The 57,671-nt window shown below is 36.7% G+C and carries 53 protein-coding genes and 1 tRNA gene (2 of these 54 only partly in view); 23 read left to right on the top strand and 31 right to left on the bottom strand.

The genetic code is table 11. The features are described from left to right. A protein-coding gene (locus DCS95_RS15925) for a dihydrolipoyl dehydrogenase family protein (RefSeq protein WP_116771786.1) crosses the window boundary here: on the top strand, positions 1 to 2 show a 2-nt sliver of it. It extends 1,348 nt beyond the left edge of the window; a 2-nt sliver of its 1,350-nt coding sequence is all that appears in the window; the start codon falls outside the window, past its left edge; only part of the stop codon is in view: it crosses the left edge, with 2 bases visible at positions 1 to 2. Here the strand turns inward: DCS95_RS15925 and DCS95_RS15920 are convergent. The 5 genes in view from DCS95_RS15920 to DCS95_RS15900 are tightly spaced (at most 57 nt apart) and all read right to left on the bottom strand, a layout consistent with a single transcriptional unit that may run on beyond the window. Continuing rightward, positions 1 to 802 carry the 5' portion of a tryptophan-rich sensory protein gene (locus DCS95_RS15920; protein ID WP_116771785.1) on the bottom strand. The gene continues 2 nt to the left of window position 1, outside the view, so the window shows 802 of its 804 coding nt (coding positions 1-802); it begins with the start codon at positions 800 to 802; only part of the stop codon is in view: it crosses the left edge, with 1 base visible at position 1. The genes DCS95_RS15925 and DCS95_RS15920 overlap by 4 nt on opposite strands. Positions 803 to 859: 57 nt before the next feature. After that, positions 860 to 1,531 carry a ligase-associated DNA damage response endonuclease PdeM gene (gene pdeM, locus DCS95_RS15915; RefSeq protein WP_116771784.1) on the bottom strand — a complete coding sequence of 224 codons (672 nt, stop codon included), beginning with the start codon at positions 1,529 to 1,531 and terminating at the stop codon, positions 860 to 862. Between the two features lie 14 nt (positions 1,532 to 1,545). Continuing rightward, positions 1,546 to 4,014 (bottom strand): ligase-associated DNA damage response DEXH box helicase, encoded by a 2,469-nt coding sequence (locus tag DCS95_RS15910; RefSeq protein WP_116771783.1) that lies wholly within the window; start codon positions 4,012 to 4,014, stop codon positions 1,546 to 1,548. 4 nt (positions 4,015 to 4,018) lie between these two features. Further along, positions 4,019 to 5,629 (bottom strand): ATP-dependent DNA ligase, encoded by a 1,611-nt coding sequence (locus tag DCS95_RS15905; RefSeq protein WP_116771782.1) that lies wholly within the window; start codon positions 5,627 to 5,629, stop codon positions 4,019 to 4,021. Then, positions 5,626 to 6,651 carry a ligase-associated DNA damage response exonuclease gene (locus DCS95_RS15900; RefSeq protein WP_116771781.1) on the bottom strand — a complete coding sequence of 342 codons (1,026 nt, stop codon included), beginning with the start codon at positions 6,649 to 6,651 and terminating at the stop codon, positions 5,626 to 5,628. Before DCS95_RS15900 ends, DCS95_RS15905 begins: the two co-directional genes overlap by 4 nt. Before the next feature lie 102 nt (positions 6,652 to 6,753). Here DCS95_RS15900 and DCS95_RS15895 point away from each other — a divergent pair, with 102 nt between their 5' ends. Continuing rightward, positions 6,754 to 7,176: a tellurite resistance TerB family protein gene (locus tag DCS95_RS15895; RefSeq protein ID WP_116771780.1), complete on the top strand. Its 423-nt coding sequence runs from the start codon at positions 6,754 to 6,756 to the stop codon at positions 7,174 to 7,176. 50 nt (positions 7,177 to 7,226) lie between these two features. Here DCS95_RS15895 and fbp read toward each other — a convergent pair whose 3' ends face one another. Continuing rightward, the gene (gene fbp, locus DCS95_RS15890) at positions 7,227 to 8,237 is read right to left on the bottom strand and encodes a class 1 fructose-bisphosphatase (protein WP_116771779.1); all 1,011 of its coding nucleotides are present in this window, start codon (positions 8,235 to 8,237) and stop codon (positions 7,227 to 7,229) included. 108 nt (positions 8,238 to 8,345) lie between these two features. On the opposite strand from fbp, the gene DCS95_RS15885 reads away from it, so the two are divergent. From DCS95_RS15885 to DCS95_RS15875, 3 genes are all read left to right on the top strand, one after another. Beyond that, the gene (locus DCS95_RS15885) at positions 8,346 to 8,828 is read left to right on the top strand and encodes a GNAT family N-acetyltransferase (protein ID WP_116771778.1); all 483 of its coding nucleotides are present in this window, start codon (positions 8,346 to 8,348) and stop codon (positions 8,826 to 8,828) included. A gap of 42 nt (positions 8,829 to 8,870) precedes the next feature. Beyond that, positions 8,871 to 10,118: an aspartate kinase gene (locus tag DCS95_RS15880; RefSeq protein ID WP_116771777.1), complete on the top strand. Its 1,248-nt coding sequence runs from the start codon at positions 8,871 to 8,873 to the stop codon at positions 10,116 to 10,118. Between the two features lie 82 nt (positions 10,119 to 10,200). Beyond that, positions 10,201 to 12,021, top strand: coding sequence for a GNAT family N-acyltransferase (locus tag DCS95_RS15875; RefSeq protein ID WP_116771776.1), 1,821 nt, complete (start codon positions 10,201 to 10,203; stop codon positions 12,019 to 12,021). Here DCS95_RS15875 and DCS95_RS15870 read toward each other — a convergent pair. The 15 genes from DCS95_RS15870 to DCS95_RS15800 all read right to left on the bottom strand — a co-directional run bounded on the left by DCS95_RS15870 (position 12,018) and on the right by DCS95_RS15800 (position 24,580). Further along, positions 12,018 to 12,518: a GNAT family N-acetyltransferase gene (locus tag DCS95_RS15870; RefSeq protein WP_116771775.1), complete on the bottom strand. Its 501-nt coding sequence runs from the start codon at positions 12,516 to 12,518 to the stop codon at positions 12,018 to 12,020. The two genes, DCS95_RS15875 and DCS95_RS15870, sit on opposite strands and share 4 nt — an antisense overlap. 49 nt (positions 12,519 to 12,567) lie before the next feature. Continuing rightward, the gene (locus DCS95_RS15865; RefSeq protein WP_116771774.1) at positions 12,568 to 12,891 is read right to left on the bottom strand and encodes an ArsR/SmtB family transcription factor; all 324 of its coding nucleotides are present in this window, start codon (positions 12,889 to 12,891) and stop codon (positions 12,568 to 12,570) included. 79 nt (positions 12,892 to 12,970) lie between these two features. Next, the gene (locus DCS95_RS15860; RefSeq protein ID WP_116771773.1) at positions 12,971 to 13,351 is read right to left on the bottom strand and encodes a TM2 domain-containing protein; all 381 of its coding nucleotides are present in this window, start codon (positions 13,349 to 13,351) and stop codon (positions 12,971 to 12,973) included. A gap of 55 nt (positions 13,352 to 13,406) precedes the next feature. Further along, on the bottom strand, positions 13,407 to 13,793 hold the full coding sequence (locus DCS95_RS15855) for a VOC family protein (protein WP_116771772.1): 387 nt from the start codon (positions 13,791 to 13,793) through the stop codon (positions 13,407 to 13,409). Positions 13,794 to 13,799: 6 nt separating this feature from the next. Further along, complete coding sequence (locus DCS95_RS15850; RefSeq protein WP_116771771.1) at positions 13,800 to 14,255, bottom strand: DUF1801 domain-containing protein; 456 nt, start codon at positions 14,253 to 14,255, stop codon at positions 13,800 to 13,802. Next, a complete protein-coding gene (locus tag DCS95_RS15845; RefSeq protein WP_116771770.1) occupies positions 14,245 to 15,201 on the bottom strand; it encodes a 2-hydroxyacid dehydrogenase in 957 nt (318 codons plus the stop codon). Before DCS95_RS15845 ends, DCS95_RS15850 begins: the two co-directional genes overlap by 11 nt. A 10-nt stretch (positions 15,202 to 15,211) precedes the next feature. Next, complete coding sequence (locus DCS95_RS15840) at positions 15,212 to 15,577, bottom strand: cupin domain-containing protein (RefSeq protein ID WP_116771769.1); 366 nt, start codon at positions 15,575 to 15,577, stop codon at positions 15,212 to 15,214. A gap of 114 nt (positions 15,578 to 15,691) precedes the next feature. Beyond that, the gene (mgtE, locus tag DCS95_RS15835; protein WP_116771768.1) at positions 15,692 to 17,044 is read right to left on the bottom strand and encodes a magnesium transporter; all 1,353 of its coding nucleotides are present in this window, start codon (positions 17,042 to 17,044) and stop codon (positions 15,692 to 15,694) included. Further along, entirely contained in the window at positions 17,031 to 17,897 is an 867-nt protein-coding gene (gene rsmA / locus DCS95_RS15830; protein ID WP_116771767.1) for a 16S rRNA (adenine(1518)-N(6)/adenine(1519)-N(6))-dimethyltransferase RsmA, read from the bottom strand. Before rsmA ends, mgtE begins: the two co-directional genes overlap by 14 nt. 18 nt (positions 17,898 to 17,915) lie before the next feature. Beyond that, entirely contained in the window at positions 17,916 to 18,551 is a 636-nt protein-coding gene (locus tag DCS95_RS20645) for a DUF4286 family protein (RefSeq protein WP_164674216.1), read from the bottom strand. Between the two features lie 72 nt (positions 18,552 to 18,623). Then, the gene (locus DCS95_RS15820; protein WP_116771766.1) at positions 18,624 to 20,411 is read right to left on the bottom strand and encodes a tetratricopeptide repeat protein; all 1,788 of its coding nucleotides are present in this window, start codon (positions 20,409 to 20,411) and stop codon (positions 18,624 to 18,626) included. 70 nt (positions 20,412 to 20,481) lie between these two features. Further along, on the bottom strand, positions 20,482 to 20,808 hold the full coding sequence (locus DCS95_RS15815; protein WP_116771765.1) for a DMT family transporter: 327 nt from the start codon (positions 20,806 to 20,808) through the stop codon (positions 20,482 to 20,484). A 160-nt stretch (positions 20,809 to 20,968) separates the two neighbouring features. Continuing rightward, complete coding sequence (serS, locus tag DCS95_RS15810; RefSeq protein ID WP_116771764.1) at positions 20,969 to 22,240, bottom strand: serine--tRNA ligase; 1,272 nt, start codon at positions 22,238 to 22,240, stop codon at positions 20,969 to 20,971. A 79-nt stretch (positions 22,241 to 22,319) separates the two neighbouring features. Beyond that, a complete protein-coding gene (locus DCS95_RS15805) occupies positions 22,320 to 23,651 on the bottom strand; it encodes an HTTM domain-containing protein (RefSeq protein ID WP_116771763.1) in 1,332 nt (443 codons plus the stop codon). 2 nt (positions 23,652 to 23,653) lie between these two features. Then, entirely contained in the window at positions 23,654 to 24,580 is a 927-nt protein-coding gene (locus DCS95_RS15800; protein ID WP_116771762.1) for a bifunctional riboflavin kinase/FAD synthetase, read from the bottom strand. A gap of 53 nt (positions 24,581 to 24,633) precedes the next feature. On the opposite strand from DCS95_RS15800, the gene DCS95_RS15795 reads away from it, so the two are divergent. Both DCS95_RS15795 and DCS95_RS15790 read left to right on the top strand, forming a co-directional pair. Beyond that, a complete protein-coding gene (locus DCS95_RS15795; protein ID WP_116771761.1) occupies positions 24,634 to 28,398 on the top strand; it encodes a reprolysin-like metallopeptidase in 3,765 nt (1,254 codons plus the stop codon). After that, positions 28,395 to 29,081, top strand: a complete 687-nt coding sequence (locus DCS95_RS15790; RefSeq protein WP_116771760.1) for a hypothetical protein — start codon at positions 28,395 to 28,397, stop codon at positions 29,079 to 29,081. The genes DCS95_RS15795 and DCS95_RS15790 overlap by 4 nt, the downstream gene beginning before the upstream one ends. On the opposite strand, the gene pth is transcribed toward DCS95_RS15790, so the two are convergent. From pth to DCS95_RS15775, 3 genes are all read right to left on the bottom strand, one after another. After that, positions 29,078 to 29,707: an aminoacyl-tRNA hydrolase gene (gene pth / locus DCS95_RS15785; RefSeq protein ID WP_116771759.1), complete on the bottom strand. Its 630-nt coding sequence runs from the start codon at positions 29,705 to 29,707 to the stop codon at positions 29,078 to 29,080. The two genes, DCS95_RS15790 and pth, sit on opposite strands and share 4 nt — an antisense overlap. 87 nt (positions 29,708 to 29,794) lie before the next feature. Further along, a complete protein-coding gene (locus DCS95_RS15780; protein WP_116771758.1) occupies positions 29,795 to 30,424 on the bottom strand; it encodes a 50S ribosomal protein L25/general stress protein Ctc in 630 nt (209 codons plus the stop codon). Positions 30,425 to 30,466: 42 nt separating this feature from the next. Further along, positions 30,467 to 31,408 carry a ribose-phosphate pyrophosphokinase gene (locus DCS95_RS15775; RefSeq protein WP_116771973.1) on the bottom strand — a complete coding sequence of 314 codons (942 nt, stop codon included), beginning with the start codon at positions 31,406 to 31,408 and terminating at the stop codon, positions 30,467 to 30,469. A 193-nt stretch (positions 31,409 to 31,601) separates the two neighbouring features. Here DCS95_RS15775 and DCS95_RS15770 point away from each other — a divergent pair. Next, positions 31,602 to 31,681: transfer RNA gene (locus DCS95_RS15770), tRNA-Leu, on the top strand. Positions 31,682 to 31,725: 44 nt separating this feature from the next. Here the strand turns inward: DCS95_RS15770 and DCS95_RS15765 are convergent. From DCS95_RS15765 to DCS95_RS15755, 3 genes are all read right to left on the bottom strand, one after another. Continuing rightward, positions 31,726 to 32,766 (bottom strand): DNA cytosine methyltransferase, encoded by a 1,041-nt coding sequence (locus DCS95_RS15765; protein WP_116771757.1) that lies wholly within the window; start codon positions 32,764 to 32,766, stop codon positions 31,726 to 31,728. 103 nt (positions 32,767 to 32,869) lie between these two features. Further along, positions 32,870 to 34,204 (bottom strand): phospholipase D-like domain-containing protein, encoded by a 1,335-nt coding sequence (locus DCS95_RS15760; protein ID WP_116771756.1) that lies wholly within the window; start codon positions 34,202 to 34,204, stop codon positions 32,870 to 32,872. 9 nt (positions 34,205 to 34,213) lie between these two features. Then, the gene (locus DCS95_RS15755) at positions 34,214 to 35,095 is read right to left on the bottom strand and encodes a hypothetical protein (protein ID WP_116771755.1); all 882 of its coding nucleotides are present in this window, start codon (positions 35,093 to 35,095) and stop codon (positions 34,214 to 34,216) included. A 309-nt stretch (positions 35,096 to 35,404) separates the two neighbouring features. Here DCS95_RS15755 and dinB point away from each other — a divergent pair, with 309 nt between their 5' ends. Next, complete coding sequence (gene dinB, locus DCS95_RS15745; RefSeq protein ID WP_116771753.1) at positions 35,405 to 36,619, top strand: DNA polymerase IV; 1,215 nt, start codon at positions 35,405 to 35,407, stop codon at positions 36,617 to 36,619. A gap of 486 nt (positions 36,620 to 37,105) precedes the next feature. After that, complete coding sequence (locus tag DCS95_RS15740; RefSeq protein WP_116771752.1) at positions 37,106 to 40,135, top strand: DNA polymerase III subunit alpha; 3,030 nt, start codon at positions 37,106 to 37,108, stop codon at positions 40,133 to 40,135. A 368-nt stretch (positions 40,136 to 40,503) separates the two neighbouring features. Here DCS95_RS15740 and DCS95_RS15735 read toward each other — a convergent pair whose 3' ends face one another. Next, a complete protein-coding gene (locus DCS95_RS15735; RefSeq protein ID WP_116771751.1) occupies positions 40,504 to 42,135 on the bottom strand; it encodes a carboxylesterase/lipase family protein in 1,632 nt (543 codons plus the stop codon). Between the two features lie 196 nt (positions 42,136 to 42,331). Here DCS95_RS15735 and DCS95_RS15730 point away from each other — a divergent pair, with 196 nt between their 5' ends. Next, positions 42,332 to 43,351 carry a nucleoside hydrolase gene (locus tag DCS95_RS15730; protein ID WP_116771750.1) on the top strand — a complete coding sequence of 340 codons (1,020 nt, stop codon included), beginning with the start codon at positions 42,332 to 42,334 and terminating at the stop codon, positions 43,349 to 43,351. A 2-nt stretch (positions 43,352 to 43,353) separates the two neighbouring features. On the opposite strand, the gene DCS95_RS15725 is transcribed toward DCS95_RS15730, so the two are convergent. Further along, the gene (locus tag DCS95_RS15725; protein WP_116771749.1) at positions 43,354 to 44,322 is read right to left on the bottom strand and encodes a Gfo/Idh/MocA family protein; all 969 of its coding nucleotides are present in this window, start codon (positions 44,320 to 44,322) and stop codon (positions 43,354 to 43,356) included. A 118-nt stretch (positions 44,323 to 44,440) separates the two neighbouring features. On the opposite strand from DCS95_RS15725, the gene DCS95_RS15720 reads away from it, so the two are divergent. Then, positions 44,441 to 45,322 (top strand): DUF808 domain-containing protein, encoded by an 882-nt coding sequence (locus DCS95_RS15720; RefSeq protein WP_116771748.1) that lies wholly within the window; start codon positions 44,441 to 44,443, stop codon positions 45,320 to 45,322. A 132-nt stretch (positions 45,323 to 45,454) separates the two neighbouring features. Here the strand turns inward: DCS95_RS15720 and DCS95_RS20695 are convergent, their stop codons facing one another. Beyond that, complete coding sequence (locus DCS95_RS20695) at positions 45,455 to 45,700, bottom strand: GIY-YIG nuclease family protein (protein WP_116771747.1); 246 nt, start codon at positions 45,698 to 45,700, stop codon at positions 45,455 to 45,457. 476 nt (positions 45,701 to 46,176) lie between these two features. On the opposite strand from DCS95_RS20695, the gene DCS95_RS15710 reads away from it, so the two are divergent. The 11 genes from DCS95_RS15710 to DCS95_RS15660 all read left to right on the top strand — a co-directional run bounded on the left by DCS95_RS15710 (position 46,177) and on the right by DCS95_RS15660 (position 56,818). Beyond that, on the top strand, positions 46,177 to 47,973 hold the full coding sequence (locus tag DCS95_RS15710) for a ParB/RepB/Spo0J family partition protein (RefSeq protein ID WP_076547072.1): 1,797 nt from the start codon (positions 46,177 to 46,179) through the stop codon (positions 47,971 to 47,973). A gap of 265 nt (positions 47,974 to 48,238) precedes the next feature. Then, complete coding sequence (locus DCS95_RS15705) at positions 48,239 to 49,075, top strand: DUF932 domain-containing protein (protein ID WP_076547953.1); 837 nt, start codon at positions 48,239 to 48,241, stop codon at positions 49,073 to 49,075. Positions 49,076 to 49,444: 369 nt separating this feature from the next. Beyond that, entirely contained in the window at positions 49,445 to 50,260 is an 816-nt protein-coding gene (locus DCS95_RS15700; RefSeq protein ID WP_076547073.1) for an AraC family transcriptional regulator, read from the top strand. Positions 50,261 to 50,335: 75 nt separating this feature from the next. Continuing rightward, positions 50,336 to 50,830, top strand: a complete 495-nt coding sequence (locus DCS95_RS15695) for a VOC family protein (protein WP_076547074.1) — start codon at positions 50,336 to 50,338, stop codon at positions 50,828 to 50,830. Between the two features lie 593 nt (positions 50,831 to 51,423). Continuing rightward, positions 51,424 to 51,618, top strand: a complete 195-nt coding sequence (locus tag DCS95_RS15690; protein WP_076547075.1) for a hypothetical protein — start codon at positions 51,424 to 51,426, stop codon at positions 51,616 to 51,618. Between the two features lie 749 nt (positions 51,619 to 52,367). Continuing rightward, on the top strand, positions 52,368 to 52,712 hold the full coding sequence (locus DCS95_RS15685; protein WP_026813265.1) for a single-stranded DNA-binding protein: 345 nt from the start codon (positions 52,368 to 52,370) through the stop codon (positions 52,710 to 52,712). Between the two features lie 78 nt (positions 52,713 to 52,790). Then, a complete protein-coding gene (locus DCS95_RS15680; protein WP_076547076.1) occupies positions 52,791 to 53,171 on the top strand; it encodes a DUF6876 family protein in 381 nt (126 codons plus the stop codon). A gap of 12 nt (positions 53,172 to 53,183) precedes the next feature. Next, positions 53,184 to 53,381 (top strand): hypothetical protein, encoded by a 198-nt coding sequence (locus tag DCS95_RS15675; protein ID WP_076547077.1) that lies wholly within the window; start codon positions 53,184 to 53,186, stop codon positions 53,379 to 53,381. A gap of 430 nt (positions 53,382 to 53,811) precedes the next feature. Next, positions 53,812 to 54,192 (top strand): BfmA/BtgA family mobilization protein, encoded by a 381-nt coding sequence (locus tag DCS95_RS15670; protein WP_116771746.1) that lies wholly within the window; start codon positions 53,812 to 53,814, stop codon positions 54,190 to 54,192. 11 nt (positions 54,193 to 54,203) lie between these two features. Continuing rightward, on the top strand, positions 54,204 to 55,235 hold the full coding sequence (mobB, locus tag DCS95_RS15665) for a MobB family relaxase (protein WP_116771745.1): 1,032 nt from the start codon (positions 54,204 to 54,206) through the stop codon (positions 55,233 to 55,235). Positions 55,236 to 55,237: 2 nt separating this feature from the next. Beyond that, complete coding sequence (locus DCS95_RS15660) at positions 55,238 to 56,818, top strand: type IV secretory system conjugative DNA transfer family protein (protein WP_116771744.1); 1,581 nt, start codon at positions 55,238 to 55,240, stop codon at positions 56,816 to 56,818. On the opposite strand, the gene DCS95_RS15655 is transcribed toward DCS95_RS15660, so the two are convergent. Then, positions 56,788 to 57,531: a hypothetical protein gene (locus DCS95_RS15655; RefSeq protein ID WP_116771743.1), complete on the bottom strand. Its 744-nt coding sequence runs from the start codon at positions 57,529 to 57,531 to the stop codon at positions 56,788 to 56,790. The two genes, DCS95_RS15660 and DCS95_RS15655, sit on opposite strands and share 31 nt — an antisense overlap. Between the last annotated feature and the right edge of the window lie 140 nt (positions 57,532 to 57,671).

Here is a 57,671-nt window from a genome sequence, read left to right as displayed (position 1 = left end):
AATGCTTGTCGTTTAAACGCTCTTGAAGTTTTTTAAACGGACTTGTTTCATGATTTTTTATACCATGAATCGCTGCGGCAATAAAAAGAATAACTGTGCCTGTCATTGCCGAATAGGCAATGTACATGTTTGAACCATTGTGTCTTATGAAAATGGCGAACAAGGCCCAAGCACCAACCATGGCAAATTCGCGCATATTTCTTTTCCAAATCATGAGAAGATTTATAATTGTGGCCGCCACAATCATATTAATGGTCCAGGCTTGTTCAGATAAAATACCACCGTTCCAATCTAGTTTACTTAAATAGGCCGCTATATTGGCAATGGTTGCGACAGATATCCATCCGCTGTATAAACAAATGGGCCACCAAACAAAAGCAATAGTGGTTATGGGCGCATCCCATCGCTCCATATTGGTGTTTAGAATAATCTTTATCAACGAAAGCAAAATTCCCAACATGATCAGTACTGAGAATCCAGTAAAATCATACATAAATGCAAGAACCCAACAGCAGTTCAATATATTGGCTAAAAAGAACCAATAACCTGTTTGTTCAATGAAATTACTTTCCTTCTCACTATAATACGCACGGTGTACTTGAAAAATTCCGTATGCCAATAATCCTAAGAAAATTATGCCCCAAATGGCGAAAGCATATCCGGCGGGTGTAAACAAATTAGCATACTTGGCACTCATTTCACCAATCGTAGTATCGTTTAAAGAAAATGCTTGTGAAATATAATTTACTAGAATGACCAGAATAACGGAGACTAAGTTAAGAACGGATAGCTTCTTTTTCATAATGTAAAACTATAATGGTTACCTTATAAAGTTATGCTCTTTAGCACATTAAACGAACTATTTTCGGTAATTACGTCTCTTTTTCACCTCTTTTATAGGTACTTGTAGCACAGCATCTCCTAAAAGCGCATAAATTTCACAGCCGTTACAAGGTTCTAAGGTGTAGGTGCCTGTAAATTCGCCAAATGCAGGTATTATCATTTGATGCTCGGTTTTATAAAAACATGGTAGTGTTACCGATTGCCTACCTAGTCCACTTAATTTAATGGCGGGGTGTATATGTCCTGAAAAATTGAATAAACCTTCTCGTTCTTCAGGGTGGTGGGTCAATAAAAAAGAATCGATTATCAGTTCGGGAATAACCTTTATTGCTAAAGCTTCATATTTTAAGGGCGATATAATATCATGATTGCCGCTTACAAGAATAATTTCTTGGGTTAAGGTTTGCACCCATTGCTCAAATAGTGACCATTCGATATTTAATGAGGAATGGAACAAATCACCTAAAAAAACAATAAATTTTGGTTTAAAATAGTCTACAACGTTATTTAATGCTTCAAAGTTTTGCTGTACTGCCAGTTGTGGCACCGCAGCGCCATGTTTTCTAAAATGCGAAACTTTGCCCAAATGCACATCACTTATTAATAGTTTGGATTGTTCTGCCCAGTACAATGCACCAGAAAAATGCATTTTAAAAGTTTGATTATGTAGGCTAATGGAATGGGTCATTGTTGCAAAATTACCTATTTCTTCATCAATAATGCTGCCATTTTTTTAATGCGATCCGCTAATTTTTCACTAGATAATTTCTCCCTACTCATGCGGTCGGTGATTAATGGGAAAGAAAACGGTGTTGGTTTTTCACATGCTCTCCAAACGATTTCTTGCGTGGCTATACGTTCTAAAGACAACCGTAAACGCCCTTCTTCCAATTGATGCTCAAAAGTTTCTGTAAAGGCTTGTTGAAATAACAAATTGTCAGGTTCATAATCTCTGAATACATCGAATAATAACTGGGAACTGCTTTGTAAATGTTTCATTTTAATTCCCTTTTTCGGGTAGCCGGTAAATACCATACCGCTGATAATGGCAACATCACGAAATCTGCGGCGCGCCATTTCCGTAGCATTTAAACTTTTCTGTAAATCATCCAGCATAAAATCTGTTGTAAACAGATCGTTATCCAATACTTGTTGTATATCTATGGGTTGGTCAGATAGTAATTCAAAGCCATAATCATTGAAGGCCAACGAAAAGGTGATAGGTGATAACAAACTAATGCGATACCCTAACAAGCTTCCCATAGCTTCATGTACAAAACGACCTTCAAAAGGGTAGAAGAGGTGATGGTAGCCATCGCGAGTTTTAAAGGTTTCAATTAAAAATTCCGAGGGTTTAGGTACAATACTATCCCTACGTTGTCTTTCAAAAAGTGGAGCTAAAGCCCTAATTTCTGCCGACTGATTTTTTACCGGTTCGCCCGAACTATACAATTCATTTCGTAATAATTCTGACATCTGTGCGGAAAGAGTTAACCTACTTCCCATCCAACTAGAGATTTTATTGGTTTTTTTATTGCTGTTACGTACCTGAACAGTCATTTCTTTGATACGGATAAATTCTAGGTTTCTTCCTGCAAACGTAAATACATCGCCCTTGTTCAATTTAGACACGAAGAATTCTTCTATAGACCCTATATAGCCACCTTTTTGATATTTTACCGATAAATTTACGTCGCCTACAATGGTGCCTATTTGAAAACGGTGCCGCATGGCGACACCACGATTATTGACCTTAAATCTACCATCTTCTTCTATTTCAACTTTTTTGTATTCGTCATAGTTTTGCAAACTTTGGCTGCCCATGACCAAAAAGTTCAATAACCATTGCCATTTTTCCTCAGTGAGGGCTTGGTAGCAAAATGTTTGTATTATTTCCTGATAGATTTCCTTAGGATAAAATCCGTCAGAAATCGCCAAAGTGGTCAAATATTGCAAAAGCACATCATAACTGTTGAGGTAAGGTATGCGGTCTTCAACAGTATTCAATTTTACCGCTTTTTGCAATGCCGAAGCTTCAATAAGTTCAATGGCGTGGGTGGGTAAAAAATAAATGACACTTTCTTTTCCGGGACTATGACCACTGCGCCCGGCACGTTGTAAAAAACGCGCAACACCTTTGGGTCCGCCAATCTGTACTACCGTTTCTACAGGGGCAAAATCTACTCCAAGATCTAAACTTGAGGTGCAAACCACTGCCTTCAACTGTTCATTGCGAATTGCATTTTCTACCCAAACACGTGTTTCTTTATTGATGCTGCCATGATGCATAGCCATTTCGCCCGCATATTCTGGGTGCTTTTCCAAGATTTTTTGAAACCAAATTTCACATTGGCTACGGGTATTGGTGAAGAGTAAAGTGGTCTTGCTATTATTGATGATGGGAACAACATCTTCCAAAAGGTGTAAACCTAAATGACCACGCCACGGGAAGGTTTCCATTTTTTTGGGAATAATACTTTTAACCGTAATTTTTTTGTTGAGTTTGGCTTTTATGAGTACCGAATTTTCTATGGTATTAGAATCAATGCCCAGTAAAACCTCTCTCGCCTGTTCTAGATTACCAATGGTTGCAGAGATGCCCCAAATTCTTAATTGCGAAGATATATTTTTTAAACGTGATAAGGCAAGTTCCATCTGCACGCCTCTTTTGGTGCCTAAAATTTCATGCCACTCATCGACCACAATGGCAGTGCAATTTTTGAATATTTTATCATAGCCTTTTGTAGCCAATAATAATTGTAGACTTTCTGGTGTGGTAATCAACAGATCGGGCATTTGTTTTTTTTGTTGTGCCCGTTCTTTGGTTGAAGTGTCTCCAGAGCGGATGCCAACGGTCATTTGAGTTCCTAAATCTTGTGTTATGCGCTCTGCCGATTGCTTAATTTCCTGCGATAAAGCACGTAGGGGAGTAATCCAAACAGCTTTTAATCCTTTTTTGTGTTTAGTCTTATAATCCGGATTGTTCTTAATGTAGTCAAGTACGATAGGGAACCAAAGTGCATAGGTTTTGCCACTACCAGTAGGCGCGTTTAAAAGTCCGTCCTTACCCTGCAGAAACGCTTTCCAGGTATCTTTTTGAAACTTGAAGGGTTTCCAATGCTGTTCGGCGAACCAGTTTTCTGCGATGTTGTACAATTGGTCTCTGTTCATAAGATTAAGGAATCATCGCTTTTAAATCATCCAAGCTATTTGCCTCTTCAATTTTTTTGTCCGTCCTCCAACGTAAAATTCTCGGAAAACGGGTTGCCACGCCACTTTTATGTCTTTTAGACAATGCAATACCTTCAAAAGCTATTTCAAATACGTGATGCGGGGTAACGCTACGTACAGGTCCAAAACGTTCTAGCGTATTCTTTTTTATCCAAGCATCTATTTTTCTGAATTCTGCATCTGTTAGTCCGGAATAGGCTTTTGCAAATGTCACCAATTCTTTTTCTCCTTCTTCGTTATCATTCCAAAGCGCAAAGGTATAATCTGTAAAAAGGTTGCTGCGTCTTCCATGACCTCTCATGGCATAGGTGAGTACGGCATCTATGGTCAAAGGGTCAACTTTCCACTTCCACCAATCACCTTTTTTTCGTCCTACCAAATACGGAGAATCTTTTCTTTTTAGCATTAAGCCTTCACTAAATTTTTCTCTAGATAATTCTCGTTCTTTAGCCATTTCATCCCAAGAACTAAAATGCATAGTCTTTGATAAGTGTAGCGGAATATCACTTCGGCTCCGCTCGGTGACCTCATTAAACAAATTTTCCAGTAATTTTCTGCGTTCAATAAAGGGTAATTGACGAACATCTTTTCCTTCCCATTCTAAAAGATCGTAGGCTTTTAAAATAACTGGAACTTTCTTTAATAGTGCTGCGGTTACATTTTTACGACCAATACGAGTTTGTAAATCGTTAAATGTTCCAATTGTTCCATTAGGATAAGGTAGAATTTCACCATCTATGACCGTACCGTTGGGTATGACACCTACAAACTTTGCAAATTCGGGATACTTATCGGTGACCAATTCTTCTCCACGGCTCCACACAAATAGTTCATTATTTCTTAAAATTACTTGCGAGCGTATACCATCCCACTTATGTTCTGCTGACCATTCATAAATATCGCCTAAGTCTGAAGCTTCACTTTCTATGGCGTAGGCTAAATAGAATGGGTAGGGTTTGGATAGGTAATCGCTCTCGTTTTCTTCTAAAACCAGCTCTTGAAATGTGATGGTATTTGGGTCCCAATTTCCCATTAGCTTATATGCCAAAATATCCTCTTCTATGTCGGTAGCTTTTGCCAAGGCTCTGGTCATTAATTTCTGACTTACGCCAATTCTAAACCCGCCAGTGATCAGTTTGGTAAATACAAAACGTTCATAATAATTTAAAACGCTCCAGTTTTCATAGAGATACGCTTTCTTTTCTTCGTCGGTCTTTTTTTTGAGGGCAATCATTTCTTGAAGAAAATCCGTTAGGCTTTTATCGGACGATTGATCAGCCGCCGGAATTACTAGAGCGATGGTCTCGGCTAAATCACCCACAATATGATAGCTTTCTTCAAATAACCAAAGCGGAATATTCGCCAATTGAGACGCCCATGTTCTTAGCAATGTAGTGTTCACCGGTCTTGATGGCCTACGGTGAGAAAGTATGGCAATTGTCCATACTTTGTCAGCATCGTTAGCTTTTAAAAAATAGGCTGTCAACGCCTGTACTTTTATGGTCGTTTTGTTTGTGCTGTCTAAAGTTTTAATAAGTTGGGCAAAATTTTTCATACAGATGCGGTCGATTTTGAAGCTAAGGCCGCTTCTGTTTCTTCTTCGCCATATTGTGTGGCTTCTGTACGGGCATCGTACCCTTGTTCCCTTAAATATTTTGAGAATATATCTGTATACCCATGTGTGCAAATAATTTTATCGGCACCAGTAGCTTCAATACTTTCTAGGAGTCCACCCCAATCGCAATGGTCACTTAATACAAAGCCTTTGTCTATGGCTCTTCTTCTGCGAGCTCCTCTAAAGGTCATCCATCCGCTTGCGGAAGCAGTTACATATGGAACCATTTTTCTAATCCATGTACTGCCATGTGCGCTTGGTGGTGCCAACACTATGTTGCCCAGTAATTGTTCTTTCTTTGTTTCTCTGGTTATTAAAGTTGTTTTTGGGAAATCTACCAACGGTCGCAGTACTTCGGTCATATTTTCAATAGCTCCGTGTGTATAGATTTCACTGATATCTGTATTCAGGTATTTTAACAAGCGTTGCGCTTTGCCCAAACTGTAGCCAAATAAGATTGAGGTTTTGCCTTCAGCTTTATTTTCTGCCCACCAATTATTGATGTTTTCAAAAACTTCTGCTTGAGGAGTCCATTTAAAAGCAGGTAGACCAAAAGTACATTCGGTAATAAAGGTATTGCATTTTATGGGTTCATACGGAGTGGATATACCGTCGTTTTCTGTCTTATAATCACCGGTAAATACCCAAACTTCTCCTTTATATTCAACCCTAATTTGTGAAGACCCTATGATATGGCCTGCTGGGTGAAGGCTAAACTTTACATTGTTAACGATGAAAGTTTCTCCCCATTCCTTGCCGGCAACATTTATTTCGCCCAAACGATGTTGTATGATGGGAACATTACGGTGATGGGTTATGTATTTTTTGTGACCATACCTACTATGGTCTGCATGACCGTGCGAAATAATGGCGTGGTCTACAGGTTTCCATGGGTCAAGGTATACATTGGCTTTTTCACAATAAATGCCATTGTCTGTAAATTGTAATAGCGGAGTTTTCATAGCCTTGTCAAGTTACAAATTTTGTATTTTAACAAAGTTGATGTCAAAGTAAACTATGACCTCTAAAAAAATTATATTTGCTCAATAATTAAAAAATAAGATATGTCTTTTGCAGATTTATATACTAGCGGTGAGCACAGAAGAAATTTGGCGCACTTTGCGGCTTTGGCAACATTGGCATCGGTTGACGGTGAAATAAGTACAGAGGAAAAGAAAATGCTAGATCGTTTTGCAACGAAACTAGATATCACCAGATCTGAGTATGAGGAGGTTTTTAAGAAAGAAAACAAATACCCAATTGATTCTACTCCAGATTCTGAAAAAAGATTAGAGCGTTTGTTCGATCTTTTTAGAATTGTTTATTCTGATCATGAAATTGATGACGAAGAGAGAATTTTAATTAAAAAATATGCTATAGGACTAGGTTTTACAGGTGATAAAGCTGACAAAGTAATTGAGCGTTCTGTTGCTATTTTTAGTGGCAAGTTCGATTTTGAAGATTATTTATACTTGTTGAAGCATTAAATAACATTCAAAAAAAGTAATAGAAAAAGGGAGCTAAAAGCTCCCTTTTTTTAATGATATTTATCTAAGAATTCTTGTAATTTTTCTACCATATTTCGGCTACCACAGAAGAACGGAACCCGTTGGTGCAGTTCTGTTGGTTCAATATCCAAAATTCTGTTTTTACCGCCAATAGCTAATCCGTTAGCTTGTTCTGCTAAAAACGCCATAGGGTTACATTCGTATAACAACCTTAATTTTCCGCTTGCAGTAACACTGCTCTTAGGGTACATGTATATGCCTCCTTTGATCATGTTTCTATGAAAGTCAGATACTAAAGAACCTATGTAACGAGAAGTATAAGGTCTATCGTCTTCTTCCATTTGGCAGTATTTAATATAATCTTTTACGCCTTGGTGAAAATGTACATAGTTACCTTCGTTTACCGAATAGATTCTACCATTTTCTGGGAAGGTCATATTTGGATGCGAAAGATAGAACGTACCTAGTGCAGGGTTCAAGGTAAATCCGTTTACACCATCTCCTGTAGTATATACCAACATGGTAGAAGTACCGTAAACTACATAACCCGCAGCTACTTGTTTGTGACCTGGCTGTAAAAAATCTTCCATAGTTACTGGTGTACCAATTGGGGTAACTCGTCTGTAAATGGAAAAAATTGTACCTACAGAAACGTTTACATCGATGTTAGATGAACCGTCTAAGGGATCTATTAGCACAACATATTTATTTTGATGGTTTTCATCATTACTGTTGATGCTGATAAAGCTGTCTTCTTCTTCAGAAGCTATACCGCATACAATTTCCCTGTTTTTTAGAGTTTGAATGAATTTGTCGTTCGCGAATAGATCTAACTTCTGTTGATCTTCTCCTTGTATGTTGGTTTCGCCAACACCGCCTAAAATATCTATTAGCCCTGCTTTGCTTACCTCATGGTTTACAACTTTTGCAGCTAATCTAATGGCATTGATAAGTTTTGATAATTCGCCTGAAGAGTATTGAAACGAGTCTTGATTTTCAATAATAAACTCTCCTAGGGTCTGATTTCTTTTTGGAGACATTCTTTAGTTTATGGTTATATACAAATATCGTGTATTTTGTTAAACGTTTCATTTTCATTTTAATTACATTTTTTAAATTTATAACTTTGTGTTTTATTTATAACAATTATGGAATATACAATTAGAGTCGCCCAAAAAGAAGACATGGTACAAGTGCATCAATTGATTCAAGAATTGGCCACTTTTGAAAAGGAAGAAGATGCTGTTGAGGTAAGTGTGCAAGATTTAAAGGAAGATGGTTTTGGTAAACATAAATTGTTTCACTGCTTTGTTGCAGAAAAGAATAACAAAATTGTAGGTATGGCCTTGGTCTACCCTAGGTATTCTACTTGGAAAGGACCTGTAATACATTTAGAAGATTTGATCGTTACCAAAGAAATGCGTGGTACCGGCTTAGGTACGGCGCTATTAGATGAGGTTGTAAAGTACGGTGATGAATTAGGGGTAAGAAGAATATGTTGGGAAGTGTTGGATTGGAACGAGCCTGCCATTGGTTTTTACGAGAGTAAGGGAGCTAATGTGATGAGAGATTGGGATGTTGTTCAATTGGACCAAAAAGGTATTAAGGCATACTTAAACGCCATTGCTTAAGAAAAAAGAAAAAGAAAATAATAGTGTAGATTTAGATTGAATATGAGGGTTTTTAAATTTGGTGGAGCATCGGTTAAAGATGCAAATGCGGTTAAAAATGTAGTTAAGGTTTTACAGGAAGTAGGGTATGAGAATACACTATTGGTAGTTTCGGCAATGGGGAAGACCACCAATGCCATGGAAGATATAATAAATGCCTATTTTAACGATAAGCAGGAAATACCTGCGAAAGTGTCCGAATTGGTAGATTATCATCACGCTATAGTGTCCGATTTATTTCCGAATTCTTCACACGCTATTTATAAGGAAATTAAAATACTTATTGATGAGATAAATGGCTTTTTGGTTTGGAATAAATCTCCCAATTATAACTTTGTTTATGATCAAATTGTGGGATATGGTGAGTTATTATCAACCACGATCATTAGTGCATATTTAAAAGAAACCGGTATATCCAATCATTGGTTAGATGTCAGAAACTTTATTAAGACAGATAGCAATTATAGAGATACCACGGTAGACTGGGAACGTACACAAAAGAATGTAGCCAATATCGATCAAAAGGTATTGAATATTACCCAAGGTTTTTTAGGTAGCGACGATAATAACTTTACGACCACCTTAGGCCGTGAAGGATCTGATTATACGGCCGCAATATTGGCGTATTGCCTAAACGCAGATTCGGTAACCATTTGGAAAGATGTACCGGGAGTATTAAATGCCGATCCAAGGTATTTTGAAGAAACGCAATTACTTAATAATATCTCTTACAGAGAGGCAATTGAATTGGCATTCTATGGTGCATCGGTAATTCACCCAAAAACGTTGCAGCCTTTGCAGCGTAAAGAGATTCCGTTGCATGTAAAGTCTTTTGTTAATCCAAAAAATAAAGGTACTACGGTAGGTAAAGGCGTTGGTATAGAACCAAAAGTACCTTGTTTTATAGTTAAGAAGAACCAAGTACTGATGAAACTATCTTCGCTAGATTTTTCTTTTATAGTAGAAGATAGCATTAGCGAGCTTTTTAAACTTTTTCATCAACATAAAATTAAGGTAGATCTAATTCAGAATTCGGCAATTAGTTTTTCGGTCTGTGTAGATAATAAATTTGGTGGGTTAGATGCCTTGTTACAGCAATTAAAAAGTAAATTTAAAGTAGTTCATCACGAGAATGTTTCTTTGTATACCATTAGACATTTTGATAATAAAGCGTTAGAGTCGTTGCAAAACGGACATGAGCTGTTATTGGAGCAGCGTGGTAAAGAAACCGTGCAGTTGGTGGTGAAATAAAACAGTAGTTATTTCGATAGTTTTTAATAGGTAGCTACTTTGGCTATTTCCCTATATTTACACTTTAAACAAGGATGAATTTATGGGTCTAGTCACCGCAAAGGAAATAGCCAAAGCTATCAATCTCTCCAAATATGGGGTGTTAGGTACTTTTATTGGTTGGGTACTAATGAAAGTCACCAGAATATCAGCTATTAATAGATTCTATGATTCCATTGCTCATTTAGAAGGGGAAGGCTACGCCAATGCCATTCTTGAACATTTTGAAATCGACTACGAAATACCCGAAGATGATTTTAGGCGGTTGCCAAAAGAAGGGCCGTATGTAACCATAAGTAACCATCCATTAGGGGCTATCGATGGTATTTTGTTGTTTAAATTAATGGTAAGGCAACGCCCTGATTATAAGATAATGGCAAATTTTCTCTTAGAGAGAATGGTGCCTTTAAAACCTTATATACTGCCAGTAAACCCTTTTAGTGACCATAAAGATGCCAGAAGTAATTTAGCTGGGTTCAAGAAAACCTTAGAACATTTAAAGAACGGTCATGTATTGGGTGTTTTTCCTGCAGGGGAAGTATCTACTTTTAAAGATGGTAAGCTTATTGTTGATAAGCCTTGGGAAGAAGCCGCTATCAAGCTGATAAAAAAAGCTAACGTTCCCGTAGTACCAATATATTTTCATGCCAAGAACAGTTCTTTGTTCTATAGGATTTCTAAAATGGGGGATTCCTTAAGAACCGCCATGATACCTTCTCAAGTTTTTTCCCAGAGGAATAGGCCAATAAAGGTGAGAATAGGTCAGCCTATATCCATAGCAACACAGCAAGAACAACAAAGTATCGAAGAATATACCGCTCTATTACGTAGAAAAACCTATATGCTCTCCAATGCATATGAAAAAGAGCGTTTAATAGATCAAATACCTACATCGCTTAAACTGCCCAAACAACCTAAGAAAATAGCAGACGCCGTTCGAAAAGAGGTCATGGAGGGTGAAATTGAGAAGCTCAGGGAAAAAGATTGTAGGCTTTTACAAAGTAAGAACTACGAAGTTTTTCTAGCGAAGGAAAAAGATATGCCGTTTATTTTGAAGGAAATAGGTAGGCAGCGTGAGGTTACTTTTAGAGCTATTGGTGAAGGAACCAACAAAGCGATCGATCTAGATAATTTCGACACCTACTACCATCATCTTTTTCTTTGGGACGATGAGGCTAAATGTATTGTTGGTGCATACCGAATGGGTATGGGTGCAGAAATATTTCCAAAGCATGGCATTGACGGATTTTATGTTCAAGATTTGTTTAGGGTAGAACCAGAGCTTTATGGTATGATGGAACATTCCATAGAAATGGGGCGTGCATATATAACTAAAGAGTACCAGCAAAAGCCAATGCCTTTATTCTTGTTATGGAAAGGTATTGTGCATACTACACTGCGTTTTCCTGAGCATAAATATCTTATTGGCGGGGTAAGTATTAGTAACCAGTTCTCTAATTTCTCAAAATCGTTGATGATCGAGTTTATGAAGTCTAATTATTGGGATCCTTATGTGGCTCAGTATATTAGACCTAAAAAGGAGTTCAAGGTGAAATTAAAAGATGCCGATAAAGAATTTGTGTTCGATGAAACACAAGCCGATTTAAATAAGTTTGACCGCTTAATTGATGAGGTAGAACCCGGTAACCTACGTTTGCCTGTTCTTATAAAAAAGTATATTAAGCAAAATGCCAAAGTGGTAGCTTTTAATGTAGATCCGCTTTTTAATAATTCCGTGGACGGACTAATGTACATTAAGATTGCGGACTTACCCGAAAGTACGGTAAAACCTGTAATGGAAGAATTTCAGGCAGAGTTGGAGCGTAGGTTGATAGAAGGTCAAAATGCCGAAAAGGAGGCTTAATCTATACCAACAACTTTACTGCGCCTCTCAAAAAGTACATTATCTACCCATTTACCATGTAATTTACCTATGCGTTCGCGTTTACCAAGCATTCTAAATCCTGCGGATTCATGCACTTTTATACTTCCAAAATTTGTGGGGAACACGCCAGATTGAAGGGTCCAAATACCTTCTTGTTCGCTAGCCGTTATCACATGTTGTAGTAATAGTTTTCCCAGACCTTTGCCTCTGCTATCGCTTGCAATATAGACGCTTATTTCTGCTACGCCGCCATACACGCATCTATTGGAAACAGGCGATAGGGCAACCCATCCTAAGATGTTACTATCGCTCTCCGCTACAAAGCGGCAACTTTTCATGTGTGCGGAGTTCCAAGACTCATAGCTAGGCACCTTTGTTTCAAAAGTTGCCATACCGGTGGAAATACCTTCCTCATATATTTTGGCTACGGCATCCCAGTCGGTAGCTAACATGGCTCTTATAGTGATATTGTTCATTTCTTATAAATTTTAATGGACCGTTATAGGTTTTATTTTACAAGCTTCATTAGCAACAGTTACTTTTTGTGGTATTAAAGAATGAATTCAAAAGGTCTTGTATTGCCGTCCATTTTGGTAGATTAATGCAATAGCATACTTTTTTACCTTCAATTTCACCTCTAATTAGGTCTATACTTTTTAATTCTTTTAGATGCTGAGATATTGTAGGTTGGGCCAGACCAATTTCATCGACTATATCATTACAGATACAGGCGTCTTGCCTACTTATATATTGCAAAATGGCAATGCGCGCAGGATTGGATAGCACCTTAAAAATGACGGCCAGCTCATTTTGCTCTACATTGAATATTTGTGTTTTAGTGAGTCCCATTTAATATTTGTATATAGAAATATTACGATAATAGAATAATTAAAAAAAGGCCAGATAAAATTTATCTGGCCAATGTTATTTAGAACCAAGGTTTTCTACCAACTTGGTATGTGTTGTAAAACTCTTCGTCTGATTTTGTTAAGTAGATGATACCTTCAATAATACCAACCACCCACATAGCAGATGCACCTATTCCACATGTTACGGCTCCTAATACTAGCGTAATGACTAACATTATTATTCCTTCTTTTTGGTATCCTAATATGAATTTATGAATACCTAAGGATCCTATTATAATGGCTAGTATACCGGCTAACATTTTTTTATTTTCTCCTCCAGCTCCACTGAAAGCTTCTTTCGCTCCAGCTGTGAATTCATTTGCTGTTTTTTTAGCTCCTTCGCTAAATTCATTTGCAGATTCTTCTGCTTTATCTCCGAAATCTTTGTTTTCTTCTGACATTATAATTGTTGTTTGGTGGTTATTATAAGTGTTAAATGTAGTAATTATTTGAACATCACAAAAATGCTTTATCTATTGGCTCCCAAAGTTCTAGCTTATTTCCGTCAGGGTCTAAGATCCATCCGAATTTTCCATATTCAAATTCTTCGATTTCTCCAATAACGGTAACTCCTTCTTCTTTTAAAACCTCCAACAACTCTACAAGATTTTCAACCCTAAAATTCATCATAAAGCTAGATTGGCTAGGTTTAAAATACGTAGTGTCTTCATTCATGGGGCTCCATTGGGTCGAGCAATCGTTCCCTTCTTTGTCTTTCCACCAAAAAGTACATCCGTATTGATCTGTATTTAACCCTAAATGTTTGTTGTACCAATTTTTCGAATGATCTGGATCTTTGGTTTTAAAGAAAAAACCACCTAGCCCTGTTACTCTTTTTTTCATATCTATCTACCTTTTTATATTACTCTCGTACAAGTCGACCCATTGCTGTACCGTCATTTTAGTGCACAATTCTTCTATTAAGGAATAAGGGATATCATCCATACTTTTAAATCGTATACAGCTTTTGCCCATATCTAATTTGCGTTTGCAGTACTTTGGGTACTCGCCCTTGAACCAATTCATTAAGGTTGTATCTGCATATATACCTGAGTGGTATAGGGCAATATAGTTTTTCTGTGATGCCAAATTTATAAAAGGTAACGGCAATTCTGGTTGTACATGATAACCTGCCGGATACAGTTCATGAGGAACAACGTAACCTAACATACCATAACTTAATTGCTCTGAAAACCCTATGGGTAAATTTGTAAGCATAATTGATCTAAGCTTTTCAATAACCTCTTTACGTTCTTGTGGTAGTTGAGCAATATATTCGTCTGGTGTGCTGCCTTTATATTTCATTGGAACTTTCTAATTTGGCTTTTATTTTATCGACTACGGTTTGTGCAAGCTTTATTTTGCTTTCAACGGTCCAGCCAGCAACATGGGGCGATAATATTACTTTGTCAGATTCAATTAGGTATTGAAACGCTTCTGGTAAATTATCATCGGTAAACATGTTTTCAAAAGAAGCCTTTTCATATTCTAATACATCTAAACCTGCACCGAGTACTTTGCCCGATTTTAAGGCATCTACCAAATCGATGGTTTTTATACACTTGCCCCTTGCGGTATTGATGATCCAAATTGGTTTTTTAAATTTTTCGAGATAGGCTGCGTCAACCATACCAATGGTTAATTCTGTTTGTGGCACATGTAGGCTAATAACATCTACTCTGCTTTGAAATTCCATAATGCCCACTTGGCGAGCATTATCATCTTCTACTCCGCCTTGGATATCATAGCAGATTACCTCATCTACATCAAAACCTTTTAATTTTTTGGCAAAGGCCTTGCCCATGTTGCCGTAACCGATTACCCCAACTACTTTTCCTTCTAGTTCAATACCACGGTTACCTTCACGGTCCCATTTACCATTTCTTACTTCCTTATCTGCTGTATTTAGTTTGTTGAATAATGATAAAAGCATACCTAATGCATGTTCACCAACGGCATTACGATTGCCTTCTGGTGCGGCGGCAAGAAAAATACCTAGAGATTTTGCATACTTGGTATCAATATTTTCTAGTCCGGCACCTAACCTACCAATGAATTTTAGATTTTTTGCCTTATCTAAAAATTGGGAATCTATAGTAAACCTACTTCTAATAATGAGTCCGTCATAATCGGCTATTTTAGCTTCTATCTCTTCTTTTGATGAGGTGTAATCTTCATCGTTCTGAAAACCTAATTCAGAAAATTTTTCAATTATTAAAGGGTGATTTATATCTACGTGTAATACTTTCATTTATGCTTAATTATATTTTGGGGTATTCTGTTTTTGTTTTTTCGTCCTTAACGTTTCCGGTATGAGCAATGCTTTGTTTTTCAAATAACATTACGTGTACTTCTTCATCATTTTTGGTCATAGGGCAGTGTTCTACACCTTTGGGTACAATAATTATCTCTCCTTGTTGAACTATTTCCGTACGATTTTTAAATTGCATGTAAAGCGTACCTTTTACAATTTGAAAGAGCTCATCTTCATTGTCATGTGAATGCCAAACAAACTCACCTTTTAGTTTTGCCAATAATACCTGCATATTATCTACCATACCTATTTGGTGCGGATGCCAATACCCATTAACAAGATTATATTTTTCTTTTAGGTTGATGCTTTTCATGCGTCTGTTTAACCAATCCTGTTTAAGGATAGTGCTAAGGCTATTTTAATTTAAAAAAAATGAATACAGTAAGATACGTAAAGCCTTAGTATTCTAAAAAAGATGTGCACTTAATTATATGCCCAAAATCAACTTGGCGATAGTGAAGTAAATCAAAATACCGAAAATATCGTTGCTGGTGGTAATAAATGGACCTGTTGCAATGGCAGGGTCGATTCCTCTTTTATCCAAAAACAAAGGAACAAAAGTACCTATGAAACCGGCTACTACTATAACGGCAATCAATGAGATTGAAATTGCCAGCGAAGTAGGAAAATCTCCTTTCCAGATCCAAGTAAAGATCAGTAATAGGCAAGAAAGGATAAATCCGTTCAGCAATGCTAAAAGCATTTCTTTGATCAACCTATTACTAATGCTTCCCTTAATATCATCGTTGGCCAAACCTTGTACAATAATGGCACTTGACTGTACGCCAACATTACCTGCCATTGCTGCAATTAACGGTGTAAATAGAAAAAGTACGGTATACTCGCGAAACATTTCTTCAAAACCGCCCATGATCACGGCGGCGGCGGCGCCACCAAAAAGTCCTAAAATTAACCAAGGTAAACGTGCACGGGTAAGATCCCAAATACTATCATCTGCTTCTACGTCTTGAGAAATACCTGCAGCCATTTGGTAATCTCTTTCTGCTTCTTCTTTAATGACATCAACAATATCATCAATGGTAATTCGCCCTACTAACCTACCGATTTCATCTACCACCGGTATGGCTTCCAAATCATACTTACTCATGATTCTTGCTACCTCTTCTGGGTCTTCATTAACATTTACAGAATCTACGTTCTTTATAAAAACATCTTTTATGTGGGTCTTTGTAGAAGTGGTCAATAAATCTTTTAATGAAAGGCGGCCTTTTAACTTTTCTTCATCATCAACTACGTAGATAGAATGTACACGAGTAACGTTCTCTGCTTGAACCCGCATTTCTTTAACGCAGGTAAGTACGTTCCAGTTTTCGTTTACCTTAACAAGCTCTTTTGCCATGAGTCCGCCTGCAGAATCTTCGGCATATCTTAAAAGGTCAACAATATCTTTAGCATGTTCTCGGTCTTCAATTTTAGAGATGACATCCTGTATCTGTTCTTTAGGAAGTTCCCCAATAATATCGGCGGCATCATCGGTATCAAGTTCTTCTAATTCGCCCGCAATTTCCTTTGTTGATAAATTACTTAGAATAGCTTCACGAACATCTTCATCTAACTCTGTAAGAACATCAGAGGTTTTATCGCTATCAAGTAGCTTGATCAAGTATGTTGCTTGCTCTTTATCTAATTCATTTATAATTTCAGCAACATCGGCATAATGCACAGTCCCTAACATAGCATTTAGTTCAGCGTCATTGTGCAGTTCAATGAGCTGTTCTATTTCTGAAACTAATTCTTCTGTAAGTTTAAAGGGTGTCATTTGCTATTTTCTTCGTCAATGCTATAAAATCGTCAACAGCCAATTGTTCGGGTCTAAGGTCAAATATAGTATCTTCTCTTAGATTATCTGATAATGTAAATGTTTTTAAACTGTTACGTAATGTCTTTCTGCGTTGGTTAAAAGCTGTCTTTACAACTCTGTACAGCAATTGTTCATCGCAAGAGAGTTCGAAGTTTTCCTTACGAGTTAACCGCAATACGCCCGATTGAACTTTTGGGGGCGGATCGAAAACATCTGGCTCTACGGTAAATAGATACTCTGCGTTATAAAAAGCCTGTACCAATACTGAAAGTATACCGTAAGCCTTACTGCCTTTTGGAGAGCAGATACGTTGTGCGACTTCTTTTTGAAACATACCTGAGAATTCGGGAATTTGTTGCCGTAATTCGAGCATTTTAAAAACTATCTGCGTAGAAATATTGTAGGGAAAGTTGCCGGTAATGCCAAATTGCTCATCACCGAACAAAGAAGAAATATCAAAATTTAAAAAATCAGCTTCAATTACCTTAAAAGATCCGTCGCCTTCAAATGCTTTTGGGTGCTCTAACGGAAAAGTTTGGTTTAGGTATGTTATGGATTCCGAATCTAAATCCATAGCTACCAAATTACTGTCGCGCAATAAAAGATATTTAGTTAATACGCCGGTACCGGGACCTATTTCAATAACATTTTTATAGCCTTGCTGTAATAATGTATCTGCAATTTGCTTGGCAATAGCCTCATCTTTTAAAAAATGCTGGCCTAAGTGTTTTTTTGCTTTTACGGGACCTTTTTCCTGATGCTTTTTATGAGCATATTTATCTCCTTTATATTTCTTTTTTTTTGTTCCCATACATCTATTTTAAATAGCCTACAGTTTTGCAATATAAGCCCAAGCTTTCTTTCCGGAAGCTAATTGAATTTCGATTCTTTCGTAGGCTTCACCCTCATAAATATCAGCTTTTTGTAATTCATGGTGAGATAATGTGTACACTTGACCTTTAATTGAATCCTCTTTTTTTCCGGTATGTTTTAAGGTAGGGTAGAGATCTGCAATTTTTTGGTCGGATATAGTATATGAAGGTAATTCATCTTCAAATCCGTTCAAGGGTCTTGCAAAAACCCCAAGTTGTACTTCTCTTTCTTGTAAGGTGCCATAAGTGAACAGAAAATGAGTTGCTGTAGCGCGTTGTACAAAATACTCATCTACGACTTCTAACTCGGTCTTAAAAGAAACCAATTGACCGGCAAATTTTTGTTGAATGCTTTCTATTAATTTGGGTGCATCTTCTTCATAGTACCTATCTAAAGTTGCTTTATCATGAACGGTATATTGAACAGAATAAGTAAAACCGCCCATATCTTCTTCTACCAATACCTTGGTGAATTTTGCACTTAAAAATTTACCGGTTGATAATACTTGTGGAATATGGGTTTCTTTCATCCATTGTAACCAAGTGTCATGGGCTGTTTCCTCTATATTGGTAGTTACGTTATAAATATACATGTGCTTTTGTTCAATTAAAAATGCAAAGTTAGTTCAACTGGACCTTAACTATGCATTCGATGAACCTTGAATTTAATTAATGGAGTCTCCCCTTAAAATTCTAAAGTTCTTACGGGCTTCTGGAAAGTAGTAACTATCTTGATAGTTATAGATGATTTTTTCGTACTGTTCCTTGGCTTTCAAGGGGTCGTTGAATTCTTTTCTATAAAGCTCTCCCAAGGCATAATAAGCATCATCTGCAAGAATGCCATTACCATAAAATGTAATGATTTTTTGATAGTTTAACTGTGCATCCTCAAATTTTTTCAGTTTTTCGAATAGTTGCGCTTGCTTTAACAAGGCTTCGTCCTCAATTTTTTCTCCCTTGTGGTTTTCTAGAATGTCACCTAATGCTGAAATAGCTTCGTTATTTTTGTTTTGGTAGGCTAAAAAATCTGCCCTAGCATATTTTTTAAGGGCTGTTTGGGTAGAGTCTTCCAGCGAATTGTCGTATATTAAAAGGCTTAATTGCATAGCGTCATTTGCAATAAGTTGAGAGGTAGAACTTCTTAATACCTTTAATTGGGTTAGTGCCCAATCAAAATCTCCTTTGTAAAAACTGGTTTGGGCAACTTTATATCGAGCATTTTGTCCCAATACATCATTTTTAAGCTTCTGTTGAATTTGTGAAAAATAAATAAGGGCTTCATTGAACTTTTTATTATACACTAAAATATCGCCCAATGCCAATTTTAAATATGCCGTTCCCCTAGCGCTCAAAGGTAGTTGAAGGCTGTTCTTTAATAATTTTTCTGCAGGCGTGGGGTCATTTTTTTTAAAGGTTAGAAAATTGGCATATGCTACTTGAAGTTGCAGAGTTTGCGATTTATAACCGTATATGTCTACAAGTTCTTCGTACTTTTTTTCAATAGCGTCTAATTTATTGCCCGTTGCGTTTACCAAATCAATATCAATAAGATTTAATTCAGCATCTAATTGTACGATTTTATCACTGGTATTGGCAATGATATAACTATAGATGTCTTTGGCTATTTCATATGCTTCATTTTCTAGCGCACTCTGGCCCAAGTTTACTAAACGGGTAGTAGAGCTACCATTCATACGCTTAAAGATGGCTTTTTCTTGTCTAAAAGCACTACTAAACTGGTTTTGCTTTATGAACAACCAACTTAATAGCTCATTCCATAAAATATCTGGATTCTTTTGTGCACGCTCCAATAGTACTTTTTTTAGTAGCGTGTTATTTTTATTCTCTGGGTCTTCAGAAACAAAATCATCAATACTTCTTAGAATGTTGCTTTTAGATGTTTTGCCATCAATTACAAGATTTAGATAAGAATTGTACATGGCTTCAACATTACCCTGTTCCCCATAAATTCTAGCCAGTTGAAAATTGAAATTTAAGGCAGGGTTTAGTTTCATTGATTTTTGAAAAGCTTTTATTGCCATGTTCAAAAGATTGTATTTCTGAAATTGTAGACCTAATGCATAACCGTAATTGGGGTTCTTGTCAATAATATCTAAAGCTTTGTCATAATTTTTTTGTACTAATTCTGTTTTTTCTTGAAGAGCGTAATTATAGCCTAGGTCAATTAATAAGGTAGGGTAAGGGTTACGATCTTTTAAACGCTGGTTTAAAAATACTTCGGCTTCATTATACCGTTCTAATTGCTGGTAGCATGACACCAATTGTTGAACATACTCTGTTCTTCTGGGGTTTTTATCCACTAGTTTTTCATAAAAAACTACGGCTTTTTCAAAGTCGCCATCTTCAAAATATTGTTTGGCCAAGAAATCATCTTGGGCGAAGGCCAGAGTAGAAAGGGTTAAATATGTAATTAGAAAAATGATAAACCGCATACTCAAAGATACGTAGAATGCCGTAAGTGGTTGTTAATGCTTTGGTAATAAGCTTTGGTACTATTATTGTTCAATGCGAAACTACTTTTAGTCCTATTATAGATCCAATTAAAGTAGTTAAAAACAGCATGCGTAGAAATGTGGCCGGTTCTTTGAAAACAAATATACCCACAAGCACAGTGCCAACGGCGCCAATACCTGTCCAAACGGCATAGGCCGTACCAATTGGTAATGTTTGTGTCGCCTTTACTAAAAGTAGCATGCTAATAGCTAAAGCCAATAAAAAGCCTACATACCATAAATACATTTCATTACCGGTAGACTCTTTTGCTTTTCCAAGGCAGAAAGCAAAGGCTACTTCGAATAGACCAGCGATGATCAATAAAATCCAATTCATAATTGGTTAAATTTAATAATAAAGGTCGCAGATTTAATTGGCTTAAAAGAATATACTTTTAAAAAAGAGCGTCATGATATTTATAAATATCATGACGTTTAATTGTTACTGCATTCTTAAATTTGTGATAAGCAGTATGTACCCTTTGGATTAAAGTGATTTAGTCGATCATATCAAAACCACAATACGGAATCAATACTTCTGGTATTTTAATGCCATCTGCAGTTTGGTAATTTTCTAGAATTCCTGCTAAAACACGTGGCAATGCCAATGAACTTCCGTTCAAGGTATGTGCTAATTGGTTTTTACCGTTCTCGTCTTTAAAACGTAATTTTAATCTATTGGCTTGGTAGGTTTCAAAGTTTGAAACAGAACTAATTTCTAACCAACGGTCTTGTGCGGTTGAAAACACTTCAAAGTCGAAAGTAAGTGCGGCTGTAAAACCTAGGTCACCACCACAAAGTCTTAAAATTCTATACGGCAATTTAAGCTCCCTTAAAATATTCTTCACATGTTCTACCATACCATCTAATGCTTCGTAAGATTTTGAAGGATGTTCTACACGTACAATTTCAACCTTGTCGAACTGGTGCAAACGGTTTAGGCCTCTTACATGTGCGCCATAGCTACCTGCTTCCCTTCTAAAACATGGGGTATAACCTGTGTAAGTAATTGGAAAGTCGTTCTCGTTGACAATAACATCTCTAAAAATGTTCGTAACTGGAACTTCTGCCGTTGGTATCAAATAAAGATCATCTGCAGTTACATGGTACATTTGCCCTTCTTTATCTGGCAATTGACCTGTTCCATACCCAGATAATTCATTGACCAAATGTGGCACTTGAATTTCGGTATAGCCCGCTTCTGTGTTCTTATCTAAGAAATATGCGATTAGGGCGCGTTGCAAACGAGCACCTTTTCCTTTATACACCGGAAAACCTGCACCAGCGATCTTAACACCTAGTTCAAAATCTATAATGTCATATTTTTTTGCTAGCTCCCAATGTGGTAGTGCGGCTTCATTTAATTTGGGAACATCACCTTCACTGAAAATTTCTTCATTGTCCTCTTCTGTAGAACCTCTTACTACTGAGGTATGCGGAGCATTTGGTAATTGGTACAGTAGTAATTTTAATTCTTCTTCAGCAGTATTCAAGTCTTCGCTCAATTGTTTGGACTCTTCTTTTAATTTTACGGTCTGCTCTTTTAACAGGTTAGCTTCTTGAACTTTTCCTGTCTTGTACAATACACCGATTTCTTTGGAAATTTTATTCGATTCTGCCAAAACGTTGTCCAAACTAGTTTGTGCTGCACGTCTGTTTTCATCTAATTGAAGCACTTTCTCCACTAAGGGCCGTGCGTCAATATTTCTTTTTCCAAGGGCTAGGATAATATCTTCCTTATTATCTCTAATGGTTTGTATTTGTAGCATTATTGAATTGTATTTACCCGCAAATTTACGGTAATCTTATATTTAATATGGATACTTTTATCTACTAAACGGAGATAAATTATTTTTTAGGTTTGTTGTAGTTTGATGGCAGAATCCAATCGTGGTGTTTGGTTTGATACCATTTTTCGGCAGCCAAATCGGTTTTTGAATCTATAAAGGGTTCGTAAGGCTTACGGTTTATACTGATCTTTGAATTTGTTAAGTATACCGAAACTTCTCTGTTTTCTTCTGCAAATTCTTTTTTTAGGTATTGGGCAAACTGCCATGCAAAATCAGGATAGGCAAATATTTTTCTTTCCTGACCACGAGATACATAATCTTTGGGGTTTATAATAAAAACCTCTTCGGTATTTTTATCTACCACCTTAAATTTCCCTTTACCTTGTCTACTGCGCAACATCATTCGCCAGCTCATTCTATGCCCTTCTTCATTCCAAAGTACATCGTCTTTAAAGGCGTAGTGTCTTATGGGCAAAACCAACTGAATTATGAAATAAGTTGTAAGCCCCAATAAAATTAGATTTCTATGTTTTGGTAGTATAATGGGTGAGTTGGTAAACGGAATTTTCGATTTAAAGAAAATTCTGCGAATAGTCTCAGGTTCAAAAAAGAAAACGCTGAATGCAATAGAGAGATATGGAAAAATACCTATTTGAAATATAATTGAGTTGAACAAGTGAAAAAACAAGGAAAGAAAGAAAGCGATCTTTCTCGTAGGTTTCCAAAGTAAGGCAGGCACAATAAGTAGATCAAATAATATACCGACCGACCCAATTATTTTGTGTATCCATTTTTCTTGTAGCAAATCACCTACTAACCAATAACTTTTTTTTGATCGCATTAATACCTCTATAGTGCTAAAGTCTAGCCAATCTCCATACATTTTAGCTACAGAGGCGTATACGTAAACAATGAGCAATTGAAATACAACAATCCATTTTACATAGGCGAACATAGAGTTGCTTTCTAATTTAGGGTTCTGCTTAACATCTAATGATCGGCTTCTTTCCGCAGGAAAAAAGCACATAATAAATGAAATTAAAATAAGCAGGTAATAGTGGTTGTTATATGCGGTTTTTTGCATCAGATATGTAGCGGTCCACATGACCGTAAACGTAATAATGCTAGCACGATATTTAAAGCTTACGGCAATAAATAACCCCATTAGCCCCATTATACCAAAGTAGAAATACATACCGTAGCCTGGTAATGGTTGTAGAAAATCAAAATCAATAAATGGAAACTTGTATTTTGGGGCAATTAAATTTCTATTTACCCAACCGGTAGCAATGGCACCAAAACATTCCAATGAAACCAGAATGCCAAAAAATATGCGAAATGCGATTAATGAGCTATTATCTATGCGTTGAAATAATAACCTATTGAGCATAATTATCTATTAATATAATGTAGAGATTTTACTTTGTCTTTGGCCAACTGCGTTTTCAAGGCATCAATCGATTCAAATTTATGTTCATCTCTTAAGCGAACCAAAATATTAACTTGAATTTTTAAGTTGTACAGATCTGCATCAAAATTGAAAAAGTTTACTTCTATAGATTTTTTGGTACCGTTGACTGTAGGGTTAAAACCAATGTTCATCATGCCGTATACCATATTGCCATTTATTACACTGTTAACTACATACGCACCGTTTTTAGGTATAAGTTTATAGTCCTCCGCAATAGAAAGGTTAGCCGTAGGATAACCAAGCTGCTTACCAATGCCTTTACCTTTAATAATGGCGCCCGTAAGCATATAGTCATACCCTAAATAGTTGTTCGCCGTTTCTATATCCCCATCTTCTAAGGCTTTTCTGATCTTAGTACTACTTACCGAAACATCATCTATTTCTTGTGCCGGTATTTCATCGACGGAAAAATCATAAGTATTGCCAAATGTTACCAGGTCGTTAATATTGGCAGTTCGGTTTCTGCCAAACCTGTGGTCATAACCAATAATTACTTTTTTGGTGTTCAAGGTGTTTACCAGAATGTCGCGAACGAACTCAGTTGCAGTAAGTCTCGAGAATTCTTTTGTGAAAGGGTGAATGATAAGTACATCTAAACCTAAACGTTCTAAAATATTTATTTTTTCCTCAATGGTATTCAATAATTTTATGTTGGCATCTTTCTGTAATACCATTCTTGGATGTGGAAAAAACGTTAGTACCGATGATTTAAGTTCGGTACTCTTGGCATGGTTTATGATTTTATTAAGTATTTTAAGGTGGCCTATATGTACCCCGTCAAAGGTGCCTATGGTCATAACCGTAGGGTGTTCTTCTTTGTATTTGGAAATGTTGCGGACTGTAATCACCTTATGATAGAAAATAAAAAGACTTATATTTGATTTTGGTTAAAAGTCCCTTAATGATTGCAAAATTACGCCTAGTTTTTACAATTACCATAGCATTTCTTTCCTTTTCCGGTGTGGCGCAATCCACTTATTGGAAAAATACGGAGTTGAACGGAACGGCGAAGCAATTTTCTACACAACGATTAAAAGTTAATAATAGTAAAGCTTTTAAGTTGGATCAAGAACAATTGTCAAAGGCTCTTAACGGCAGCAAAGATTCTAAAATTGTTTATTTTCCTGATGAAACAGGGGAGCTAATTCCTTTTGTTGTAGAAGATGCACATCTTTTTACTGAAGAACTTTCTTTAAAATATCCTTCTATAAAATCTTACAAAGGTATTGCACTACATGATGTTACCAAGCAAGTAAGGTTTAGTGTTTCCCCAAAGGGAATACAAAGTACCATGATGACTTCTGGTGAGAACGGCGCACTTTTTATGCAGAAATCTACCGATGATATTTATGTGTTGTACAGAAGAACGGAACAAGAGAAAAGTGACATTGATTTTGTCTGTAAGACGATACCGGAGGTTCTAGAATACTCTCAAAACCTGACAGCTAAATTAGTGGATGATCAAACGCTTAGAAAATTTAGGGTAGCTATTTCAGCTTCGGGTGAGTACACAGAATTTCATGGAGGAACAAAAGTAGATGCCCTTGCGGCAATAAATGCTACGTTAACAAGAATCAATGCGGTTTTTGAAAGGGATTTGGCAATAACGTTAGAATTGATCACAAATACCGATCTTGTTATTTATACCGACCCAGACACCGACCCATATACTGGAAGCTTAAGTTCTCAAGTTCAAAATACCTTGACTAGTGTTATTGGAGAGGCAAATTATGATATAGGGCATTTGTTCAATCAACAGGACAATACTTTAGATGGTAACTCGGGTTTTATTGGGGCCGTTTGTGTAAACGGTAGAAAGGGTAGTGGGTATACTACTTTATCCTCTCCGGTAGGTGATGCTTTTGATATTGATTTGGTCGCTCATGAAATGGGGCACCAGTTTGGGGCCAATCACTCTTTTTCACATACATCAGAAGGTACCACCGTACAAGTAGAACCTGCAAGTGGAACAACAATTATGGGCTATGCTGGTATTACGGGAAACAATAATGTGGCTAATAATAGCGATGATTATTTTCATTACGTAAGTATAGTACAGATAAGGGATTATCTAGAAACAATTTCATGTGGTGAAACCGTTGTGCTGACAAATAGCCCGCCAACATTATCTGCCCTGACCGATTACAGTATACCAAAGGGAACGCCTTTTGTGCTTACCGGCGAGGCTAACGATGTAGATGCTGGCGATGTTCTTAGTTACACTTGGGAGCAGATAGATAATGGAATTGTAACCCAAACTACATTTGGACCTACAAACCCTGCAGGGGCCAATTTCAGGTCTTTGCCCCCAACACTTGATCCAGAGCGTTATTTTCCCAATCTCACCCGCATTTTAGAAGGGGAACTTACAGAAACTTTACCTTCTGTTGGAGATGCTTGGGAAAGCGTTTCAAATGTGGGCAGAAATTTTAATTTTTCATTGACGGTAAGAGATAATGCCCTAAACGGCGGGCAATCTGTTTCCGACGAGATGACGGTATCGGTAAGTAATGAAGCGGGTCCGTTTTTGATTACTTCCCAAAATACGCAAGAAACCTTTGAGGCTGGTTCTGTACAAACTATTACCTGGGATGTTGCAAATACAGATGTAGCACCAATAAATGCCGAAACGGTTACCATTTTATTATCTACCGATAGTGGAATTACGTTTACTGATATTCTTGCAGAAAATACGACAAATGACGGTAGTCATAGTGTCATAATACCTAATATATCAACCAGTACCGGTAAAATTATGGTTAAGGCAGATGATAATATATTCTTCGCTGTCAATGATGCTGGTTTTTCCATTACGCCATCTGAAATAGTCATGAATTTTGATCAGGTGATATTTGATGTCTGTAAGCCAAACGATTTAGATGTGTCCTTTAATTATGAAACCAATTTAGGTTTCGACGAAGAAAGTACTTTTACGGTGGAAGATTTGCCTGCTGGTTTAACTGCTACATTTACACCTACAACTGCTGATGCTACCGATACCGAGGTGAGTATAACATTTGAAGGTATAGCTGGCTTAAACGTTGGGGAATATCCTGTAAAAGTAGTAGCAACATCTGCAACCGTTACAAAAGAAATTACACTGCAAGTTCGTGTGTTCGATGATGATTTTGAAGATGTTATTTTGCTAGCTCCCGCTGACGGATTTGAAAATGCGTCTACAGATGTTCTATTGGAATGGGGTACGGCGATTGGGAACACGCAGTATGAGATAGAAATAGCCAGTGACGCAACTTTTACAGATGTTGTCGAGTCTGTATCTGTCAACGGCAGTTCTTATACGCCAACTTTGCTCGATAATAATAGTACTTATTTTTGGCGTGTAAAACCTAAAAACGACTGTGGAGAAGGAGATTTTAGTGAGGTCTTCAGTTTTTCTACCGTTCAGTTCAATTGTACTACCAAAACTGCTTCTGATACACCTTTAGCCATATCGAGTAGTGGTACACCGGTAATTACCTCTACACTTATATTTTTGGAAGATTTACCTATTGCGGATATCAATGTACAGTTAGATATTGAACATACGTTTTTGGCAGATTTGGTGGTGAGTTTAACTTCGCCAGCAGGTACTACGGTTACCCTTGTCTCCAATTCTTGTGGAGATGCAAGTGATATAAACGCCATTTTTGATGATGATAGTCCAGCTTTTGACTGTGGTGTGAACCCTGGAATAGGCGGTTCGGTAAAACCCTTGGGAACATTAAGCTCGTTTAATGGTGAGTCGATACTTGGTGAATGGACTTTAGAAGTCAAAGATAATGCACCTTCTGATGGTGGTAGTTTGGTGTCTTTTGCCCTTGAAGTTTGTGTGGAAGGAGACTTTAGGCCAGATGCAGATAATGATGGTGTATTCGATGATGGTGATGACCTTTGTCTGAATACTCCAGAAGGACAAGAAGTTGATGCTTCCGGTTGTGCAATCTATCGTTTTCCACCAGAGAATTTTGTTATTACATTAGAAAGCGAAACGTGTAGCGATAATAATGATGGTTCACTGTCTATAGCCCCTAAACTAGCTTTGGATTATCAAGTTACCGTAACGGGGAATGACCTGAGTTTAACACAGAATTTTTCCAATGGCTTTAATTTGGCGAACTTAAGCTCTGGCACATATACTTTGTGTATTACCGGTTCTGACGGACTTGTAGTATACCAAGAGTATTGTGTTGATGTTCAAATTACAGAGCCAGGTCCATTGAATGTTACATCAAAAGTTGCCGATGATGGATCTTTGGTGACTTTAGACTTAGAAGGCGGTACTTTGTATACGGTAGAATTAAACGGTATAGCAATACAAACTGAGGATTCTGTGGTGCAGCTAGAACTGCAAAAAGGAATAAATACATTAAAAGTATATACTTCAATTGCATGTCAAGGCGTACACGATGAACAGATTGTCTTTTATGAGCGACCGATAGTATTTCCAAATCCGGTGAAAGATATGGTACAGGTTTATGTTGGTGCTGTTGAAGAAGAGGTTGTGGTGCGTGTTTTTAGTGTGGAAGGAAGATATATTTACAGTAAAACAATTTCACTGGTCGATGGTGTAATTCAAATGGATTTAAGCTCATTGACTGCGGGAATCTATTATTTAAAGTTTGATGGAAGAACAATTAATGGAACAACAAAAGTAATTAAGGAATGATACGGTTTTTACTTCTTTCTTTGTGCATACTTATGGCTTTTACGGGTTGTAAAAAGAAAAGTTCTGCAACGCCCCCAGAAGCGGTAAGTTTAGTTTTTCCTGAAGAGAACTCCGAATGTACAACGGGTGTTAGCTTAGGTAGTGAGACCAGTCAGGTAGAATTTATATGGAACTTAGCAGATCACACCGAAACCTATGAACTACGCGTAACCAATATTGCAACTGGTACTGTACAAACAATTGTATCTACTACAAATTCAGCAACATTGCCTTTAGCTAAAGGAGAGCAGTTTTCATGGTTGGTACGTTCGCGAAATAGTGAGGTAGAACAGACGGTATCTAGTGCTGAATGGTATTTTTATAATTCAGGATCGAGAACTACATTTGCTCCATTTCCGGCAACAATTGAGAGTCCCGCTTCTTCGGCTAATGTTTTTATGGACATCAATAATGAAGTAGAGCTAGTATGGTCGGCATCTGACCTAGATAATGATATAACTGGTTATGAAGTGTATTTCTCTGTAGAAACCCCTCCTATAGACCTTATACGTTCGCTTTCATCAGAAGTAACTAGTGTTAAGGTATCAGTCTCATCAGATACAGTATACTATTGGCGTATTATCGTAATTGATGAAGAAGGCAATAGGTCCGATACTGGTATTTACTCTTTTAAAGTGCTCTAAGAATTATTAAACTGATTCATGGTTCTGGCAATCCCTGCTAGGGCGAAAGAATTGATGATCTCAGTAGATTTTTTCAATCGTTCGGGGAGCAAGGCTTTTTCTTCATCGTTCCATTCCCCCAAAACGTATTCAACTTGTCTTCCTTTGCCAAAATCTGCGCCAACACCAAATCGGTAACGGTTATATTTAATAGTTTGTAGAAATAACTCTACATCCTTTAATCCGTTATGTCCGCCATTACTGCCCTTTGTTTTAACACGGATGGTTCCAAACGGTAAGTTAATGTCGTCGGTAATTACAAGTACATTGCTTTGCGGTATTTTTTCCTTGTCCATCCAATATTTTAATGCCTTGCCGCTCCTGTTCATATATGTGGAAGGTTTGAGACATATAATTGTTCTACCTTTTACTTTGTAAGAGCCAATGTCGCCCAATTTTGCTGTTTCAAAGGTGAAATCATTTGCTTTGGCTGCCTCATCCAATATTTTAAAACCAATATTATGTCGGGTTTCGGCGTATTCTTCTCCTATATTTCCAAGGCCAACGATTAAAAATTTTTTCATGGGGTCTGTTTCTGCGGTAATGATGCTCTGTTCGGTAAATAATGATTTAAAAAAACGGAACATTTATAGTATATAATTAAGGCGTAAAAATACAAAAGCATCCTGATACAAGTACCAGGATGCTTTTTAATGAATCTTAAACTTTTATGTTTATTCTTGAGCAGTATCTTCAGATGCACCTTCTGCACCTTCAGCTCCATCCTCATCTTCATCTTCATCATCTGTAACAACAGCCGTACGAGCAGTTTTAACCTGTACTACAACTTGGCTTTCTGGGTGTAAGATGGTGAACTCATCGTTTAATAAAGATGCTACCGAGATGTTCTGACCAATTTTCAATTTAGAAATATCGATATCAAAGAAATCTGGTAATTTGCTTGGTAAAGCTTTAATGGCAAGTTTACGTTTTCTGAACAATAAACGTCCACCGTTACGTACACCTGGTGAATTTCCTTGTAATCTTACAGGAATGTTCATGGTAACCATTTTATCATCGAATAATTGATAAAAATCAATATGGATGATAGCATCTGTTACAGGGTGAAATTGAATGTCCTGTAATACAGCGTTAACCGTTTCTTTGCCTTCCAATTCAATTGCAACCGTGTGTGCATTTGGAGTGTAAACCAAGTCTCTGAACGCTAGTTCATCTGCTGAAAAGTGTAATGGTTTTTCCCCTCCGTATACCACGCAAGGAACCTTTCCAGCATTACGTAGGGCCTTCGTTGCCTTTTTGCCCACGCTTTCTCTTTCTGATCCTTTAATTGTAATTGACTTCATTATATGTATTAAAAATTAATATTCTTGTTTTTGATTTCTAGGTTACATTAAAAACTTAGAAGATATTGAGTTGTTGTTATGCACTTTATCCATAACATCTGCAAATAATTCGGCGCAACTTAAAACCTTAACTTTGTCACTTTTCACCTCTGCCGGAATGGAATCTGTTATGATCAGCTCCGTAAGTTTTGAATTTTCTATTTTCTCGTATGCACCTCCAGATAATAGACCGTGAGTAGCAATGGCTCTTACGCTTAAAGCACCTCTTTCCATCATTAGATCAGCTGCTTTGGTCAATGTACCTGCAGTATCGACCATGTCATCTGCTAAAACTACATTTTTACCTTTTACGTCACCGATCAATTCCATGTGAGATATAACATTTGCCTTGGCCCTTTGTTTATAACAAACTACCACATCACAATCTAAGGCTTTTGAATAGGCATAAGCTCTCTTTGAACCACCCATATCTGGTGAAGCTATGGTAAGATTTTTTAGACCTAAATTTTTTAAATAGGGTAAAAACAATGTAGAAGCAAATAAATGATCTACAGGTTTTTCAAAGAAGCCTTGAATTTGGTCGGCATGTAAATCCATAGTGATAATTCTAGTGGCCCCTGCTGTTTCCAGCATTTTGGCAACTAGTTTAGCTGCTATAGGTACTCTAGGTTTATCTTTTCTGTCTTGTCTTGCCCAGCCAAAATATGGCATAACCGCTGTAATATGGCGCGCAGATGCTCTTTTCGCTGCATCGATCATCAACAACATTTCCATTAAATTTTCCGGACCAGGGTGTGTTGAGCCGATTAGGAATATTCTTGTTCCACGAATAGATTCTTCAAAAGAAGGTTGAAATTCACCGTCACTGTATCTAGAGAACAAAACATTACCTAATTCCATGCCATATGCTTTGGCAATTTTCTCCCCTAAGACTTTACTTTGGGTACAAGCAAATATTTTTGGTTGTGGAACTTGGTATGGCATATCTTTATTTATTGTTTTCCAAACAGTTACTTGGTTGTTCAGTTTAAATACCTTGTTTTTTAGAAGGTGCAAATTTAAGATTAATTTTGGTTGCTATTGCATAAATATTGATATTTTTAGTGGTGGATAGAAAATTATTATTTAATTTTGCAGTCCTATTTTGATAGCAAGCCAAATTTAGCTGGTAAAATATGCTCGAGTGGCGGAACTGGTAGACGCGCTGGATTCAAAATCCAGTTCTTCGGAGTGCGGGTTCGATTCCCGCCTCGAGTACTGATAAACCCTCTTAGTCGTTTGGTTAAGAGGGTTTTGTGTTTTTAAATAGATATTGAATTAGCTGTTTTTTCGGCTTGAGGTTCGGTATTTTCATTTGACTTTAATTGTTCCATAATACTTTGAGCCAAAATTTTTGCCAAATTAACAGGTACCGCATTACCGATCATCTTATAACCTGCAGCTACTTTTTTATAATGAAAAATAAAATCGTTAGGAAAAGTCTGTATTCTAGCACATTCTCTTACACTAAGCCTGCGGTAAAGTTGCTCTTTACCTGGAACAAAAATTCTAACATCCTTCTCGATCAATTTCATTTTTGGAGCCTGTGGGTGTATGGGCGCATGCCTGCCCCCAGCCTGTATGGTAAATGATTGTTCGTCCCAATTCCGTACTCGGTTTCTAGACATAAACATGGTAGAGAAACCACCGATCATGTATTCATGATTGGCAACTTTACATTTTGTGCCATTGGTGTTATTATATTCTAAAGCGGGTACCGCCTTGTTTTTTAAATCACCAATTGCCGTTTCAAGTGTTATTTTAGGAAAGGTTTCGGTTGGGAATTCATATTTGAAACCCAAATCTTTTCTTATCCCAATGAAGAAAACCCTTTTTCTGTCTTGTGGAACGTTATAGTCGGACGCATTTAGCATTTGAAATGAAAGGTCATAACCTACACCTGCATTTTTCAGCAGTTTTTTAATTCCATCAAGTGCAGTACTATGTTTGCCAATAAGCATACCGCTTACGTTTTCTGCCAAAAAGAACTTGGGTTGTTTTGCTTCCAGAATCCTGATGAAATCATAAAATAGTTGTCCTCGTTTATCTTTAATACCTCTTGCGGCACCAGCTGCACTCCAGCTCTGGCAAGGTGGCCCACCAATAATACCGTCACAATCGGGGACTTCATCCGCGGGGATATCTACAATACTTCTTTTATCAAAAATAGTATTGGGGTGATTCTTTTCATACGTCTCCCAAATATCCTTATCATACTCGTTTGCCCAAATAACATTGAATCCTGCCTGTTCAAAACCAAGGTCCAAACCACCTGCTCCAGCAAAAAAGGATACTACATTCATTCTTAAACTATTCTAATTGGTCATGTGTAAAAGAGTTATAAAATCTCATCACATGTAAACAAAAATACATTTTAGATTTTCAAATTGCTTTTAATTCGACAAACTATTTTACTTGTATTGTATTCTTCTTTCGTATAATATCCATGGCATTATTTTCAAATGCAGCTACCATTGCCGGGTCTTTGATAATAGCATGTATACCTACTTCACAGTGAATGCCCGTATAGCTAACATTCGACATGTTTTTAAATTTGTCAATTTTAACGTGATCAATATAAATGAATTGAGTGGGTGTGAAGTTGTAAGAACAAAAAATTAACATATGGTCTATAATAATATATTTTGAGTGAATATTGTTGTTAACGTAATACTCAATATTATCCGTTTGTTGCAGCTGACCATAAAATTTTTGAAAATTACGTGTGTTTACCGGCTTTCTAAATTTGGCATTTTTAAACTTATTTTCATTATTGGGTAATGGAGCAAATGTTTGTGATAAACAAGTAACACGAACACCATTGTTCGCCATTTTTAAAATCATGCCCAATATACCTTGTCTGATTTCATTTTTATCTATGGTAGAGTGATGGTTGGCATTGAAATCATAATTAAATGCTGCCAAATGTTGTGCACAAATGATAATTCTGTGCGTTGCCGATGCTATATGTTTTGATAGTTTTTTTTCTAAGTTATTCGCAGAGTTTTCATAAAAAGGAGCCGTAATATACATTGAACCACTGAATTTATACGCTACTTTTTCGAACATGTTGCAAGTAGTGTTCAATGAAGATTTGTACGCTTTAATAGGAATGGAATTTTCTATCAGATTCTTATAAAAAGCTTTGGCGGTTTCTTCATAGCCCGGCTCATTTTCAATGCAGATCATGGATTCATACTTTACCAAATCTCTTACGGCTAAATTAGATGAGCTCATTAAAACCAAATAACCGTTTTTCTTTTTTATGTAGGCAGATTTAATGTGTAGGGAATAGGGTAAGGTGCCTCTTGAGAATTTTTTAATATTCGCGCTACGAACATAAAGATGGGAGAATATATATAAATTGAAATTTTTGTGTGATGTTGATCGGTATGTTTCGCCAAAAATCTTTCTTGCTAAATTATATTTGGTAAAGCGTTCTTCGGTTTTTGTTTCAGTTTCAAGATTTTTTAAGGCTTTAGGGTTATTGTTGTCGTAACCCTCTAACGGTATAGTGATTACATTCACTTTAATGCCAATTGCAGCTACTTCTTTGAGATAGTTATATAAGTATTGGTTGTTGAATAAATACCATGAAATATTGATTTCCTCAATATTATTTTTATCCTTTTCAATGGTATTTATAAATTCTTGTAGTAATGAAGGAGAGCCACCTTGTTCATAAAAACTGAATGGATCTCTATAATTTTCAGGCTCATCAAAATAAGAATAGAAGGGCATATGCGGTGGTTATTTCACACTTATTAAAACCGCTTCACAACTTTGTAAATCTGAGTTAAGCACAATATTTTCTGATTTTTTTCCATCGGTTATTTCTACGGCAACTGTATTGGGTGGTGAGTCGCCTAGGTTATGGGCGTATAAAAATAAATCATTAGATTTATTTGGGTCCAACTTAATTTTGAACTCTTTTTTCCAATAGGTTAAGTAGTATTTTTTAACCACTTGTACGCCATTAAGGTAGATAGAAACGATATCGCCATCTTGCCTGCCGTGGTCCCATATTTTTACGATGATATGTTCAGAATCGAATTCAAATTCTTTTGTGTACGAAATTTTTCTTCCATCAAAACTATTTCGTGGTTCATTCTTTTTTTCGGTCTGTACTATAGCTGGTTGTTCTTGAGCAATTGATTCTTTTACCTTTGTTTTGGCTTTAGACTTTTTTCTCTTTTTTTTAGGGCTAACCGTATTTGCATTCGCTAATTGCTGTTTTTTCTTTCTTTCATCTGAAGCTGCATTGGTAATTGTAAAAAACGGAGTTACTCTTTTGGCAATATTAAATTTGTCATCGGGGAACAACTCTATGGCGACAACTTGGTACCTGTCGCCAGAACCAATATTTTTTGCTAACGCTATACCGTCTTCAAAACCATCGTTTTTAAAGGAGCCTAGTTCTTGTACGACCATTTCATTTCTTACTAAAAAGAACCGAATAGATTTACTCGTGTCTATTTTAACGGTATTCCATTCTAGGCTTATTTTATCCGGAATATTCCAGGTTGTATTTTCATTTGGGGAAATGATATTTATTGTAGAAGTCTCTTGCGTATGTGCAACAGTAAATGTTAATGACAGAACAAATAAAAATATAAAATGAAATTGGCGCATATGTACGTTCTTACCCTAAAGATAGTCTTATAGAACCAATTGTTCAAGACCTTTGTAATCTACAAGATATATGGCATTTAACGAAAAACTACATGAATTTAATATAAATGCTATTATCTTTTTTAATGGTTTGAAGCTTAAAACCATATCAACATGCATATTGCGTTTTATGGAGAGTGATTTTTACCAAGTTGTCACTACTATTCTAAAGTTCTTTAGATTTTATTTTTCAATGTTAAAAAATGGAAATAATCCTAATAATTGGAAATAATCCATAATTTAGCTATCCCGAATTTTTTAAGGATAGTTATGAGCAAAACCATTTTACATATCGATTTAGATACTTTTTATGTTTCTGTAGAACGATTAAATAATCGTGAGTTGCAGCATAAGCCTTTGTTGGTGGGTGGTACGGGAGATCGTGGAGTAGTAGCGGCGTGTAGTTATGAAACTCGCGGCTTTGGAGTGCATTCTGGTATGCCCATGAAAATGGCACGTGAACTTTGCCCCGATGCTTTTGTAATTCGTGGTAATGCGGGAGAGTATAGTAAGCATTCTGATGTGGTGACCGAAATCATAAAAGAGTACGTACCGGTATTCGAAAAATCGAGTATCGATGAGTTCTATGCAGACCTCACCGGTATGGACCGTTTTTTTGGCTGCTATCAATATGCATCAGAAATGCGAAAGAAAATTATTAGGGAAACGGGACTCCCTATTTCCTTTGGATTATCTGCTAATAAAGTAGTGTCGAAAGTAGCTACGAACGAGGCAAAACCAAACAATCAATTAAAAATAGATGAGGGGTTGGAGAAACCTTTTTTGGCACCGTTATCCATAAAAAAAATACCGATGGTGGGCGATAAGACTTACCAGACCTTACGGAACCTGGGCCTGCGGCAAGTACGTACCGTGCAAGAAATGCCCATGGAGGTAATGCAAAGGGTGTTGGGTGCTAATGGCGGAGTCATTTGGAAAAGAGCAAATGGCATTGATAACACCCCTGTGATTCCGTTTAACGAAAGAAAATCTATCTCTACAGAGCGAACATTTGACAAAGACACGATAGATGTCAATAGGCTGCGTGGTATTCTTATTGCCATGACCGAAAACCTAGCGTATCAATTACGAAGGGGCGAGAAGCTAACGGCATGTATTTCCGTAAAGATTCGATATTCAGATTTTAATACCTACTCAAAGCAGATGAGAATTTCGTATACGAGTGCCGATCACATTTTAATTCCTAAAATTTTAGACCTGTTCAAGAACTTATATAACCGTAGGCTATTGGTACGATTGATCGGTATACGCTTCAGTCACCTAGTATCGGGTAATTATCAAATTAACCTGTTCGATGACACCGAAGAAATTCTAAGCCTTTATAACGCTATGGACAACATTCGTAAACGCTACGGAGACAAAAGTGTGCTGCGGGCATCAGGCATGGGAGCAAAAACAATAGGAAGAATGCATAACCCTTTCAACGGATTACCGCCAGTGGTATTGGCGCATAGAAAAATCTAGTTGTTGGTTGTTGGTTGTTCGTTGTTGGTTGTTGGTTCATGGCTGTCTGTTGTTGAGGGGTTTTGAAACCCGTTCACTGAGCGTAGCCGAAGTGAAGTGTAAAGGGAAACTAGAAGTTAGAATATAGAGAAGAGAGAAAAGAGGGAGCGCATTGCGCAGCACTCTGAGCGCCTAGCGCAAAAACGTCTTCACGAGGAGGCACGACGAAGTGATCTGCTAATTTGGGGTGTTATCCCTAGTACCTATTTTCGGCAGATTGCTTCGGTGAAAATACCTCGCAAAGACGACACCCGTTCACTTAGCGTAACCGAAGTGAAATGCTGAGTAAAGTAAAGAATATAGAAAATAGAGAAGAAAGGGAGCGCATTGCGCAGCACGCTGAGCGCCACACGCAAAGCGCAAAAAAAGCACACTGCGCGTAGCGTCAAGCGAACAGCGCAAAAAATCGAACAACTAACAACTAACAACCAACAACGAACAACCAGAATGTACCTAAACTGCCACACATACTACAGCCTTCGCTACGGAACCTTTTCGGAACTGGAGCTCTTGCAACTGGCAAAAGACCATGGGGTAACGCAATTGGCATTGACCGATATCAATAACACATCCGCTTGTTTAAATTTTGTTCGTAAGGCGCCTGAATATGATGTAAAGCCTATTTTGGGAATCGATTTTAGAAATGGGGTAGAGCCCTGCTTTATAGGTATAGCCAAGAATAATGAGGGGTTTTTAGAACTCAATGATTTTCTGTCCCATCACATTCATCAAGAAAAGAAAATTCCAGAAATAGCTCCGCAGTTTAAACACGTGTTCATTATTTATCCGTTTGAGAAAGTGCTTCAGCATGAAAAGAAAATTTTTGCCGAACATGAATTTATTGGAGTTTCCGTCAACGAGCTAAAGCGACTCCGGTTTTCAAAATTATTGGAGCAGCGCGATAAAATTGTGCTATTGCAACCCGTTACTTTTCGGAATAAGCGCGATTTTAATGCACATCGGTTATTGCGTGCCATTGATAACAACACCTTGCTGAGTATGTTGTCGGTTACCGAACAAGCGGACGAAGATGAAAAAATGTATGCCGTACCCAATTTGGCGGCGCATTTCTCTGAGCACAGTTTTATTTTAGAGAACACACAAATATTAATGGATGCCTGTTCTATCTATTTTGATTTTTCCGCAGAAAGAAAAACACAGAATTTAAGCAGATACTTAGAGACCGAAGAAGACGATGAGGCATTGCTTGAAAACTTGTGTCAAGAAGGTTTGCCTAAGCGGTATCCAGAAATTAACCAGGCTGTTTTAGACCGCTTGGAAAAAGAGCTCTATCTCATTAAAAAAATGAATTTTGTCTCTTATTTTCTTATCAATTGGGATATTATTTCCTATGCCCGAAAGCAAAAATTCTTTTATGTAGGTCGTGGTAGCGGAGCCAATAGTATTGTGGCATACTTGCTTTTTATTACCGATGTAGACCCTATGGAACTCGACTTGTATTTTGAGCGTTTTATTAATCTGTATCGTGTAAATCCCCCCGATTTTGATATAGATTTTTCGCATCGCGACAGACCTGTGATGACGGAGTATATATTTAATAGATTCGATAATGTGGCGCTCTTGGGTACCTACGTTACGTTTCAATCTAGAGGTGTAATTCGAGAATTGGGTAAGGTATTTGGGCTACCAAAAGATGAAATAGATGTGTTGTGCGATGGTAATATTCAGGCGAGCAGATTAGACAATATATCTGCTTTGGTATTGAAATACACCCAGCTGCTACACGGCATGCCCAATTATTTGAGTATACATGCCGGGGGGATTTTAATTACCGAAAAACCTATTCACTGGTTTTCTGCGACCAATATGCCCCCAAAAGGATTTCCCACCACACAGTTTGATATGGTCATCGCCGAAGATGTCGGTATTTTTAAGTTCGATATTCTTGCCCAACGCGGACTCTCCAAAATAAAAGAAACGCTTGATATTTTAGAACGCGACCGCCCAGAAGAATTTGCTAAGTTCGATATTCATGATATTAAGGCATTCAAAAACGACCCCAAAATCAATAACATGGTAAAAACGGCACAATGCATGGGTTGTTTTTATGTAGAATCTCCCGCTATGCGTATGCTGTTGAAAAAGCTAGAGGTAGATACCTATTTGGGTTTGGTAGCGGCAAGTTCCATTATTCGCCCGGGAGTGTCTAAAAGCGGAATGATGCGCGAGTATATTCTTCGCCACCGTAATAAGGGCAGGGCAGCCGAGATGGCGCACCCGGTAATGCTTGAAATTATGCCAGAGACGTACGGAGTAATGGTGTACCAAGAAGATGTGATAAAAGTAGCCCACCATTTTGCCGATTTAGATCTGGGCGAAGCCGATGTGTTACGACGTGGTATGAGCGGTAAGTTCCGTTCACGGGAAGAGTTTCAGAAAGTGCAGGATACCTTTATGGATAATTGTCGTAAAAAAGGCTATACCGAAAAACTTATTAATGAAGTGTGGGACCAAGTGGCAAGTTTTGCCGGCTACGCTTTTGCCAAAGGTCACTCGGCATCGTATGCGGTAGAAAGTTATCAAAGTTTGTTTTTACGGGCGTACTATCCGTTGGAATATATGGTGGCGGTGCTCAATAACGGTGGCGGATTTTATAAGCCCGAGTTTTATGTGCATGAAGCCCGTATGTTAGGCGCAACCATACATCCGCCTTGCGTAAATAGAAGTAATGCGGCAAATAAAATTTATGGTAAAGATTTGTATTTAGGGTTGGGGTATCTGCGAGAACTAGAAGAACGGGTCATGGAGCGTATTTTAAAAGAACGTTTTCTTAATGGTGAATTTAATTCGTTGGAAGATTTTCTGGATAGATTGATTATCTCAATAGAACAAGTAAGTATTTTAATACGCATTGATGCCTTTAGGTTTACCAACACCAATAAGCATGAATTGCTCTGGAAAGCACATTTGTTATTGAACAAGACCAAAAAAATAGACCACCCCAAATTGTTTGTGCCACGACAGCAACATTTTGAGATTCCGTCATTATACAGTACAAATTTAGAAGTAGCCTTTACGCAATTAGAGTTGTTGGGCTTTAGTTTATGTAGTCCGTTTGAACTTTTGGCAGAAGCACCATTAAATAATTCTGGGAGTAAAGATTTAGAGCGGTATTTAAATAGAAATATCGATATCTATGGATATTTAATTACGGTAAAGCGAACCAGAACACATAAAGGAAAAGCAATGTTCTTTGCTACGTTGTTAGACCAACAAGGGCAAGTTTTTGATACCGTGTTATTCCCGCCCGTTGCTAAAAAATATATGTTTAGGGGTAGGGGAGTTTATCGGTTTTATGGAAAGGTAGTCAGTGAATTTGGCTTTTTGAGTATTGAGGTCATAAAAATGCAAAAGCAAGACTTTATACAAGACCCAAGATATGCCGATATGAAAACTAGTGCCAAAGTTTTTGATCAAAAGAAAACTGGTGAAGAGAAAATAGAAGTTAGAGAATAGAAAAGAGATAAAGAGCTATTTTGCAATGCGCCACGCGCTCAGGGCAAACAGCGTCTAGTGTGATGCGACCGGCGTAGGGCGTCAAGCGCTAAGCGAAAAAACCAACAACCAATTTAGAAAGCCTCTAAAACGTAACCGAATATCCAATATAGAATTAGGAAAACGAATACGGTTCCTATACATCCACATTTTCCACCTCCAATTTTCTTTGCGCCATACCAAGCGCCAATAATTTGAATTAATTTTTTCATAGGAGCAATTTACGTGTTTTGGAGGTCACTTTTACAACAAAAAGTAACTCAAAAAAGAATTGGTTCTGGCATAACTTGTAACGAAAGCCAAAACCAATATATCTATTAAAATGGATATTAATTGTTCTTGTAAGCTTTGTCTAAAAACTCATAACGCTCATCATTTTGGGCTTTTATCAGTTTGCTTTCCGTATCAATGACCATAACAGCGGGGTTTTTGTCGTTTGGCTTTGCCGCTTCCCAATTTGGTAGACCTTCACCGTTTGGGTTTCCGGTTTTAATAAAATTAGCAAAATAGGTCATCATATCTTTAGATACCTTAAAATCATCCGCTGTCCAGGCATAATCCTTTACCAAATGTAAGTTGCCCATGCAGTATTCGATTTCACAAGCGTGCGGAGCACCAACAGCTACTGGAGCAGGAGGTGTGTCTGAGCCTTTTGCTACAGTGCCACCGGCTAAACCAGATGCTAAAGTATTATCAACTAAAGGTGGTCTCAATTTGCTGTATAAATATCTGTAAACGGGTTGGTCACTATTTTTTCTATGTAAATCGAACCATTTCCAAGTACTATAAGAGATAAATCTATCAGATGCTAAAGCAGTAGCAGATAATTCAATTTCTTTTTCAGAACTATGAGGGTACAGTTCTAACACCTCTTTATATTCTTTTGGGTACGCTTCTTTTATTTTGTTTACATAGTTTTCATTTGTATAAGGACCTTGTGTAAAAGCCATACCTGGTATCTCGGCAGAATTCCACCCTAATAATAATGGGACCATAGCCTGTTCTTTGTTTTCAAAGATTTCAGGAAGTGTTTTAGGTAGAAAATAACCGTCTAGAACAGTAGGGAAACCAAATCTTTTTGACTCATTATATATTTCGTATACTTCTCTTGTACTTAATTTTCGTAATTCGGCAATAGATGGGTAACCGGCATTTTTAGCAAATTCCTCACCCATATTTTCTGCATCTTTCAATGAAATAGGCGACATAGTAGGGTTGATGCCAGCACCACTTTCACCTATAGCTCCTGCAATTAAATCTTTAGATAAAGGCGACGCCATTTGTTGACTTGTACCAATAGAACCAGCCGATTCGCCTGCAATAGTTATTTTATTAGGGTCGCCACCAAAAGCGGTAATATTTTTATTAACCCATTTTAACGCTGCATTTTGGTCTAGTAGGCCGTAGTTTCCCGAAGCTTTATAAGAGGCTTCAGTACTTAATTCTGGGTGAGCTAGAAAACCAAAAATATTAAGTCTATAGTTGGTCGTTACTACCACAATGCCTTCTTTGGCCATACTTTCTCCATCATAACGAGGCTCAGAGGCATCGCCCGCAACATTCCCACCGCCATAGAAATATACAAGAACGGGTAAGTCTTGGGTATTTCGGTCTGCGGGCGTCCAAACATTTAAATACAGACAGTCTTCGCTAACTCCGTTTGATCTCGATTTCATATCGCCGAACACCATAGTTTGCATAGGGCGTGGACCAAAGGCTTTGGTCTCTTTAATTCCGCTCCAGTGTTCTATAGGTTGTGGTGCCTTCCATCTAAGTTCACCTATTGGTGGTTTGGCAAACGGAATGCCGAAGTAACGTTGAATTCCGGTGTGAGTGTCGTAATTACCTTCGATGATTCCGTTTTCAATAGCTACTTGAACAGGAAATGAATTGGTTTCTTGTGCATTTGTAAAATTAAAGGTCAACAAAAGGCTGAATAGGATAATTTTAAGATTTCTCATGATGATTAAATGTATTATTGTCTCATTTTGTAACAATAATACATTTATTTTTTAATTATATGATAATCTAACCATTAAAATTTAGTATTATTGATAAAATTCAGTATCAGATATTGATGATTTAAGCAATTGAAATAATTGTTAGTATTATAAAATTAATTGTAGTTGATACGTATTTCATAAATAAATAAAGCTTATGCGATCTATATATTTAATTCTGTTTCTTGTTATTTCTTCATTTGGTTTTTCTCAACAAGCCCGATTAGAAGAGCTGAACTCTTTAGTGAAGCCTAGAATGCGAGTAATAATAGATAATGATTTGGGAGGTGATCCTGACGGACTCTTTCAATTAGCACATCACTTAATGTCACCATCCGTAGAAATAAGAGGGATAATCGCTTCCCATTTATATGAACAAGGTTTTGGCGGACCTGGAACTTCAGAATACGCAAAAGAACAGGCGATGAAAGTCATTAATATTTTGGGGCTCGAAAATTCTGTTGATGTATATATAGATAAAAGCCAAAGTATGGTTGATGTTACAAAACCTATAGATAGCGAAGCGGTCCAAGTAATCATTAAAGAAGCAATGCGTACCGATACAGATTTGCCTTTGTATGTTGCGTGTGGTGGAGGTTTAACTAACATCGCAAGTGCTTACTTGCTTGAACCTGAAATTGCAGAAAAATTAACCTTGGTTTGGATCGGTGGTCCAGAATATGCAGATATCGCAATTCCGCCACCTGGGTATACAACTTTAGAATATAATTTAGGAATCGATATTAAAGCTGCACAGGTAATTTTTAATAATTCGAATATTAATTTGTGGCAAGTACCAAGGAACGTGTATCGGCAACCTATAATGTCAGATGCCGAACTATTGATAAAAGTTAAAGGTAAAGGTAAGCTTGGTAATCATTTATTTAATGTGATGAAAGAGGCTTATACGAAATTGGATAAATGGAATATTCCTATGGGAGAGGTTTATATATATGGCGATAACCCATTAGTGCTTCTGACCGCTCTTCAGTCGTCATTTGAGCCAGACCCATCATCGAGTACCTATGTTATAAAACAAGCTCCACTTATAAATGAAGAGGGTTTGTATAAAGTCAATTTAAAGGGGCGAAACATTCGAGTGTATCAACAGCTTGATAATCGCTTGTTGTTTGACGATTTCTTTGCGAAGTTGGCGTTGTTGGCGGTTAAAAAATAAGGTTATCGTCTACTTAAACGTTCTAAAATATCAATAACCAAAAGTCCTTCTCCAGCAGAGCATGGATTTTTTTTATTTCCTAGAAAGTAATCAACAGTAGCTTTGATCATAGGTTCTTGTACATGTTTAGGATTATTGAATTCAAATACTCTTTCATCTAATTTGGAAATAAGGTAAACTTTCGTGCCAAAAAAAGAAAATTTAATGCAGCCGTTTGTTCCAAATATTGTGCACTCATCTTTTTGGTTTATTTCAGCGGCATTAAATTGCCAAAAACCTCGAAATTGAACACCATTTGTAAATGAAATAATGCCGTTAACCATTTCATTTACCTTATTATAGGTTGGCTTGGTAAGGCTATGTAGTTTGTCAATAGGTCCGAAAAAATGGAGCATCAAATCTATATGATGAGGTGCTAGGTCATAAAAATAGCCTCCGCCAGATATTTCCGGTTGTACTCTCCAATTATCTTTCTTATCTGAAATAAACAGCTCTTTTTTAGATTGTAGAACTTGTAAATCAACGTGGAGTACCTCGCCAATAGAATTATTCTCCAATAATTCTTTAACCTTTAAGAAAGCTGGTAATTTACGTCGGTAATGTGCCATGGTTAATTTGCCGGTGCTATTTACTAATGCTTTACAAATTTGATTAGCTTCATTTGGGTTCAGTGCCATTGGTTTTTCTAAGTAAACATGTTTGCCTGCCTTTAATGCTTGCAAAGTATACATAAGATGAGAAGAGGGTGGAGTAGCAATATATACTGCATGTATTTTAGGATTACTTAATATATCATCTGCGTTGGAAGTCCAAAGCGGTACGTTGTGACGTTCAGCAAAATCTTTGGCCTTGGCTTCATTTCTACGCATGACCATTAGTAAATTGGAATTAGCAACTTTTTGAAAAGCAGGACCACTTTTTACCTCGGCAACATCTCCACAACCAATAATTCCCCAATTAATTTCCTTCATTTAAATCTTATTTCTATTGGGTAATAAAGTTACAAATTAGAGATGGGTTATCTTTTTTATGAATATAATTCTAAATAATGAATTTGTTGAATTATTTTTGGTCGTAAAATAAGGATAAATGGCTTCAGGATTTTTTGCAGTTTTAGATGATGTTGCAGCATTGTTAGATGATGTAGCGGCAATGAGTAAAATAGCTACTAAGAAGACGGCAGGTATTCTTGGTGATGATTTGGCGGTTAACGCCGAAAAAGCATCAGGATTCGTCTCTCAAAGGGAATTACCTGTGCTTTGGGCCATTACAAAAGGTTCGTTGCTCAATAAAATTATAATTCTACCCATAGCATTTTTATTAAGTGCTTTTTTGCCTTGGGCGGTTACGCTTATTTTAATATTAGGTGGAATTTACCTTGCCTTTGAAGGTGCGGAGAAAATTTACGAATTCTTTGTTCCTCACAATCATACCCATGTTTCTGCCGATGCTGAACCTATGACAAAAGATGAAATTTTAGCCTTGGAAAAAACAAAGGTAAAATCTGCTATCGTAACCGATTTTATTCTTTCTATTGAAATTGTGATCATAGCATTAGGTACTGTTATTGAAGAGCCCTTAGCTACTCAAATAGCCGTTGTTTCTGTGGTTGCTTTGCTAGCTACGGTTGGGGTATACGGTATTGTGGCGTTAATTGTTAGAATGGATGAATTTGGTACTAGGTTGATCAACTTTAATGAAGAGACAAATACTATTTCAGATAAAATAGGGCAATTTTTTGTAAGTGCACTTCCGAAGGTAATTAAAGCACTTTCGGTTATTGGCACTATAGCATTGCTTTTAGTTTCTGGAGGTATTTTTGTTCATAATATTGATTTCTTACATCATATATTGCCCAATGTGCCAAGTATTATAGTAGAGTTTTTAACCGGTCTTGTGGTTGGTTTTATTGCCTTATTGATTTTTAACGGAGTTAAACTGTTATTTGAAAAAATAAATCTGAATATCTAAATAAAATTTTTTATAAACGCAAAAAGCTCTCAAGAAATTGAGAGCTTTTGCGGTCTGGATCTCGGCTTGTCCGAGACAAGCAAGAACTCGAACCCGCGACCCTCTCGGCTGAGCCGAGACTGGTATTCTAAGCTATTTTATAAGATTCGTTTTTTGATTGAAAAGCCAAAGCAAATATTGCCTATGTTGTCTTTTCAGCATCTTCTCTTTTATAAGTGCTTCTTTTTTAGAATCTAATTCTTCTGCATAAACGAGTTTCCAGGGTCCTTTGTTTTTGGTGTATGTTGTTTTGCCTTTATTATGTTGTTCCAATCTGAGTATGTAGTCTGTAGAATATCCTTGTAATAGACATCGTGTGAAGGAGAGTAGATAATATATACGTAATGGTGAATCATAAAACTAGTAAACTCTTTAAACGAAAAAAGCTCTCAATTTCTTGAGAGCTTTTGCGGTCTGGACGGGACTCGAACCTTGCTTGGCGAGCCCTGTCGCTGTGGCACTTCTGCCAAATATTTTTATCTATGTTGACGATTTGTGAACTAATTCTCGTGAGTTGTAGTTCAATTTGATTCGTCTGATGCAAAAATAATAATTCTTTTCAATTAACAACATTTATTACCAATAAATATTAAACTAATATATTACCAATGAATTGAAAATAAAAATTTAACTAAGGGGGTTTATTATCATACAATATGACCGCAATTTAAACTCGTAAAATACTTCCATCAAAAGACTACGGCATAAAGCCAACGTCTCTTCCATCGCTTATTTATTCCGTTTCCTTTTGAGCCAAGATTTTATCTTCCGTTTGGTTTCTGCTCAAATATTGTTTAATCTAAAATTTGAGTATTATGACAACAAAAGCGAGTACCACAAGAAAGAGCGGTAAAAAAATTACCACCGCCAAGAAAGAAGTCAAAGAAAAATTGACACAAAAAGCGATTGGGCTTCAGATTGAGAACCTATCAACTGCAAAGGTCATTCCCGACCCGATGCAACCCAGAAAGACTTTTAATGAAGCACATCTGCAACAGCTTTCCGAAAGCGTCAAAAAGCACGGTGTTCTACAGCCTATTACAGTCCGAAAATCTGGAAACGAATTTATCATCGTGATGGGCGAACGTAGGTATCGAGCAAGTAAGATGGCCGACAAGAAAACTATTCCGTGTATTGTCAGGGAATATAAGAACAACGATGTTCTTGAAATTCAAATCATCGAAAATCTGCAAAGGCAGGATGTTGAACCTACCGAAGAAGCTGAGGCGATTGCTTACTTAAGCGAAAAATATGCGCCTACAGAAATTGCAAAGCGATTGGGAAGAACAGATAACTTTATCAGACAACGATTAAAGCTGGCTGGTTTAATTGAAGGTTTTAAGCATTTTGTTCGTAATGGCGAAATGACGATTTCGTTAGGTGTGGGTGTTGCACTTTTTGAACCAGAAGAACAGCAGATGATGTTGGAAACGATGGGCGAAGATTTTAGTGCCCATCAGGTGAACAGGATGATTAAAGACCAGACCTATGATTTGGAAAAAGCATCTTTTGATGTAAATGATAAGAAATTGGTGCCAAAAGTAGGCTCTTGTATTGAATGTCCGTTTAACGCGGCAAATCAAGGTAATCTTTTCGGCGATGGCAAAATGGTTTGTACAAAATCAGCTTGTTATGAAACGAAGAAAAGCAAGTCGTTCTTGAATTTGATTGAAAAATCGAAACAAGAGAACATACTGTTAATTCCTGAAATACGACAGTATTGGGCAGACGAGGAAAACAATCAGCTGATTATTTCACAATTGGAAAAGAACGGTTTGAAAGTCTATTTGCTGGATGATGTTGAAATCATAGAAAATCCGATAAAGCCAACAATTGAGGACATCAAGAAAGAATACCAACATTACGATTATTCCGAAGATGAATTTAAAGCTGAGCTGGATGAAGCCTTACAGCAATACGAAGAAGAATTGGAAAAATACAATTCCGCTAAAGAAAATGAATTTGTAAAAGGTATTGTGTTCCATCCTGAAACATACAGACACAAAGAAGTCTTTATAAAGATTGTTGAACAGTCCAAAAATGAATCGACATCGTATTCAGCACCTTTGGAAAACAGAAAAATGGCAGATTGTTCCCCTGAAGAACAGATAATTAAAATCAACGAAAGGGAAATACGCAAGAAGCAAATAGAGAACAACAAGCAGTTTGAAGAAGTTGTTGAAATGATTAGAGACACCAAATACATTGATACGAAGAAAACACTTTCGGTGGATGAAATGGTAGCATTCTCATTGACGTTGTATGAAAACAATGTAGATTATGTTGGACGACAAAGATTCTTTTCAAATTTATTGGGCAATACATCCAAGATGACAGATGAAGAAATTGTTGAGAGTTTCAAAAAGAAGTTTAAAAAGGAAATCTTTCATAAGTTGATACGGTATATACTAACGAAGCAAGTGCATTTTGGCGAAAGCAATCACGTTAATAATCTGACTAACATTTCATTCTACAATGCGATGCAAGGTTATTACAAGTCCAAGATTGACGGCATCGAAAAAGAATATGCCGAAAAAAGAAACAAGCGTGAAGAACGTTTGAAAGAGCGAATAACAGTTCTTGAAAAGCAAATTCAAGGATTGAAAGAGTAGCTTTTGTTGTTTGAAGAAGGATTGGCATTCGTGCTGGTCCTTCTTTTTTTTTTATAATAGACACTTGGTTAAAATGGTCAAGGAATAGAGAGAATAATCAATCAATAGTAACGCAAAGGTAAACTCGTAAAATACACCCATCAAAAGACTACGGCATAAAGCCACCGCTTCTTCCCTTACTTATTTATTCCGTTTCCTTTTGAGCTGAGATTTTAGCTTCCGTTTGGGTTAAGCTCAAATATTGTTTAATCTAAATTCAAAAGCTATGTATTTACAAAATTTGCAACAGGATGAAATCTTTGTTTCATCAGAAATGAAATCCTTAAAAACTCTGACACAGATAGAATCCCGACGAGGGCTTGAAAATGCCATCATTTCAAATGGTAAAATCGTCAATGTGGTATCTAACAGTTATGGACACATTCCAAACCAATTGTTCTTCAAGAAAGCTGAAGAAATGCTGACAGATGCACAACTGAACTTTCACAAGCGCACCATCAACAAAAATGATAGGTCGTTCATTACCGACTTTATCATAGACGATATAAGTCAGTTTACCGTCAAGAACGATAAGGACGTGATACTGCCAATGCTACGGTTCAAAAACTCGTATGACGGTAGTGAAAAGACTTCTGGACACTTCGGATTTTATAGAGAAGTATGTTCCAATGGTTTGCACGTTTCACAAGCCGAAATTGAGTTTTCCATCAAGCATAGTAAGAACAATACACACCTTATTATGCCAAGACTAAACAACCTGTTCGACAAGTTTCTGGACAATGAATTCTATACGATAACCAAGAAATTCGACAAGATGAAAGAATTTAAAATCATCGATACACAGGAATTTGTAAAAGCCATTCTTGATAAAACGAAACTCTTTAGATATGAATGCAGCGACAAGAACAGCGACCCTTCGAAAAAATCTCGTGAAGTCCTGGAAATCCTGAATTATGAAGCATTGTTGCTAAACGAGGAACCTAATTTGTGGTTAGGTTACAATGCCTTCAATGCAGTTTTACACAACACGCTGAAGAAAAGCTTTGGCCAACAAGAAAGATTGGACAAGAAATTGTTTGATGAAATTTATGAAATGGCCTAAAGCCAAAAGGTTCATCCAGTACCTTAAACTGGATTTTTTTGTGCTTGCTACTTATGTTTAAAAGCAATACCGTTCAGCACATTCCCCTACATTTCGCGAAAAGCTTCATTCCGGAAAAAGCGCTTCCCTATAATAATCTTGGACACAATCCCTAATTTTAGCTTTCCATAGTGTTAACCCTTCCCGTCACGAAACTTCGAGACTGCTAAATAACATTTCAGTTCCTATTCAAATACGTAAATTAATCAGTAATGTTCAAATAGAAATTTTTATAAGAATTAATTAATCCTATCTAATAATACGAATAACATTATATTTATTGACCACAAAAATGAGTTGTGCGTCATTTAACAAAATATCAATTATTCAATGAACTATCAAACATTCCAACCACATCCGGATTTAGAATCTCTTGTCAGTTGCTATTGGACTTTAGAAGTTCCTGCTGAACCTGATGTACAAAAACAACGAATCATTCCTGATGGCACAATTGAAATGGCGTTTATACTTGGAGACGACATTAAACGATACACTTCGAAAGATGAATTTATACTACAACCTCGTGCAATGGTTCTCGGACAGACAATTGAACCCTTTTATATAGAACCTACAGGATATGTGAATACTTTTGCAATTCGTTTTTACCCTTATGGTTTTGCAAATTTTGTAACAATGCCCATTAATAACTTGGCAAACAAGGAAACGACAATAGAATTGTTGTTCGGAGAAAAAACTGCTAGTGACTTGGAGCGAAAAATAATTGAGGCAACTAATACTAGTGAACGAATAGAAATTATTGAAAATTTTTTTTTAGACAAGTTGAATGAAAAAACTACAATTAATAATATCGTAAAAACAACAATTGATGCTCTTTTAGCAACAAATGGAAGTGCTTCGATAAGCAAAATCCTTAAAGAAGATTTATCAAAACGGAGACAACTTGAACGAAATTTCAAAAAACAAATTGGTGTTAGCCCAAAACAGTTGGGTAAAGTAATCCGACTGCAAAATGCACTAAAAATGCTTCTTAATAAAAAGTCAGAAAACCTAACCGACATTGCTTACGAAAGTGAATACTTCGACCAAGCGCATTTTATAAAAGACTTTAAAGAGTTTACCGGAATTAATCCGAAGGAATTTTTAGGCAATGAAAATATGGCACTCTCTACCCTCTTCTACAAATAGTCAGCGTGTCGCATTTTTACAATTTTTGTATTTGCACGAAATCTAAATTTGTCTTGTCAAATCAAACAGGACGAAATGAAAAAATCCATTCTTTGTACAGCCATAATTCTTTCCTTTAGCATTACAGCCTGTAACAACCAAAACAAATCTAAAACCGAAACTATCCCGGTTGAATCTAATATTAATCAAAAAACAAAAGAAATGAAAAGTCATATTTCAATCTTTGAAATTCCAGCAACGGATGTTTCAAGAGCAGTAAATTTTTATCAAGCAATTTTAGACATTAACATTGAGAAGATAGAAATGCCCGAAATGGAAATGGGGATATTCCCTTATGAAGAACAAATGGTTACAGGAGTTATCATTAAAGCAGAAGGCTATAAACCTTCATCTGATGGTGTAACTATATACTTAAATGGTGGAGATAATCTTCAAATTATTCTTGATAAAGTTGAGAAAAATGGTGGCGAAATAATTGTTCCGAAATCACTTCACGCAGATGAAAGTGGTTATTACGGTCTATTTCTTGATTCGGAAGGAAATAAAATCGGTCTGCATTCACCGAACTAAACGAGTGAAAAAGAACAAACACAGAGCAATGTATATAAAAAAGAGGGCAAATAGTCCTTAAATAAAAGCTTTGGAGTATTTGCAAAGTAGCCATATTTTTAATTTGTATTTTGACGATAAGAAAGTTAAAAAGGAAATTAAAAATATGGCTTCGTGCTTTACCAAAGATTAAGTGCTTAATCAAGCAACAAATACACCCCATTCACTTTAAGATAGATATCAGTTTTAATAACCCACTCAGCACATTTCCCTACATTTCGCGGAATGCTACATTCCAAGAAAAGAGCTTCACTACGCAAGTCTTGGACACAATCCCCAATTTTAGCTTTCCATTTCGTTAACCCTTCCCGCTATGCTGGGAAGGAACACTTCATTCCCTAGCCAAAATAGTGAATCAAGTCCGCTTAAAAAAGGAAATCAATTATCATACAATATACACGCAAGGTAAACTCGTAAAATACTTCCATCAAAAGACTACGGCATAAAGCCATAGCTTCTTCCCTCGCTTATTTATTCCGTTTCCTTTTGAGCCAAGAATTTTAGCTTCCGTTTGGTTTCTGCTCAATATTGTTTAACCCAAAAATTTTAACATTATGAAAAGTACAGCTTTAAAATCCAACATTTCATTAAAAGAAGCCGAAGAACATTACCAATTAAGTAGTGAAAATTATACTATTGAAAGTGCAGAGTGTCATTTAGCTTACTACAGAGAGAAGCATCCCCTTTACTACCAAATACTTTTAAATAATGTTTATTCTAAAAATCAAAAAGTACTTTTTGAAGAGTGAGCTAACTATTCACAAAAGTACTATTACCCTTTTATTTAATGCGAGTTTCATAAGCCATTCAGCACATTCCCCTGCATTTCCCGAAAAGCTACATTTCGGGAAAAGAGCTTCACTACAAATATCTTGGACACAATCCCCAATTTTAGCTTTCCATTCCGTTAACCCTTCCCGTCCCGATAGCTATCGGGACTAGTAAGGAACACTTCATTCCTTTGCCAAAATTGTGAATCAAGTCCGCTTTTCATCGGAAAGTCATCACTTCGGTTTTTTTAACAGGATTTTCGGCGCGGTCTTCTTGAGCCCTTACTCGAAAATCCTTAAAAACCGAACCGCTGCCTTACACATTTTAAGGGGTTTATAATGGATAAAGCCTTTATTGTTTTTCGGTACAGCGAAAAACAGGCACGACATAACCAATTCTAATTTAACCACAGCTGCTTATCTCGCTTAACTGTCGGTACGCTCAAACGCAACTGCGTTTAAAAGAATTGCTAATGCCCTTATGGAACTTGTAAAGACTATACAAGTTTTAGTGAAAAATAAGGTTTCTACTTCCTTGAAAATGCGAGCATTTTACTACGTCGCAAACACACCTGATTTATTCCCTAAAAGTCTTGACAAAACCCACTCTATCCATTGTGCGGCGCACAGAAGAAAAGAACAAACACCCCTTAAAATTTAATTCAGTTTAAATCAAATAAGGGAAATATAAACCAGTCTGTAACAAAGCAGACACAAATCTTTTTATTATGAGTACTATTAAAAATCACGTACAGTTAATCGGAAACGTTGGACAAGAGCCAACCATTACGAACCTTGAAAGCGGAAAGAAAGTAGCCCGTTTTTCATTAGCAACAAATGAGTATTACAAGGACAAAGAAGGCAACAAGCAAACGGACACGAATTGGCATACCGTAGTAGCTTGGGGCAAAACTGCCGAAATTGTAGAGAAGTATGTTGTTAAAGGCAAAGAAGTTGGAATATCGGGAAAACTTAAAACCCGAAGTTATACAAATGATGATAACGAACAACGCTATGTTACGGAAGTTGTAGCCGATGAAATTCTTTTACTTGGAAGCAAAGACGACAAGTAAATCTTAAAATAAAGAGGGCGTTCCCGTGAGAAGTTGCGCCCTCTTTTTCATTATTCACTAATTTAAAAAAGCAAAACAATGAAAGCACAAGTTAACGAAATCAAAGAAGGATTGCAACATTTTCACGGAACGGAAATGTTCTATCAAATCCCATTATTAAGAACACGTTTTACGGACGGACTAAAATATCTTGCTAATGCGGCAGATTGTTTTTGGCTCATTACGGACACTTCCGTAATTGCAAAAAGTCTGATGAACCGAAGCGAATTTATAACCATAGACTTCAAAAGATTGCCCGAAGATAAACAGGATTTTACAGGCTATGAAGCAGAGATAATTTACAGCGATGGCAACGACAATATTTTGGAAAAACACGGATATCGGGCAACCGATTTTCCGCTCGATGAACTGCGTTTATTTTTTGTAAATGATACGCTGATGTTACCAAGCGAATATTAAAATTTTGAAGCTATGATTTACATAAAATTTCAAGATTTGAGCGAGGAAAAACAAGAGGAACTTTTACAGGTTTCGAGAGAACACGTAACACATCTTTATGGGGATTCCATAAAAAAATATGTGGAAGAAACTGGTGCAGATTATGAAAACTTGATTGACGAAGAAATGATTAAAAACTTATACACTTATAATTTTATTTTCAATATGTAGCACCATTAAAATAGAGCATCGAACACCTCTAAAATTTTAGAGGTGTTTTTGTCTGCAATTAATATCAAGTCAAAAAAAAGCGTATCTTTATATCGCTGAAATTCAGCATTCAAATTAAAGTAGGGTTATCCACTTTTCGACTTTCGCCGATAATCTTACACATCGAAAAATAACATATCGGAAAATCATTTTCCCTGAAAATGGCAATTGGCTTTTTAGCCAGATTGTATGGATTTTTGTCCCGCGAGCGGGACGAAAAGGAATAGCAAGAGGGTAACACGCTGCGCGATGTTTCGGATTCCTTTTCGTTTTCAAATAGCTGATAATCAGCGAATTGAATATATTATAATTTCCTGACAGTTAACGATTTGCGACAAACGGGCTGTTAACGCCCATTTTTAGGGATGATTTTGCGACAAATCGGCGAAATATGGACTCATTTATTGGAATTAGATTTAAAAAGGAAACTGCAAAACGTTTCCAAACTTTCTCACGCACTTACTTTAAATCGCACACCGAGGCGATGGCTACGATGCTCGATTTTTTCTTCTACAACGAAATATCGCCAAAGGAAAAATTAGGACCAACAGGGCGAACCATCGAAGCAAAACTTCTCAAAAGAATAAATGCCGTTATCGCCATAATGCGAGATGTAGAAAAGACACAAACCAAACCCACGGTGGCGATGATTCAATCCCTTTTTGAAATGGAAGAACCTGTAAAAAAACCTTTGATTGTTGAAAAGAAATATGCCAAAGAGAAAAAGGAAGTACGCTTTCGTGAAAAGCAAAATCTGAATAATCAGCTATAAATATTTGAACTATGTATATCACAATCACAGCTCAAAAAATGGGTGGTAATTATAGCCAAAGTTCAGCGGATTTTGTAGGCTATTTAGAGAAAGAAAATGAAGGTTTAGAACAACGAGATATGGAACACTTTTTCAATCAATTTGGCGACGAGATTTCCGCTGAAGAAGTGGTAAAGGAAATCGATGGAAACACCTCAAAATTGAAAAAAAAAGAACCCAAATTTTATTCCATTACGGTAAGTCCTTCAAAATATGAATTACGAAAACTTCAGAACAATAGCCAAGATTTGAAAACCTACACTCGTGAGTTGATGAAGGATTATGTTGCCAGTTTCAATCGGGAAATAAATGGACGACCCATAACCATAGATGACATAAAATACTATGCGAAAATTGAACATCAAAGAACTTTCAAGGGCACAGATTTTCAGATTAAAGAGAACCAACCTTACGCTTCAAAAATACTTCAGCTCAAAACGGATATCCGAAATATTCAAGATGGACGAGCCGAAGGGAATATCAACAAGATGAAAAAGGAAATTGCCAAACTGGAACGCCAAGCACCACATCAACAAAATGGAAAACGGATTGTACAGGGAATGCCAAAAGGTGGAAACCAAAGTCATATCCATATTATCGTAAGCAGAAAGGATGCTTCAAATTCGATAAGCCTTTCCCCAGGAAGTAAACACAAAGCATCCGAAGTAGAGATGCACGGAAAAAAAGTGAAGCGTGGTTTTGATAGAGATACATTTTTCGCGAAAGCGGAAAAAACATTTGATAAGACATTCGGATATAAGCGTAATTACGCAGAGACCTACAAGGCTAAAAAGACCTTTGTAAAGAACCCAAACCTATATTTTTCCGCTTTGATGAAATTACCTGCCAATGAAAAAGCATTGGCTTTCAAAATGATAAGTAAATCAGGATTGCCCATAGTGCCGAGTATTCCAGTAAGTCAGGCACAAATTGCGCTTCGAGTTTTTAAGCGATTAAGACGTGGCGTAGAGGTGGCCATAAAATCAAGTTCAATAGGAATCTAAGTATGGAAATAAACAATCTCATAACGATACTTTCAATTATTGGTCTGGCCAGTATGGTTTTCTATGCAATGTTTCGGATATCAAAATATGCGTTTCTTTTAAATAGCATACTGCTTTTAGTTCTCGTGTTCTATTTGTCCGAAGGAAATGAATTGATATCTATATTGCTCTATTTGGTTTGTCCGCTAATGCTAATTAATACAGGACTTTATGTTTTTTTACATAAAACCGAAAGCCCAAAAAATGGCGATAGCAAATACCAAGTTAATTTTGCCACCACCAAAGGAAATTTCAAATTAGACAATATTAAACGTGGTGCATCCATCATCGGTTCTGCTGGAAGTGGAAAGACTGAAAGCGTTGTCTATGGATTTCTAAAGCATTTTGAAAAAGAAGGTTTTTGCGGAATTATTCACGATTACAAGGATTTTGAGTTGACCGAAATGGCATATCCTCTTTTTAAGGATAGCGATATCCCGTTTAAGGTCATTTCCTTCGATAAAATCATTCATAGGGTAAATCCTATTGCGCCACGCTATTTAGAGAATGAGGAAAGCGTAAATGAAGTTTCACGGGTACTAATCGAAAACCTTTTGGAACAAAGAGAAAGTGGAACAACAGGAACCACAAAATTCTTCAACGATGCTGCGGAAGGATTGATTGGTGGATTGATTTGGAAATTAAAAACGGAATATCCAAAATACTGTACGTTACCCCATTTGATAGCTGTTTACCAGTTTCTTGATACAAAAAGCCTAATCCAGTTTCTGGAAACCAACACCACCTCACGAGCAATGGCAGATGCTTTTATAAGTGGCAAAGATTCTGAAAGACAGACAGCAGGTGTAAAAAGTACCTTAGCCAATGCGCTGAAACGAATTAGTACACAACGTATTTTTATGGCATTGTCCGCAGATGAAGTGCCACTCGATATAAATAGCGAAGAAAATCCAGCGGTAATTTCAATAGTCAACAACCCAAAATTTGAAACTTCTTATTCGCCAGTAATAGCTACAATTATACACACCATTACGAAGCAAATGAGCGTTCGGAATTCTAAACCGTCGTTCTTGCTGATGGAAGAAGCGCCGACCATTCGTTTGTTGAATATGCATCGTATTCCAGCTACATTGAGAAGCTATAATATTTCTACAATTTATGTGATGCAGGATAAAATTCAAAATGATATGATGTATGGCGATAAAGCGAGCAAAGCTATTTTGAGCAATCTATCCTACCAGTTTTTCGGAAAAGTCAATGACCCAGACACGGCTAAATATTACGAACGCTTTTTTGAAATCATTAAAGACCCTACGAAAAGCATTAGTCGTGGTCATAATCTCGATTTTGATACACGCATTACAACAGGCGAAAAGGAAATCCCAAAAATAAGAGCTGATGTGTTTTTTAGATTAAAGCAAGGCGAGTTTATAACCTATGCCGATGGAAAGGATAAGAAGGTGCAATTTAAATTAGCCAACATTAAAAGGGAACTTCCCAAAGAAACGAAGCAGTTTTCTCAGGCGGATTTAGCGACTAATTTTGAGAGGGTCTATGATGAGGCGCGGTCAATATTCGGATAGAAACCTTCATTTTTCATCCACTCAATAATTTCGATTATTTCCTGTTTAGAAAATTTCGATTTATCAGGATGCCAATTATAGAATTTTTTAATCAAAATTTCATTGTTAAAAAGCTGTTTTTCTTCAATGATTTCTTTCCAACAAGCAAACACAGTAGCAATTAATTCGACCCTTTTTGTTTTTGTTATTCTAAATTTCTCTATAATAAAATCAATTTCAGAAAGTTGATTTGAAAAGTATTTTTCATACCACTCTCTATGACCACCTACTTTTAAGAGCGGTTGATATTTTAGATATTCCCCACCTGAAAATTGAAACCATTGATTTACTTTAAATTGTTTATCGAGTGACCGCATAAGCCTGTTATCATAGGGGCCCATAGCTTGTTTTAGAAAGTTAGTATACAAATCCATCTGAGCGGAATGTTGACAGAGATATATCAATTTCTGAAGTTTCAAATGCCCTAACGTATTTTCCTTATGAAGTTTGTATACAATTTCGGCAGCTAATACAGTTCTACGATGATAGTCTATATTAGTTCCTTTTTTTTTAGGTTTTAAGCTTTTTAAAATCTTTTCTGAGTCTATTTTATTAGCATCAGCTTCAAATTGATACTTTTCGAAAGTTTCTTCAAATGCAATATTATCATTCTTACTTTCGGGAAAACCAAAACCTAAAGAAACCAATATTTCGTCAATTTTAGATTTTTCCATCGGATAATTCTTTAGTTAACTTCATTACTTCAGTAAAGCTTTTAATCTTGTCAAAAGCTTCTTTTTTATAAGTGCGAATAGTTGTTTGCGAGATATCACCAAGTTGCTGGCGAAGTTCCTGTAAAAGTTTTTTTGGAAGG

This window comes from Maribacter litoralis (genome assembly GCF_003075045.1).
In the GTDB taxonomy this organism is placed as follows: Bacteria; Bacteroidota; Bacteroidia; order Flavobacteriales; family Flavobacteriaceae; genus Maribacter; species Maribacter litoralis.
The sequence above is the reverse complement of the archived record's forward strand: the minus strand, read 5'-3'. Positions and strand labels throughout refer to the sequence as shown.

Excerpts from the sequence above, each read along its gene's own strand:
- pdeM (WP_116771784.1), bottom strand. The coding sequence starts at position 1,531 with ATGACCCATTCCATTAGCCTACATAATCAAACTTTTAAAATGCATTTT.
- DCS95_RS15910 (WP_116771783.1), bottom strand. The coding sequence starts at position 4,014 with ATGAACAGAGACCAATTGTACAACATCGCAGAAAACTGGTTCGCCGAA.
- DCS95_RS15905 (WP_116771782.1), bottom strand. The coding sequence starts at position 5,629 with ATGAAAAATTTTGCCCAACTTATTAAAACTTTAGACAGCACAAACAAA.
- DCS95_RS15900 (WP_116771781.1), bottom strand. The coding sequence starts at position 6,651 with ATGAAAACTCCGCTATTACAATTTACAGACAATGGCATTTATTGTGAA.
- DCS95_RS15895 (WP_116771780.1), top strand. The coding sequence starts at position 6,754 with ATGTCTTTTGCAGATTTATATACTAGCGGTGAGCACAGAAGAAATTTG.
- fbp (WP_116771779.1), bottom strand. The coding sequence starts at position 8,237 with ATGTCTCCAAAAAGAAATCAGACCCTAGGAGAGTTTATTATTGAAAAT.
- DCS95_RS15885 (WP_116771778.1), top strand. The coding sequence starts at position 8,346 with ATGGAATATACAATTAGAGTCGCCCAAAAAGAAGACATGGTACAAGTG.
- DCS95_RS15880 (WP_116771777.1), top strand. The coding sequence starts at position 8,871 with ATGAGGGTTTTTAAATTTGGTGGAGCATCGGTTAAAGATGCAAATGCG.
- DCS95_RS15875 (WP_116771776.1), top strand. The coding sequence starts at position 10,201 with ATGGGTCTAGTCACCGCAAAGGAAATAGCCAAAGCTATCAATCTCTCC.
- DCS95_RS15870 (WP_116771775.1), bottom strand. The coding sequence starts at position 12,518 with ATGAACAATATCACTATAAGAGCCATGTTAGCTACCGACTGGGATGCC.
- DCS95_RS15865 (WP_116771774.1), bottom strand. The coding sequence starts at position 12,891 with ATGGGACTCACTAAAACACAAATATTCAATGTAGAGCAAAATGAGCTG.
- DCS95_RS15860 (WP_116771773.1), bottom strand. The coding sequence starts at position 13,351 with ATGTCAGAAGAAAACAAAGATTTCGGAGATAAAGCAGAAGAATCTGCA.
- DCS95_RS15855 (WP_116771772.1), bottom strand. The coding sequence starts at position 13,793 with ATGAAAAAAAGAGTAACAGGGCTAGGTGGTTTTTTCTTTAAAACCAAA.
- DCS95_RS15850 (WP_116771771.1), bottom strand. The coding sequence starts at position 14,255 with ATGAAATATAAAGGCAGCACACCAGACGAATATATTGCTCAACTACCA.
- DCS95_RS15845 (WP_116771770.1), bottom strand. The coding sequence starts at position 15,201 with ATGAAAGTATTACACGTAGATATAAATCACCCTTTAATAATTGAAAAA.
- DCS95_RS15840 (WP_116771769.1), bottom strand. The coding sequence starts at position 15,577 with ATGAAAAGCATCAACCTAAAAGAAAAATATAATCTTGTTAATGGGTAT.
- mgtE (WP_116771768.1), bottom strand. The coding sequence starts at position 17,044 with ATGACACCCTTTAAACTTACAGAAGAATTAGTTTCAGAAATAGAACAG.
- rsmA (WP_116771767.1), bottom strand. The coding sequence starts at position 17,897 with ATGGGAACAAAAAAAAAGAAATATAAAGGAGATAAATATGCTCATAAA.
- DCS95_RS20645 (WP_164674216.1), bottom strand. The coding sequence starts at position 18,551 with ATGTATATTTATAACGTAACTACCAATATAGAGGAAACAGCCCATGAC.
- DCS95_RS15820 (WP_116771766.1), bottom strand. The coding sequence starts at position 20,411 with ATGCGGTTTATCATTTTTCTAATTACATATTTAACCCTTTCTACTCTG.
- DCS95_RS15815 (WP_116771765.1), bottom strand. The coding sequence starts at position 20,808 with ATGAATTGGATTTTATTGATCATCGCTGGTCTATTCGAAGTAGCCTTT.
- serS (WP_116771764.1), bottom strand. The coding sequence starts at position 22,240 with ATGCTACAAATACAAACCATTAGAGATAATAAGGAAGATATTATCCTA.
- DCS95_RS15805 (WP_116771763.1), bottom strand. The coding sequence starts at position 23,651 with ATGCTCAATAGGTTATTATTTCAACGCATAGATAATAGCTCATTAATC.
- DCS95_RS15795 (WP_116771761.1), top strand. The coding sequence starts at position 24,634 with ATGATTGCAAAATTACGCCTAGTTTTTACAATTACCATAGCATTTCTT.
- DCS95_RS15790 (WP_116771760.1), top strand. The coding sequence starts at position 28,395 with ATGATACGGTTTTTACTTCTTTCTTTGTGCATACTTATGGCTTTTACG.
- pth (WP_116771759.1), bottom strand. The coding sequence starts at position 29,707 with ATGTTCCGTTTTTTTAAATCATTATTTACCGAACAGAGCATCATTACC.
- DCS95_RS15780 (WP_116771758.1), bottom strand. The coding sequence starts at position 30,424 with ATGAAGTCAATTACAATTAAAGGATCAGAAAGAGAAAGCGTGGGCAAA.
- DCS95_RS15775 (WP_116771973.1), bottom strand. The coding sequence starts at position 31,408 with ATGCCATACCAAGTTCCACAACCAAAAATATTTGCTTGTACCCAAAGT.
- DCS95_RS15765 (WP_116771757.1), bottom strand. The coding sequence starts at position 32,766 with ATGAATGTAGTATCCTTTTTTGCTGGAGCAGGTGGTTTGGACCTTGGT.
- DCS95_RS15760 (WP_116771756.1), bottom strand. The coding sequence starts at position 34,204 with ATGCCCTTCTATTCTTATTTTGATGAGCCTGAAAATTATAGAGATCCA.
- DCS95_RS15755 (WP_116771755.1), bottom strand. The coding sequence starts at position 35,095 with ATGCGCCAATTTCATTTTATATTTTTATTTGTTCTGTCATTAACATTT.
- dinB (WP_116771753.1), top strand. The coding sequence starts at position 35,405 with ATGAGCAAAACCATTTTACATATCGATTTAGATACTTTTTATGTTTCT.
- DCS95_RS15740 (WP_116771752.1), top strand. The coding sequence starts at position 37,106 with ATGTACCTAAACTGCCACACATACTACAGCCTTCGCTACGGAACCTTT.
- DCS95_RS15735 (WP_116771751.1), bottom strand. The coding sequence starts at position 42,135 with ATGAGAAATCTTAAAATTATCCTATTCAGCCTTTTGTTGACCTTTAAT.
- DCS95_RS15730 (WP_116771750.1), top strand. The coding sequence starts at position 42,332 with ATGCGATCTATATATTTAATTCTGTTTCTTGTTATTTCTTCATTTGGT.
- DCS95_RS15725 (WP_116771749.1), bottom strand. The coding sequence starts at position 44,322 with ATGAAGGAAATTAATTGGGGAATTATTGGTTGTGGAGATGTTGCCGAG.
- DCS95_RS15720 (WP_116771748.1), top strand. The coding sequence starts at position 44,441 with ATGGCTTCAGGATTTTTTGCAGTTTTAGATGATGTTGCAGCATTGTTA.
- DCS95_RS15710 (WP_076547072.1), top strand. The coding sequence starts at position 46,177 with ATGACAACAAAAGCGAGTACCACAAGAAAGAGCGGTAAAAAAATTACC.
- DCS95_RS15705 (WP_076547953.1), top strand. The coding sequence starts at position 48,239 with ATGTATTTACAAAATTTGCAACAGGATGAAATCTTTGTTTCATCAGAA.
- DCS95_RS15700 (WP_076547073.1), top strand. The coding sequence starts at position 49,445 with ATGAACTATCAAACATTCCAACCACATCCGGATTTAGAATCTCTTGTC.
- DCS95_RS15695 (WP_076547074.1), top strand. The coding sequence starts at position 50,336 with ATGAAAAAATCCATTCTTTGTACAGCCATAATTCTTTCCTTTAGCATT.
- DCS95_RS15690 (WP_076547075.1), top strand. The coding sequence starts at position 51,424 with ATGAAAAGTACAGCTTTAAAATCCAACATTTCATTAAAAGAAGCCGAA.
- DCS95_RS15685 (WP_026813265.1), top strand. The coding sequence starts at position 52,368 with ATGAGTACTATTAAAAATCACGTACAGTTAATCGGAAACGTTGGACAA.
- DCS95_RS15680 (WP_076547076.1), top strand. The coding sequence starts at position 52,791 with ATGAAAGCACAAGTTAACGAAATCAAAGAAGGATTGCAACATTTTCAC.
- DCS95_RS15675 (WP_076547077.1), top strand. The coding sequence starts at position 53,184 with ATGATTTACATAAAATTTCAAGATTTGAGCGAGGAAAAACAAGAGGAA.
- DCS95_RS15670 (WP_116771746.1), top strand. The coding sequence starts at position 53,812 with ATGGACTCATTTATTGGAATTAGATTTAAAAAGGAAACTGCAAAACGT.
- mobB (WP_116771745.1), top strand. The coding sequence starts at position 54,204 with ATGTATATCACAATCACAGCTCAAAAAATGGGTGGTAATTATAGCCAA.
- DCS95_RS15660 (WP_116771744.1), top strand. The coding sequence starts at position 55,238 with ATGGAAATAAACAATCTCATAACGATACTTTCAATTATTGGTCTGGCC.
- DCS95_RS15655 (WP_116771743.1), bottom strand. The coding sequence starts at position 57,531 with ATGGAAAAATCTAAAATTGACGAAATATTGGTTTCTTTAGGTTTTGGT.